We start from the raw sequence: 57,671 nt of genomic DNA, 5'->3' as shown, positions 1-57,671 counted from the left end.
AATAGAAATGCGAAATTTTTTGCTGATGCGGTAAGGACGGCATCGTGCGCCGTCCGCTTTGTAGCAGTGCTTGGGGTTGTCGAATGTTCGGACTTTGAATCGAGAATTGAATTAGATAAAAACTCAGACTCCGATTGAGAACTTAAAGGCCCATACCTTACCGATAAATCCGTACCAGATTCTTGCTGAGCGCAGAGCCATTCAATAGTCCAAAGACGAAATACCGGATTGTCCAACACAGCTTGCATGTCTTGCTGCCAAGGGCTAGGCGCTGTCTTTGCTAAGTAGTTTTGTTGTATGCTTAACTGACTAGTCAGTTGTTCAGATTCTTGTTGTTCTTCTTCGTATGTTTCATTTTGATCTTCTTGCGCAAGAATACTGGCGATATTTTGTCTCAAACTCAGCGTTATATTTTTTTCGATTGTCGAAGCACGCGAGTCGCTTACGATTACTTTATTGTTCGCGCTCTCATGGCTCTCCGTGATCAATGCTTCTTGCGCCTCGCTATGAGTCAGCTCATCCAAACGTAAGAAAAAATGTTGTGTTAGCGTCGTTCTTTCTGGTGATGTTTGCATATGCGCAGCAATGTCGACTGTGCTCCTCTGCGAACGTCGCTGCCTATTTACGCTGGTAGCTAAGCGCGTCACTTGAGCTTGAATGTCTTCCAGATCCAGCGCTTGATCATCGCGTAAGCTATCTAGTAGCAATTCCAAGAGCAGGGCTGGATGCTCGCTTATCTGCATAGCGTCTTTAATACTAGCTAGCATAAGCGCATAATTATCCGGTGGATTACTGGCCTCGTCGCTCGACTCGTGCAGTATCCACCAATGCAAAAATTGCTCTAATTCTTCGACAGTGAGCGCTAATTGTGCGAGTTGTAAATGAGAGCTTTGCCATTGACGGAAAGCCACTAGAAGTGGATTCAGACCATTCCATGTAGGCTGAACGGTTGCGGTGGCTTCGGCTATTTTCTTCGCGTCTATGTCGTCTATCACATCCCTCGTTTCATTGGGCGCAGTTTTAGCCTGAGTATGCTCAAGCAAGCTGGACCATATTGCTTGTATCTTCTCTACTGTATTTGTGGATAGATTCTGTTCCGATTGTGATTGCGCTGGTGATTGCAATGGGGACACTTGCGAGGTATCGGTGTCTTTGATTTTTTTATCACCAGCAAAAGATGACTCTAAAAAATCATCATAAAAGTTTCTCAAGCCTTGCGTCATTGAGCTTTCTGTCGGTTTGTTTAAGCGCAGTAGTTCATCAATGACTAAAGTGAATTGCGCTAAGTAGGCCTTAGACTTTGATACCTGATCTGCTGCTAAACCTATGGTTTTACTTTGTACACTTTGACTCAATTGAGCAGTTGAGACGATAGAAGTTTGTTTTAATAAATTTTTCGTTTGATGTAATAACTGCGCCAGCGTGGGATACAGCAAGGCTAGCAAGTCGATCTTATCGTCCAAATGAATTTTCAGAAGTAGCTGTGATTGCTTGGTTTTTTGAGATGGATCAGATGCGGGTAAGCGCTGCCAGATGTGTATCAGATCTTTGCTGTATATGCGTATTAATTGCGACAATATAGAACTTGCATCCGTCGATGTTGTAACTAACATCCTCTCAAAAAGCGCCAACGCGTCGTCGCTAAACTCATCGGTCTTTTCTAGTTTTGTTTCTGATTTTGTTTCCTGCGCTATGGCATCAGATTCGACTTCAGATGAGTTTTGCTGCGAGCTGTATTCAGGTGGCGCAACTGCTTGTAGTGGCTTGAGTTGCTTGAGCTGTACGATATCCAGCGAGCCTGGGCGAGTCGCTAACATCACTGTTAGTGCAGCACTCAGTGTAGAGCTCATTGCCGTGATCGCCACCGTGTTTTCTGAGATATGCGCTGCCGTCTTGATAGCAGAGACTGAGCTTATTTCAATATTAGAAAAAAATTCGTCCATCACCGCTCGGCCTAATTGTGCCTGAAATTGGCGCGCCAATTGAATTAATGCAGTTTCACCTGCATAGCTAAGCCAATGCCGCCAGAGTTGTGGGCGTAATAGATACAGTAAATCTAGATTTGTTTTCAGACCTGTTTCAATGGCGGCATCGAGTATGTTCGGATTACGCGCATTGAGGTTCTGTTCTAGTTCCGTTATCGTTGATCGTGCGTTGTCTTCGAGAGGTATCTCGGTCAACCTCGCTGCCTTTATCCAATCGAATAAAAATTCCGCATTGGGATCTTGAATCAATTGTTGGCTTACTGTACTGGTTAAAAAATGAGCGCTCAGTGCATCAATTTTTTTTGTTAACAGTGTTTGTAAGAATTGACGCAGACTTTGCTCGTGTTGTGGATGATTATTTATGTCAGCAAGCAGACGAAAATCCGGTTGCCAATAGTCGTACATATCAGGGTAGTGTACGGGTAATAGGTCTAATAAATAACTAGTAGCTAGCTGGTACAAGTAGGCGTGGTGACGCTCAAAAAGTGCGCGTAATGCCTTGGGTTTTTGCAAAAGGCTAGGCCATGCTTGTAAGATCGCTTGGAGTTCATTGAGTTGCTCGGGCTGACTTGCCCGATTTGGCTGATTTTGTTCATTATGCTCAAGGGCATCCAGCTCGCGATCCATATAGTGATGTTGGATTTTATCGAGTACCTCAGAGCTAGGTCTTGACGTACTAAAGCCGCCGGTTGGCGTATTGTCTTCGGTCTTGAATATGTCGTCTAGTGTGCTGCCTATGTCACGGCTATTATTGTTGATTTGATCGCCGATCTGAGCGCTCAGTTTGATGCTGTTTGGTTCGGCGCTTAATAATTGAGTTAGCACATGATCGCGTTTTGCGGCAGTTAGTGAGCTTAAATCAGCTTGATGCCGTGCGATAAACCAAGCGCAATGCGGTTGCAATACAGCGATGATCTCTAGACATTGAGGTGTTGAAAAACGGCGCAGCCAATGCGGCCATTCCGATTTTCGCAAGCTGCGGAATAGATTTACTTGACTGAGTAAAACATCATGCCAGTGCGAATACCATAGCGTGTACCAATCCCTTGGAAGCGCCTCATAGTTCGTCGTTTTAATAGCATTGAGGATGGCTAGATAGCGGTGGTCGTTTGGTGGTTCTGTTTGAACATGCGCGCTAGTATTGGTGGAAGTAGCAATTCTGCTCGCGACAATCACAGCGCGTAGTGCGTCGACTTGATCTTCCTCCCATGAAGGGAGACCATCGCTGTGCGTTGGCTTTGTATTTTCTTTGATCAGATATTGACTGAGGTTGTCGAGAACCAGTTCTAATGCAGTTCGCGTCGTATTTGACAGGCTGTGATCTTGTTGTATTAATTGAGCATAGGTATTAATCGCCTGCGTGAATGTCTGTTCTTGTGACTCTAGCCAAGATTGGATGAGTGCAGGCAGCGATTTTACGTGTTGGCTCGCTTTGAATAGTCGCTTCCAAAATGTTTGCTGCTGATCTTGGTTGGCGCTTGGGTTTGATTTCAAATTGCGTAGCGTTGTCGTATGCGCTAAGCGCAGTAATTCTAAACTGATCCAATCTAGGATTAGTTCTCGTTCTTGTGCAGGCCAGTGAGCTAAGCTGGCTTTGATAAGTTGAAATAATTCCGGTGTTTCAAATTGGCGTACTAAACGCGTCAATTGAATATCATCGTTGATTATCTCGGATAAACATTCTTCCAGCACATTGCGGCGCATAGGCTGTTTAGCTTGATTCATCGTATTGCGCGCAGATACAGATGATGATTGTGTCACCAACTGAGTTGTGGAATGAGACAACAAATTATTGAGTAAATGGCGGTGAGCATGTTTACCTTGTTGCTCTAATTCCCAAGCTAATTGGCCGGTACGTAAGAAATTAAGTAATTGGTCTTGGAGTATGTGTGCTTCTTGTACTCTTAAGCTATGTTCTGTTTTTTCGGCAAATTCAAAGCTGAGCGCGTTCATTAGTTGGCTATGCAAACGACGTTGCAATTCGTTAGCCGACTCGGCTTGACTCACGGTGCCGAGATCAATTTCTAATCTTTCCAAACGTTTTGTGTGGGTGAAATTACTAGATCGCCCCATTTTTTCATGTAGCTGTTGATCTAGTTGATGCATCACTTGATCGATGACAGGTAATAGATTTTCTTGTATCCAGGCAGGCAAAGCGTGTTCATCCGCCGGTGTCGCGGAAAAGTTCACATCAAATGCCAATTGGTGGATACGGTTAATCGGTTTCATGCTGTTTATAGTCGCTTGTATTCAGTCATATCCAGTAATGAAGCGTTGATTGCTGCCGGTTTTTCTTGATGAATTCAATCAATTGTTGAGCGCTCTCATCTAAGGCTTGTAAATTCCCAGAATCGTCAGAGAAACCAGTGCTGCTGCTTGCTTGTAAATGACTTAGCCATTGAAGGTAGCGCAATTCGAACTGGGCGAAAAATGCAAAATCTAACCAGTAAAACTCTGGCAAAACGTGCGCGGGCAAATGTTGAGCAATCAGATTTTCTATCCAGCGCCGACACTTTTTATCAACAAAGCGTGCGGTAAAACCGGGCAATACTATGCTGACACGATGCGCATAGAAATCTTCAGTCGAGGTTGCATCTCTATCCTGAGTGTTGGCGTTGGACGCGCTGCGTGGGCGCAGGAGTACGTGTTCGAGTAAGTGGAAACCTTCACATTGCTGATTAATCTCTACGATCTTTTTTTGCATAGCGAGGGCGTAACTCTGTAACTCTGTTTTCGGCAACAGACAAATCGGTAGTACTTCCTCATGCCCATTGATTAAACACAGCCAGACATGATGTTCACCTTCTGGGTAGTAATGGTAGTTTTCCAAAAAAGCCGCATTACGTAAGACGCTGTCACTGAGTATATGATGCGGCAATTCAAAGTCAGACTCTGATGATGTCTCACTTGTCTGATTGTCACCATCGCTATGAGTGATATAAGGGATATAAGGGATAGTGAAAGTTTGTTCTACTCTCAAATTACTAGGGAAATTAATCTGCTTTGCAAGCTTTTCCTTGTAGCGCGTATGGCTTAGGTATTGCACCTTTTCTTGTAATACCTTACTGAAATGACGACCATTTTTGTGTTGATAATTGCCGATCAGAATTTGCAGGCGCCGCTGCAGTGCGGCGCGATTATCGGTGTCATAAGACTCAGTAAGATCGAAGCCTAGCCCGCGTTGACTACTGAGTTCACATAGATGCTGCAATAAGTGTATTTTGCAAAGAATGATATGTTGGTCAGTCTGTTCGCGGTGATAGAAGGCATAGCGACGCAGATCTTCCTCTGGGAATTGTTCACCATAGATTGCTAGTAGCGTGTCGAGTACCCGATTTCTTCGGTCATGAAAATTATCTTGCTCTCGTAAGATTTGTTCGACTTGATGAGAATTAGCTTGCTTGCTGTACAGATGTTCTATATCAGGAATCTCAGTATCTTCCAAGAATTGAGAAAAATAGCTTTGTTGCAGCGTGTCGTCGAGCGAATATACGCGGCGGATTTGCTGCAGTGATGCCAGATAATTAGCCATGATCTGTTCAAATGGGTACAGGTAGGCTTTTAATTGACGAGCTCTTGCGTGTACTTCGGGAGGCTCTGATTTGGGGACGCCATAGCGATTAATGCCGTAGATGGCGGGGGTGTCTTCTCCGAGCGAGGTATAGTCAGAAAATTGTCGTACCTGACCTTGCGGTAATTGGATTATCTTATCTATTTGAACTTGATCGCGACGGAATGCTTCGTGTTCAAATTCGAATTTTTTCAGGTATAGACTAACTTGTTCTGCGAAGGCATCTAGCTCACGTGTGCTTTGGCGTGAAGCGGTATTGGGGGCTACTGAATCTTTCGCTTCCAAGGCCGCGCTTCTGCCATGAACGAGACGTAAGGCTAGGATTTTTTGATGGTCTTCGGGGAAATGCAATACTGGGCAAATCGTATCATGATGAGTGAAGCGTAGATGTTCTTTAGCATGACCTTGTTCATCCAGTAGGTATAAAGATTTGACATTTTTTACACCGGGAATATGGCGCACCAAAGTAATGAGCTTGATGGCTTCCACATCGTAATTGTCTTGAGAAAAATAGCTATCATCGATATAACCATGTTCAGTGAGTGGACCGTCAAAAATGTCTTCCCACGTCATACCTTGTTGGCGCGCTTCTTCAAAGCGGGTTATGCGGCTTCCGCAGGAGATTAACTTGGCGCATTGAAAATAGATGTCGGCATAGATCTCAGTGCGCAGGCGACTATCATCGATTTCTATTTCTCCCGCCAAACTATAGGCGTGCGGTGTGACTATGTGGACTTGTGCGACATCGCGACACAAATTCCTGTGTTGCGCTAATAGCGTGATTACTTCGAGTCGTAATTGTTCGCGCTTAGCTGCTTCGTCACTCTCGCTATGTGCAAATAAGGATTCATGGGGCTTAATAAAAACGGTAAATAGGCCAGCGATGCTAGCCATAGGATCATCTTTTTTTCCTTGAGTAATCCACACATCATCGACCGCAGGTAGGCTGTCGTAAATCAGCTTGCAAAAATCTAGATCAGTTAATGCCTGATTCGGGAACACGTCTTGCGGGGCAAATAAGGCTTGTTCTTTATATTGAATTTGACCATGTTGATCAGTCAAAAAATCCGCTACGCTAAATTCGGTGCGATACAGTAAATCCGTTAAGCCGTAACACAATAATTCTAAAAGCGTGACACCAGGATCATGCAGGTTGTAGTCGGTCCACTTGCCTTTGGATAAATCCTGCAGCATAGCGATACCTTGCCGCCTGAGCCCCTCGAAATCGAGTTGCTCAGGATCGGCTTGACGGCGCATGATGTGATGTTGATTAATCACCCGCTGTGGCTTTCTGTATTTGTTGATGCATACTATGCAGCAAGCGGTTGACACGGTTGTAAGGCAGTTCGCCCAACACCTCTAAGATCAGACGCAATTGCGGCGCATTTAAAATAAATTTTCCTAAATCATGTTCTTCTGCTTCTGCTGAGAACGCTTGCGCAGCTTGTGAATTTAAGCTACCGATTAGCTCAAAGACTTGTTTGAACGGCCGCTCTGCCAAGGCTTCTAAGATCAAATTTCCCTGTGCCAAGCTGAGTTGTAAATGGATATCTTGAGTGTTCATGACTTTACTTTTTCACTTTGCCTTTAGCGACATATTGGGGCGAGGGTTGGCGCAATGGCTTCTGGTCACTTTCTAGCATTAAGGTATCTAGCCACAATTGATTCATGTGATACTTGATCCAGACATCTTCGCCATAGCCGCATCCGACCCGCATTTGTAATTTGAATTCAAAAGGTTTATCACTGTCTTCGGCAATCCAACGTAACTCGATGCGACTGCATTTATTGCCGAAATGGCTTTGGTGATAAGTGATGCTGCTATTGGCATTAAAGGTATTGAGAGCGAAGGCATGCATTAAGGCATAGCGCCCTTCGCTGTCCTTAGCACCGACACCGGCAACGATCTCCCATGCCTGACAGCCGGTCATAGTTTCCGTAATGTCATACCAATTGCCATCTGCGGGCGCAGCTAGTTCACCGTTGCGTCCGACTCGACCATAGGAGGCGATGCAGCCAGCAACATCTAATTCATATTGAGGTTGGCTTTGATGAATGCCGACCGCGGCACGACGAATATTGTTGCCGTCGGTGATACTTGATAGGGTAAGTAAGGAATTGTCTTGTGCGTCCTTAATGCTGAGATTGTCACCTGATTTTTCTAAACCAAAAGACCATAAGGCATTGCCGATGTTGATGTCCTTGTAGAAGCTCATTAGTTTCCCGTCGCGCAGTTGGGCGACTTTGAAACCATCTTCCGGAGTTTTATCAAAACCTTCGTCGAGCATATTTAACATGGACTCAATCAGATCAGAAAAATCTTCCTCAGTCGGCATTTTTCCTTGCTGGAACTGTTTCTTTAGCATGTCACGTGTTCTTGTGGTCATGTCTCTGTCCTTGGTGTTTTGGAGGGAATAATAAAAGTAGAACCGATTTTTAGTTCATTAATACCGACAGCTTTTGGATGCTGGTGTTGGTAGTGATCGACTAAAACGATCCAATGTTCGTTCATGGGAACCGCTACGCTCCACGGATAAGTAGGGAACAAATCTTTATCCGAACGCTGTAATGGGGCATTATCTTTCAGGTAATAGAGCAGATCGTTGGCGTCGCCAATCGGCGAAATCTGCAACATAGATACCGCAGTGACTTCTTCGACATAGTCGAGGTCATGTAAGAAAGAAATAATATTGTGTTGTTGTAACGTCCAGCCAAAATGTTGATGCTGTCCATCAGGATTCCATGGCGACAGATAAGCACACAGTGCTTGATTAATTTGTTCTATGTAGCGACCACTGTGTCGGTTACCATTCAAATGAGATTTCAGTTTGATTGTGCAACGGACTTGTATGTCTTCATACACCGGATTTTCTACACTGATACTGACATCCGAGGCAGCATAAGCTCGAATGAACTCCTGAATTTCATGAATTAAATGCCCGCTTAAACTAGGCTTTTGGTTCGCGTGTCCACCTTGATGCAGATGGGGTAAAACCACGATGAGAATATGACCCGCGCGGATTCTTTGTGCTGGATCTTGTTCTGAACGCAGATTGGCAAAACATTTCACTTTAAAAACTTGAGGAAAGTTTTCTAAGATGAGTAATTCATAATCAGCCGCGGTGATCGCACGATTTTTGTGGCGTAATCGTTCGCTCGCGCGGGTGCGGAATTGATGAGCATTTTCTTTTTCTTTACCATTAAAGCCTGGTCGTATTTGTAAAACGCTGTCGATTCCTACAATTTGTTGGCGACTACGTTTGATACTTAATGCCGGCAAATTCGGCATCGCTTTTTTACCATGTTGATTCGAATAACTCAGACGTATTGCCTGAGCGTAGACGGAATACAAGCTACAAAAGCGTTCTAAACCAGCGTCTGCGCTTACTCGGAGCCAGAATTTTCCCGCCGGTAGTATGGTATTGTTTTGATCGATTTGTTCGGGTACTTGTAGTTGTACGATACCGCTGGTCATAAAGCCATAGGTAGAGTCTTCCAGAATTTGTGCCTGACTAAAAGCATGCCAGTGATTCTCTGATAGATAGCACCAGTTCAATCCGGTTTTCTTAATTTTAGTCATAGGCAGTGAGTCTTCGCGCAGATAAAAATACAGCGAAAGTGTGCCTTGTAAATATTTTGCTTCCAGACCGATATATAGATTGCCAGCGTCTGCATAGTAGGGGATCAGCGCGGGTTGTTTTGAATGATCGGCAGAAATCGTTTCCCAGCCCATAGGATGCAAATGCAGCAATTGATTCTGGATGTAGAGTTCTTGTCCCTGATATTGCTGTTCAAAATTGAGCGTTGTCTTGGCTGCATAGTTCAAAACCACGCGGCTAATTTGCGGTGTATAAGGCGGATTGGGAAGCGCCTGACTGAATGCTAATTTTTTCTTTTGCGCATTTTGAGTCAGAGTTCGAGATAACAATTGCGGATATTCTTGGTGGCCAAATGCGGCTTCCGGGCCTTCTAGGCTGATTTTGAACAAGCCATTCATGGTCGCGGAAGTATAGGAAAATCGGTTGGCATTACCATTTGATGGCGAGGGCAGACTTGGTTTGTAGAATGCCAGTACTGACTTGAGGCTTAAGCGATTTTCTGGACTAACTTGATTGCTGAGGCTACCATCTGATCTAGTAGCGTATTCAAAGAGTGTGGTATTGGCTCCTGCTTTGATCCATTTACCATCAGCCAAAGCGGCGATTTTAACTTCAACCGCATCGGGTTTAAGAGGTGTTTCATAGCCGCGATAATGGGCTACGAATCCGCCTACTTTGGCCGGCAGTCCACTCCATTCTATATCTAGTGATAGATCCGTTAAATGCTTCCCTAGTACTTCCTGACAACCGACGACTAGATAAGAACCTAAGGCGGGAATCGGGCCAAACGGTAAGAATGGTGCCAATGCGCTTAATTGTCCGATTTGATTGTGCAATAGTAATTGACGGCAAGATTGAACATTGACTTCTATCGTAATGTCTTCGATCAACCAACGGGTGAGTAGATCATACGGATAAGCATATTCATTTTGCGTCATCTCAAAACGTAGCAAGGGCAATCTGGTTGGATAGACATCGCCGTGTATTTTGCTGTCATACGCTGTGATAGCTGGCGCACTAGCCGGTAAGCTAAAGCTAATGGCTAGACAATTGTCTGATAGCTCAGAATTTAAGCCGCGATATTCTGGTCTATATTCACCTACTTGATGCCAACCATTTTTGCTGGTCAAGGAAATTCTAAACATGCTGCGTAATAATTTGACGAACACATCACTTAAACGCAGATTACTCTGTGGTCGATTTTGATTTGCTTTGTCTATGATGCGTTTCAGTATGGCTTCTATACTGCTTTGCTCATTTTTTTTGAATTGAAATAAGACCCGCACGCTGCGATCACCTTCATTCATGAGCAAGGTATCGCTGGCAATCATGAAACCAAAACCTGACGCTGCGACGCCGGATAAATGTTCGCCAGGTTTGGGCGCACCGAATAAAGGTAATGGTGGCAGCTTTCCGTGATCGAGTTCACTGGCATCACTAGCTGGTAATGCTATCGTTTTGTGATAGCTAGATTGGCTTAGCAATACTTTGTCATGACGTGGTTTGCGATCAAAGTAAACGGTGTGGATAGCGACAACTTTGGCGTCGTTGAGCGTCGTTTTATCATCGGCAGTATAGATAATTTCATTTTGTTCTTCATCTAAACCTGCAATAAATTCCGTGCCTTTTTCGATCAAAATTTGGCGTGCATGAGCACTTGGTCGTATCAGTACAAAACAATTATCCGATGTCTGTTCGTGTGCTTCCATACCGAGCACATCTCGGTAATAGAAATCAATATGCTTGTCGCCAAAACGGTTTAAGCGTTGTTGCAGTTGTTCGAATAATCGAATAAAACCGATTAATAAGCTGATCGCAGGATCATGATCGCCGCTCATCAGTGATGCAGGTAGCAGTGCTTTGATACCATTCTGTAGGATACGTATCGCTTGATTTAGCGTATGAAAATTATGCTGTATTTCGCTGAAAGAGGGTGTCTTCTCTTTTCCTTGATTGGCACTATTGTTGGTACGAATCTCTGGGAGCGGCCAGTCAACCAGCTCTTGAAATCGCTCACTCATCAGATTTTTAGCATGTGGCATCAAAACTCGTGGCGTGCTGTCGCATAGAGTTTTGATCTCCCATTTCAAACCACGCAGTATGCCTTCCAATAATTTTTTTACTTCATGTGCGATGTCACTTTGTATTGCACTGATATTGATGAGCCATTGATTCAAAGCGCGTACAATTAATAGCGGTGAATTCAAAGCGTCACGATAACTGGCATGCAAAGGAGCGACAATGTCTTCGCGAAACCAGTTACGGTATAGGGGTTGTTGAGCCAATCGGTTTTCAAACTGTTGACTCAACCGATCTGATTTGATCGAGAGAATACTGGCCATCAATATAGTCTCATCCGCATTGAAAAACTGCTGCCAATCACCATCCACTTTTAAGTCAAGTTTGTAGAATTGCACAAGACGAGCATATTCACTGGCAATCGCCAATACTTGCTCATAACGCATTTCGTAAAGATGGAAATAGTCACCGCTAAGAGCGGGGAGCAGACGCTGGCTTTGGCTGCGTCCATCGCTGATGGTTAGGCGGTGTTTCATATGCACACCTGAAGATTACAAATGCACATCGGTACCTTCTCGTAAATAGAAGGGATAAACGATGTTGTGCCGGGTGTTGGTGCTGATGACGCGATAATCAATTAAAAAGACTAATTTGCCGTCGTAAGCTTCCGACGTATCGGTGTGTATACCCTCGACAATGACACGCGGCTCGTAAAATAAAATCGCCCGTTGTATCAAATCTTTGAGTACGGTTAAAGTGCTCTCGTTAATATTTTCATAGACCTGACTTTTGATACCGCAGCCGAAACTAGCTTGCATCACACGTTCACCGGGGTTGGTGCCGAGTAGTATCAATAAGCTTTGGCGTATGTCTTCCTCAGCACTGACCATATGGACAATGCCACGTTTTGAAAACGTGGGAGGAAAACCCCAACCCGTACCCAGAAATGCGTTATCTTTATCCACAGTATTTATCTATCTAATCGGCGACGCTTTGACATTTCTAACTGTTTCTACCGCTTGGCAAAACTAACCACCGATGATGACGGTGGGGAAACCAAAAACAATATTGCCGCCATGAGCGGTCGTGTCACCTATGCGTGCTGCTGGGCGATTGCTAATGAATACCGTAGTGCTACCTTTGACTATGGTGTCAGGCGGCCCGACACAGACGCACATATCACCTAGCACTGCCGCAGGTAAGCTACCAATTAGCACATTGGGGACGCAGGGGCCAGAAATAGGGCCACCTACATGCGGTATCGGTGGCACGCCTGGTGTCACCATGGGGCAAACATGCATATCAGTAATTCGTGAGGCAGGAGGCATTTTTAGCTTTCTTCTTTTCGTTCATTTTCGGGCTCGATGTTAGGCTCAGTGTTAGGAGTAGTGTTAGCACTAATTAATCATGACCAAAGCACCTTTCACCGTGGTCTGTCCTGCAGCAGATAATTCTGCGCTGGCAGTACCCTTAGCGGTCAAACTCAGGTTGGCCGTGCTAGTAATGTTTAGCCCTGTGGTCGTGACATCCATTTGCGCTGCCATTTCTATATTTTGCATTGCTGACATCGAGATTTTCCCCATTGCTTTGATGGTAATGTCCTTGGGGCTGTCTAATAAAATTCCAGTAGGGCTGAGTTCTACTTTATTGTTGTTTTCATCTTGCAGCAAAATGGATTTATCCTGATCGCTGATGACGATTTTATTGTTCGCTGGGGTGATGAAGGTGATGATTTTCTTGCCGTCATCAAATTCCATTTTTAACTTGCTGCGAGTGACCAGCGCTTTGAAATTATTTTCCGCCGTTAACTCATAAGGCGGTACGTGCTTGCTGCTATACAAGCTACCTAAAATGACGGGGCAGGAAGGGTCGTTGTTAAAGAAACCTAGTACCACCTCGTCACCAATTTCAGGAATGATGAAAGCGCCAAAACCGGAAGAGCCGTAAAAGCTGGCAAAGCGGGCCCAGACACCAGGTGTGCTGGCATTCATGATGGGGAGCGATACTTGAATTTTGTATTGACCTTCTGGATCAGCATCCAATTTCATGACAATACCTATATGCAGACCACAAATACCAGCGGTCCATCCCGCCGCTTCCGGTGCTTGTACTTGATGTTCCTCAGTGAACCAATACGTAGGCATACCGAATTCCACTTCGGTAATCCAATTGCCATCATGCAGGCGGTGCATCACATTACTGGCGATGACATTGCCATTAAAATGTGTGCCCACGCCTTTGAGCTCAAGTACCACACCAGGTTTGACTAATGCGCTGCCCTGAAATTGCATGCTACCGCGAATGCGCGATAAGGCTGCCTTAGTTTGTTGCGCCTTACTCCAAGCCGTGAGAGTAGCGCTTTCTAAAGGTGCCGCAGTTTGTAAAGCAAAATCACCTGTGCCGAGTACTTTGGATAAAGTTTTCGAGTCTAGATCACCTTGGCCTGTCAGTGCTGCTGGTTGTGCGGTTTGCTGCACGATGGCCAGTTGTGCTAAGTCCCAACTGGTGCTGGTAACGGAGCTAAGTTGCCAGCGCGAATCTAGCTCCGCTTGAAAGTCAATCAAATCCAAGCCATAGGTTAAAGTTAACACCGGACTGGCGCTAGCCAGTGGTGCTTTGACGCTGACGGTACCAGCGTCCACTGTCACCAAAAAACCATTCACTTCGGCCCGCGCCATCATGTAATCCCAGTCGCTCGCATAGTATTGAACCAATTCTTTATACATCACGCTAGTGCTGTCTACGCTGGGTGTTAAGCCATTGTGATTGCTAATGAGGGTGGAGATAATTTGGTTGTCGGTCTTATTGATGAAGTTGGCATTCTTTCTGCCCACAGTCATCGCTAAGGCTTTATCGCGGCACTCTATGATCAGGCGAGCATAGTTATCGCCATTTATTTTGACCGAATGTTTAATCACAATACCTGTAAAGATAACTTTGGTTACGCTATCGTAGCCAGCGCTGATAACGACTTCAGTACCAGGTTTGAAATTACCCGCATCAGCCACAGGAAAAATCCCGTTCGGCATATCACCGTCGATGACTGTGATAATCGCACTGGGAATGCGGTTCGTACTATGATCAGTTTCTATAGATACGATTTGTACAATGTCCGGTATAGGCGATCCATCGCAAGTGATAATGAAACTGAGAACGCCGGTACTGTCTGTGAGTGGGGAGCTGGCCATTGTGCTTCTTTTCTTGGTAATGACTACATGTATTCGAAATCGTGGCGACTAATTATTTATGACTACTCGTGGGTACTCGTAACTTAGACCAACGGTGGAAATCGTAAGCTGATTCCGGGTTGTAATTGACGAAAAGAACTCAGGCCATTGATTCTTGCGACTTCCGCACAATAGGCACTGTCGCGATAAATTCGCTCGCATAACAGCGGTAAGGTGTCGCCAGCTTTGACCGTGACTAAATGGGTTAAATCAGGAGAACTGCGTGCTTCTTCTTTGACGATTTCAGCAGCGCTGGTGTACTCAACAAACTGTAGAGAAATTCTGGCTCGTAGTGGTTCGCCATTGGGTTTGAATAGCGTGTAATCAAATTTTAAACCCTCCGCACGACCGTAGAAAATCAGACTGCCCCACACAACTTGTACGATAGGTGCTTCATGCTTGGTACCTACATAGGTGTAGACCGTATTGCGTAGAGATTCAACTTGTTGTTTGACCGTAGTTTTGGTACCAGGCACCACTCCGGTACCATCCAAGACTAACTCTTTTAGGCTTAATTTTTCTGGTTGGCTAGCGTGAAATTTTGCTTCGTTACCAGCTTGTCCTAAGGTCTGATTTTTAGCGTATTTGATGGAGAAATCATGACCATAACCTGCTGGATTGATCAAAGCTTCAAACACAGGACGTGAGCTATCGACGCTGATGCTGCCGTTTTTTGCGACTGTACAGCCAGAGATTTTTAATACGGTTTTTTGCCCGGACACGTCTAGCGCTCCCGACGTTCACGCAGCAAATTTTGTACAAGTTTGCGGCATTCAGACAGGATTTCTTCTTTCATTAACTGCTTATCAAAATCAGCCTCATCGTTTTGATCGACTGGGCGATTGATGATCGTCGTTTTGATAATCAATTCTTTAATTTCGATAGCCATGATGTGAAGCACTTCTATAGGTAAATGAGAAAAACGGCGCGTTTTATGAAACTGCTTTAAAACTTAGCTACTGCATTCTTACAACTCAGGTAGATCATTTACTGCGTTTCGAATAGGTATAAGCAAAGGTCATTTTTTCTATCGCTACCTCATTCTTGGTCGCATTGAATCCCTCTACTTCCCACTTAATCGGATAGGCATCAATAAATGCCCATGCTCGCAATACTTGTGCATCTGCGCCATTCAGTTTGACGATGATGGTTTGTGGCACGATGGCTTTTATAAATGCGCCTTCCAAGGTGTCCTTACACCATTTCACTAAAGGTGAATTGAGCATAGAAATACCGCGTTTCAGTTCCAGATTAGGATGCTTAATGCTTTTGGGAAGCTGGTGGATAAAGCGATTTTCACCGCCTTCTACCACCGCTTCGGTTTCCATCTCTATACCTATACCTGACACTTCGCTAAACGAGGCGTCAGGTATCTGTCCACCATTCCCAAACGTCACCGTGAAATAGAAAGCGGGAGGAGGATATCCCCCCTCAAAATATTCACCACTCATACCTGTGTTTATTTATTCGCTATCGTCAAGCCTTCGTGGACGATCTCAATAGATTCAATCGCCACTTCATTGCCTTCTGATTTTAGATCTGTGCTGGAAATTTTAGTTGGCCAAGCATTCGTCAAAGTCCAAACCATCGTCGCTTTGCCAGTTTCATCCAACAGACTGATAGTGACAGGAACGCGTTTGATGGTATTGAGCTTGATCTGATTGAGCCAGTCCCAGAATTTATTGTCGCCTTTGAATACGCCTTTTTTCATCGTGATATTGCCGTATTTTTTCATACCCGGCATTTTGATTACGGAGAATACAGGGCTATTACCGTGACGATATTTAATTTCTTCTGACTGCACGTCCAAGCCGGATACTTCTTGAAAGGACATTTCGTTTTTATCCCATTCCACTTTGAAATAGAACTTCGGTAAAGGCCATACATTTGCCGATTGTTTTGATCCATCATCTGCCATAACAAACCTCTTTAATAAATTGACTTAAATAAAATGCGGTTCTCGGTTTTCTTTCGCGCTCACTGTGCAGTGAATGCTACGGAAAATCGGCGATCTATGATTTTTGCATTTGCTGTTGGAATGTGATCTCAATAAATTCAGCAGGACGGCTTAATGCCACCAAGATCGTCACACGCAAATAGCCTTCCAAAATATCTTCGGGAGTCATGGTTTCACCCAAGCCGACGTGCACGCTAAATGCATCTTCTGGACTTGCGCCAGCCAAACCGCCACGCTTCCAAATACTGGTCAAGAAGTTGCTGGCCATGCTCTTGATATTGATCCAAGTACCGCTGACATTCGGTTCAAAGACATAGGCTTTCGTCGCCAGACGCAGGGATTCTTCGATCATGATCATGGTGCGGCGCACGTTGATGTAACGCCAATCCAAGCTATTGCCGTCAAGTGTGCGAGCGCCCCAGACCAAGGTGCCTTCGCCGATGAACGAGCGAATCGCATTGATGGATTTACCCGCGGTTGAGACGTTTAAATCCTCTTGTTCATCGTGCGAGATATTCACGGTAGGAGAGACGACACTGGCCAAACTGACATTCGCTGGTGCTTTCCAAACGCCGCGTGAATTATCGACCATGGTATACACGCCCGCCATGGCAGCAGCAGGTGGCAGTATATTCAATTTGTTTTTGATTGCCAGCAGGATGTTTTTATAAGTCGGGCTGACTGAGTACAAAATCTTATGTAACTCATCATCTGACAAATAGGTTTTTAAAGTTTGGTCGCGTTTCGCATCACCAACTTGATTCAAAATATCGGCCAATTCTTTTGGTGCATCAGCACCGCCTGCTTCCGCCAGTAACAGATTTTTTACCTCGGTGACATCAACAAAACTGGAGAACTCCAAATCTGTGGTTTGCACGATAGAAGTGTTCAGCCATGGGTAGTAAGCTGCAGAATAATTTAAGTAATTAATTCCCAAATCACCACGGAAATTGGTAACGCAATCACCCTTAGGATCTTTGCGTTCTTTGTAACCGTCGTAAACATCCAGAATCGCAAAACGATTTTTTTGGTTATAGCAATGTTTCAAACTATATTGTTGAACACCTATGCAATTATCAAAATCGAGGGCTTGCGCATCAGGAATGACCACCATGGTTGGCTCTTGTTCTTTCAAGAGCAGATCGATACCATCTTCCAACGCTTTTCTGAGTATCGTTTCATCCTTTATGCTGCCGTCTTCTTCGGTCTTCGTGTAATTGCCGACAGAAACGATATAGCAAGGACCGCCACCATTTTGGAAGAATAATTGCATAGAGCGATACAGATAGAATCGTTCAGTATCTTTCTTCTCGTTAGGGCGCTTCAAGATATACGACTTACCGCCTGACTTGAAATCGCCAGCGAGGTTTTTGTCAGTGTTTTCTACAATCTTGAATTGATCCTTAGGCTCTTTACCAAAATAACTCTCGAATTCGGATAAAGAGGTAATGCGCCATGGTTTGTTCTTGAGAGAGCTGCCTTTATTGTCAGCAAATTTGGTGTATCCAACAAATGCCGGCACCGCAGTCGCCACTTCGACCACCGAGTTGGGGAAGGCATTTTTTTCTACGATATAGACACCAGGTGTTTTATACGCGCCAGCCATATGTGTTCCTTTGAAGATTATTGATGAATATAAATTTCCGCAACGACCAGTGATGGCCCGTTCGGATTTCCTTCTTTGCCAATTTTTTGAATACTGGCGTTTGGCAGTCGCCGCATTAATACTCTTCCTGTCGCATCGGCTTCACGTAATTGAAAACGTTGTGACGGGATACTTCGCATAGGGAGCGCGGTGTCAGAAATAAATGCTTGACCGTTGCTACCTACTACCTGTGTTGATGGGTGAAATACTGCACCCATCACATCACTGTCACGATCTAAATCAACGATCTGTAACTGCTTCTTTGCCAATGAGCCGCAAAAATAATATTTCCAGTGCATAGCTTTGGCTTTTAGATGAATAACATAAGTGCACATTTCCGCCTTTGGCCGATGTTGCAGCTCCACGCTAAAAACAATGGCTGCCTGGTGCCGTTCAAAACTGCTTAAACCAAAATCAGATGTTGAGTTGCTACCTGACTGCAATATCTGTATGTTTTTAAAATCATCAGTGCTAGTAGCACTCATCTCTGTAGCAAGATTTTTGCCAGAAAAAACAATAGGTTTTGCGTGCTCCCACGCTGTATAAAAATCGAACATAGGGTCAGATGCTGACACTAGAAATACAAAATTAAGTGACTCTTTTACCTCAACTGGATTTGCTTTTGAACTTGAATCTGAATCTGAGTTTGAATCTAAAGATGCGCCACCTGTTTCCCTGCTTTCCTGCCAAATTTCTATTCCCTTAGCACAGCGACGCAAAAGCAAATTTTCTCTTTGCATCATGGCGGCGCTTGCCTTGTCTGGCATAAATTCCAATGCGAGATTGTCCATAGTGTGGCTCTCTGCAAAGAATTCATGTTCGACCTGTATCGCGAATAAAGGTAAATACCGTGCCATGTTTGAAATTAGTGCTCAAGATTTTGGCTAGGGTCAGTAATGATAGGTACCTGTTGCACAATCGCACCCGCATCAACGGTAATCATTCGCACTCTGTAGAGCACCGACGGCAAATATTTACCACCCATCAAACTCCACAAGTTATTCAAATCCGGAATGTTTAAATTCTCCATGTCCAAAATTAATTTTTCTATTCTCGTATCTAAGCCCGGACTGTTATGGCGGTCAAAGACGGCTTGCTGTTGAAAAAAACTGATGGCCTGAGAAATCGTTTTTAAAGCCTCGCCATAATTACCCGCACCAAAATTGGCAGACAACATCAAATACAAATTTAGATAAAGCGGATTGCTATGGACTAACTGTCGCTCACCAGAACCTCGCATAGGTGTATTGAGCCGATAAGGCATATTGTCTTTTTCAATATTGACTAAGGTCAGCACTAATTTGTTGTTGGCGTTGGGGGCGACCGTCCCGTCTAATTCCATTAAGTTTGAAACCACTACGACATCTTCTAACACCTGAAAATTATTTTTAAATTGTTGATTCAATTGCTGAGCCAGATGAGTGATGGCAGCGTTAATCATGGCTCGTGTTCCTCAAATGATGAGCTGTACTTATATAAGACCAGTTTTTAAAAAAGTAGATAATTATTATTGGAAATATTTCTTTAAAAATTGGTTTACTACAGTAGCATGTTGGCGCATGTTAGAACAAACAAATATTCGATCTATAAGCAACAACATGGTGTATTTCTTTCATTCCTATAGAGAAAAATGGCGCGGTGTTATTACATGTAAATAGCTGGCATTTTCACGTAAATTTACTTTTATCCATGTAAAGTCTTAATAAGAAGTTGTATTTACAACTAAGGTAAAATCAACATTTCATTTTTTCATCTTCATGGATAAGACCAGTTATCTAGAATTGCGCGGCTTCGAAGGCTCACTCAATCCCAAAATGTTTGCAAGTTGCTTTGCAAAAGCTATGCCAAGTTAAAGCGTATGAAAGAAATGGGGGAACTGAAGTTGGAAGGATGTGTGGTGAAAAGTAGTTGTAGGCACACTCCATAGAAGGTATTTTGCGAGTATCGCTTAACAGTCAAGGATCTGGTTGTATGCCATTTAATAGCGCCAACTTATTTGCGCATAAAGACCGTAAAATCATCGGACAGATAGCCGGTATGGAGTTTTGCATCGGGGTCAAGTTGTTGGCAAAAGTGAAGTACTTGTGCGGGTTCATAGCCGCACAAAACTTGATCATCTGCAAAATGATGGACGTCTAGTAAATTAAAAATCACTCCCTTGTTCGCTATCTCCCACATGCGGCTTATCATTTGCCATGGGTGTAAGGAATTATTACTACGATAATTCAGACTGCCGCAGGCGATAGCGATATCGACTTTGGGTAAGCCGGCGGTTAAAAAATCAGATTGAAAAAATTGCGTATTGAGATGTGTCGCAAAACGTTGCGTCGCTTCATCGACAAATTCTTTCAGAAAATCAATACCGAGGTAAATAAAGTCGTAATAATGTTGGTCTAGGAAGAGCTTTAAATCACCATACCCGCATCCCAGATCTAAGATCGAACACCCACTCATATCGCCCCAAGCCGTCAGTGCCTGAAAGCGTTTTTGTTGGCTATCATTGTTTCTATAGCCAAGCGCACGCAGATCGTCTTGACCTAATCTATCTCGATGAAATGCTTGCACCGTCGCTTTTTCAATTAGATCCATCGTGTTTGTCTACCCACAAAAAATATCATCGTTGGAATGAGAAAGTTCTTATTTATTGTAACGAATTATTTTCATTTGAAATTTAAAAAATAGCTTCCCCCTGTTTAGCCGGCAATTCCAAGCTTTACCGCGTCAGCGGTTACAATAGCGCCTTAATAGCAATCTGGTCGTTCTCATGTCCCACGGTTTAAATCAACCCCAACGCGATGCAGTTAATTATATGGATGGTCCATGCCTAGTTTTGGCAGGGGCGGGTTCGGGTAAAACGCGGGTTATTACGCAGAAAATTTGTAACTTGATTGAGTTGCATGGCTACGATCCTAAGCATATTGCGGCGCTTACCTTTACCAATAAAGCTGCCTTGGAAATGCAGGAGCGGATTGCCAAATTGCTGAAAGAACCTAAGCAAGCAAATAAGCTAACGGTTTCCACTTTTCATTCTTTGGGTGTAAAAATCTTGAGGCAAGAAGCGCGCGCCTTGGGTTTGAAAGATCGTTTCTCAATTATGGACAGCGACGATTGCTTCTCGCTGGTACAAGATTTAGCAATTACGACCGACAAGCAATTGATACGCCGCATACAAACCGCCATGTCTCTCTGGAAGAACGGTTTGGTCGATCCCGAACAAGCGCTGCAACAAGCGCAGGATGAAGACGAAGCGCAGGCGGCGCGCGTGTATCGCAGCTATGTTGCGACACTCTCGGCGTATCAGGCGGTCGATTTTGACGATTTGATTCGCTTGCCGGTAGAGCTGTTTCGACAAAATGAAGAAGTACGCGATAAGTGGCAACGTCGTTTGCGTTATTTGCTGGTGGATGAATATCAGGATACCAATACCTGCCAATACGAGTTGGTGAAATTGCTGGTAACCGGTATCGGCAAAAAACCGATGTTCACAGCGGTGGGTGACGACGACCAAGCGATTTACGCATGGCGTGGCGCGACCATAGAAAATCTTAAAACCTTGCAAGTCGATTTCCCGAATTTGCGCATTATTAAGTTGGAGCAAAACTACCGCTCCAGTACCCGCATTTTGCAGGCGGCCAATTCGGTCATCGGTAACAATCCTAAGCTGTTTGATAAATCCTTATGGTCGGAACATGGTTTGGGCGATCCGGTGAAAGTCATGGGGATGCAAGATGATGAGCAAGAAGCGCAGCAAGTTGCGATTATGATCTCTGCGCATCGTTTTGAGCGTCGTGCGGCTTGGGCTGATTATGCGATTTTGTATCGCGGCAATCATCAAGCACGTGTGATTGAACAATCGCTGCGTAAAGAGCGCATCCCGTATACGATTTCTGGCGGGCAGAGTTTCTTTGACCGTGCCGAAATTAAAGACATTATTGCTTACCTGCGGCTTATCGCGAATGAAGAAGATGATCCCGCTTTCATTCGTGCGATTACAACACCCAAGCGCGGTGTTGGACAAGCCACTTTAGAAGCCTTGGGCTCTTATGCTGGTCAATGGCAATGTTCCTTGTTTGAAGCCGTGTTCAAGGGCGGTATTGAGGCAATTTTGACAGACCGTCAGCTACGTCCTTTGCGCGAATTCTGTAACTTCATCAATAATGTTGAAGCACATGCACACCGCGAGGGTCATGCCGAGCAATTGCTCGATGATCTAATGAAAGAGATTAACTACGAATCCTATTTGTACGATAGCTTTGACGATAAAGCCGCGCAGAATAAATGGCAAAACGTCCTCGATTTCACGCAATGGCTGAAACAAAAAGGTAATGGCGGTAAAGATGGTACTGATGATCATCGTAGCTTGCTTGATCTAACCCAGATGGTGGCTTTGATGACCATGATGGAAGGAAAGGACGAAGATCCTGATGCGGTACGTATGTCTACCTTGCATGCGTCAAAAGGTTTGGAATATCCGCATGTGTTTTTGGTCGGTGTCGAAGAAGGAATCTTGCCGCACAAGGGCGACCCCGATGCACCAGTCGAAACCATCGCCGCTCGTATAGAAGAAGAGCGGCGCCTGATGTATGTCGGCATCACCCGCGCTCAACGCAGCTTACACGTCACTTGGTGCAAGAAACGTAAACGCGCCGGTGAATCAGTCCATTGTGATCCGTCGCGCTTTATCAAAGAAATGAAACTCGATGAAGGCGACGCACCACCTAAAGAAGACGAAGTGATTACACCGCAAAATCGTTTGGCTAATCTGAAGGCTTTATTGAGTCGGCCTAAAGAATAAATCGAGGCGAATTGAATTGGCAGTTGGAACGTCTCGCTCAAACACCATTGGTTTGATCTTGTTCGATTTTGTGTAAAACCCGAAAGCATAGCCACACACTCAGCGCACCAAAGAAAACCACGCCCAGCCCATAACCCGCCATCACGCCGCGGGCGCCGAACCATAGACCGCCAAAGTAGACGAAGGGAATCACGCCTATCGTGGCGCGTCCCCAGTTGAGAGCGGTGGAATACAGTGGGTAGCCTAAATTATTGAATGCGGCATTGGCGACGAATAGGCTACCGTTAAATAGAAAACTGCCCGCCACAAAAATGCAAAAGAACACGATGACATCGCGTCCCAGATCATGGGCGTCGAAGGCGGTGGCAATCAGTGAACTAAAGACCGCCAGCAAGAACCACACCGCCAACACATAAATCAAGGTGAGTTTTAAACTATCACGCATGGTTGAGCGTAAGCGGTCAAAGCGTTTAGCGCCTAGGTTTTGTCCTAGGATAGGACCGATCGCACCGGATAAAGCGAATAGCCCGGCAAAAGCCATGGGAATTAAGCGCGAAATGACCGCCCAGCCCGCCACTGCCGAGTCGCCATATTTCGCAATTGCAGTAGTGACGGCTGCGTTACCAAAAGGTGTTGCCACATTCGTCATGATGGCGGGAATGCCAATATTGGCAAACGCTTTGGCACTGCGCTGAAAAATATCGGCACTTGGTTTTGCAAATAAGTGGTGAATTTTCAGTACGCCATAAAATCCTACGCCAGCTAATACCAGACGGGCGCAAATATTGGCGTAAGCTGCACCATCTAAACCTAATCGCAGACTGAAGATGAATAGGGGGTCGAGTATTGCGGTTGCTGCCGCTGCACCCAATGTCACATACATCGCACGCTTGCCATCGCCGACCGCGCGTAGTAAGCCGCTTAGTCCCATGCCGAGGGATAGTAAAGGTAGTGAAGGTAACACGATGGCGCAGAAGCGCTTTGCCAACGAAGCGGTCTCACCTTGTGCCCCTAGAAGATTCAGAAAGCTTGATAACAGCGGATAAGTGAGTAGGACTAACAGCGTGCTAATACCCGTAATTAAGTAGAGTGCGCTGCCTGCCAATTGTTTGGCGATCTGCATTTCTCCCGCACCGACGGCGCGTGACACCACCGCTGTGGTGGCGATCGATAAGCCTATGCCTATGGACGTGTGAAAGAACAGTAAGGTACTGGCATAGCCTATTGCGGCGGTGATTTCGGGTTTGCCGAGTTGCGATACATAAATCAGGTTTAAAACATCGACTAAGAAGACGGCAATCAAACCGACCGAACCCGTCGCTGTCATATTGATGACATGACGCATGGTCGAGCCTTCTAGAAATTTGCGATTAATCTGAGTGGAATCCGGTGCAGTTGCCATGTCGCTCTTTGCCTGATGAGGTGATTATTTCAAACGAAGCTGGCAGTGTAGCGGATTAATGCAAAATCGTCGTGGCAACTGGGGGAATAGAACCTTCCTTACGTCCTTTAGCCATGGCCAGATTGATGCGATCTAAGAGCTGTCGATTGGCTGGCGAGATGCGCATTGCAAAATGATTGCTGACGATGGAAATAGGTTTTTCCTGTACACAGAATACTTTTGCATTACCGCTATTGTGCAAACCGCGCTTGGTGTAACTGAGGTTAATCGCATGCTCCAAGGCTTTGGGCGTATCGACACTGTCGTACCAGACTAAGGCATCCATACGCTTTGCCATGAGTTTTTGCAAACGTGAAATGCCAGCGCCAATATCGTTTTCTACTCTAAATAATTTGTTGACTTCGGCATCAAAGGCTTCCCCAGAGCTGGTACCCGCCACCACGCCTATGAGTTTGCCCTTTAAATCTTGCAAGCTGTTGAATGGAAAGTTGGTATCGCAACGTGTTACCAGCCAATTCCCATTAGCATTGATGGTATCTGAGAACAAGTATTTGGTACTGCGTTCTTTATTGATCGACATACCTAGCAAGATGACATCGTCATGTAAGGCATTTTCCATCGCCCGTTTCCAAGGGACACGCTGGACTTGAAATTGAATATGAAGCGCTTGGCTGATATATGCCAGTAAGTCAGAAGTACCTTTGGAGAGAGGCACGGGTTTTCCATCTCGATCGAATTCTTCTATCGTTTGTACTTTGACGCGTTCTTGTGCAGATGCTGAAATGATACCAGTGCCAGTCATGGTGCTTATGGCTAGCATTAGAAAAACAGGAAGGAAAACACTAGACCATTTCATGCTGTATCTCACTTAAGCTTGTTATTGATTGTAGCAAGAGTTTTTGACGTCACGAATTTCCACTAGTCTTTTTATTCGCTTAGTGTCGTCAGAATGCAGCGTTTGTAGCAGAAAATTTGACCCACTTTGATCACATAAGTTCATTCGGTCTAAATCATTTATTTTTTCTTACGAAATTTTCTACTTATGCTTATTCATACATACTCATACATATTCATGTATACATGTGCGCAGTCATATCTAATGATTTTCAAATTAAGTGGTTGCATAAAAAGTGCGCTAAAGTAAAGACAGTTTTAATTTAAATTGAGAATTTTTTTATGTGCAAATCTCAATTTGACGCAACTTAATTGGTTTTTGCTTGGTCGAACTATGATGCATTTCTTTTTTCCTGCTGTTATGTAAAGTGAGAATTCTATGCCTGCTCCTATCTCTGCGTTTCAATCAAAATTCATGCTAACGGTGTTGGCATCTAGCCTTGTGCTGGCCTTCACTGCGATGGAAATTCAGGCGCGTCAAATGTCATCCATAGCGCCGTCTGCTGCGTCGGCCAATGCTATTGCCAGTGATTTTGGGGCGCAGACGGTAGGGATGAAAAAGCAGAGCGGATTATTTGATATCTGGAGCAGTGCTGAGCAGGCCAAGGTTTTGTTGGCGGTTACGGATTTAGATAAAGCTTTTTTATTGGTGACCTCATTGCCCTTTGGTTTAGGGTCGAATGACGTTGGTTTGGATCGTGGTCAGGTTGGTGCTAGTAAATTAGTACGATTTGAACGTCATGGCAAACGTCTATTTTTAGTGCAAGAAAACACCCGCTTTGTCGCTGACTCGCCCAATGCCGACGAACGAGCATCCGTGCGCGAAGCATTTGCCGGCGCTGTTTTATGGGCGGGCGATATTTTAGCAACTGAGTCAGTAGGAGGAAAACCACGTTACCTGATTGATTTTTCCAGCTTTTTGCTGGCAGATCGTCATGGCGTGGCCGATAGCTTGAATCGCACACGTCAGGGAAATTATGCACTGGATGAAAAGCGTAGCGCGGTATTAGGTCAGCAAGCTAAATCTTTTCCTGATAATACCGAGTTAGAAGCCGTCTTAACTTTGGCGGGTGCTGGAGAGGGACAATATGTGCGTCAAGTGGCAGCAGACGCCAAGAGTTTGCGCGTACATCAACATGTTAGTTTAATCCGTTTGCCGGAAGGCTATGTGCCACGCGCCTATCATCCTGGCTCTGGCGGGATTGATAGCGAGAAAATGGATTTCGCCACGCCCTTGGCAGATAGCATACAAGTGCGCTGGCAATTAAGACATCGTTTAGAAAAGACTGATCCTACTGCGGCACTCAGTCCTGTCAAAAAACCTATCGTTTATTACTTGGATCGAGGAACGCCAGAGCCGGTGCGTTCCGCCTTATTAGATGGTGCTCGTTGGTGGAGTAGCGCATTTGAAAAAGCCGGCTTCAAGGATGCGTATAAGGTGGAATTATTGCCTGAGGGTGTCGATCCCATGGATGTGCGTTACAACACGATAATGTGGGTACACCGTGCCACACGTGGCTGGTCGTATGGTAATGCGGTCAGCGATCCGCGTACGGGGGAGATCATTAAAGGTGCTGTCACTCTAGGTTCTCAGCGCGTGCGCCAAGACATCTTGATTGCCGAGAGTTTGTTAGCGCCGTATGGCAAGAGTACTAATAACGAAAAGAAGAACGCTGCTGAGCAAATGGCCTTAGCGCGTCTGCGTCAATTAGCTGCGCATGAAGTTGGTCACACCTTAGGAATCGCTCACAATTTTGCACCTAGCCGTCAGGGTAATGGTTCCGTGATGGATTATCCGCATCCTTTGTTGGGTTTCAATAGTAAGGGGGACGTGGAGTTAAAAGACGCCTATGGCGTCGGTGTCGGCCCTTGGGATGATTTTGTGATTCAACATTTATACGCCAATTTCCCAGGCCAAAACGAAGATGAGGCTTTAGCGAAGTTGCGTGTCGCGGCCAAAGCGGCGGGTTTGCAATATGTATCGGATACCGATTCTCGCTCACCCGGTGCAGCGCATCCTAATGGTCTGTTGTGGGATGTAGGAGCTGATTCTGTTAAATCTTATGATCATTTAATGGCTGTGCGTCAGCGCGCATTGAATAATTTTTCCCCCGCCGTATTGCCGCCACAACGCCAAATCGGTGAACTGGAAGCGCGTTTGGTGCCGGTTTATTTGTTACATCGCTATCAGACCGAGGCCGTGGCGCGTTTGATCGCTGGTGGTGAATATGAATACGGCACCGCCCAAGATGTGAACGTCGGGCGGGTACAAGCAGGTGTTAAAACCGTACCTGCCGCTTTGCAACGACAAGCGTTGCAGAAAATATTGGCTAGCTTGCGCGCTGAAAATCTGGCTTTACCCAAAAATGTCTTGGAGATATTGACGCCACAATCAGAAGGTTTTAATCGTACACCTGAGTATTTTTCCAGTCGTATGAATGTCGTATTTGACGCCTTGTCGGCCGTGGAGGCCGGCGCGGCGCAAACCAGCATGTTCTTATTTGATGCGGCCAGAATTAATCGTTTGGCTTGGCAGCAGGCAAATGATGCGCAGCAATTAGGGGTGACTGAGCTGTTTAGGCAAGTGTTTGAGCAGACTTGGAAGCGAGAAGCTATTCCTTCTCAAGTGGTGGCAGGAGAGGCGGTGCAGCTTGCAGCAAATTGGGTGGTGCTTGACGCAACTTTGAATTTGATTGATAGCGCTCGCTTGCATCCGCAGGTTCAAGCCGAGGTGCGTCAGGTGCTGGGGGATTTGGGGATCTGGTTGCAAAAAAATCCCGGAACAGGCAGTAAGGCCAGCAGTCGTAAGCAAGCCGCAGATTTGATCGTCTCGTATTTGCGTGATCCTGCCAGTGTTAAATTACGCCCGTTGCCTCCGATACCTCCAGGGGCGCCGATTTGATGCTGTAACACTTCAATATTAATTTTAATATTGATATGAATTGCAGCGCTTCGATATTTCGCAAACCAAGCGCAAGCTTTCTTGCTTGATCCGGGATTAGGTTTAGAATGAATTTGGTGCACGTATCTTATTGCGTGGACTGAATGTAGACCGATTGTGGAGTTAATATGAGCCTGATTCAATTAGTGTATGCAAGTCGTTTGGTGGGCGATGAGTCGGTATTGAAAGCCATACATAGCCATGCTGTCAGAAATAACACCGCACGGACGATCACAGGTATGTTGCTATACGCAAATCGTCGGTTTTTACAAGTTTTGGAAGGCGAAAGCAAGGCGGTGCATGCGACTTTTTCTTACATTAAAGCGGATTCTCGCCATGAGCATGTGACTTTGTTGCTAGAGCAAACCATAGAAGAACACTACTTTCAACATTGGAATATGGGGTTCCGCCATCTACAAGAAGAGGAGCTTGCTCGTTTCCCCGCTTATGCCGCTTATTTTAAGGACGACTTTACGCATTTTAAACAGCAGCCTCAGGTCGCGTTAGAAATTTTAAAGACCTTAGCCACGTGAGTTGTGCCCTCATTTAAGGACGCAAAGTATCGTCGAAATTTTTCAGCGGCCAATTGAGCGATTGTGTAGAAATCTTAGTTTTGGGTGATACTTTGGTTTTGCTGGTTAATGCTTTGCGTATACAGTGACCGAGCCGGTTATTTTGAAACCGCTCGATAAACGACATCAGCTGCATTACTTTTGCTTCTTGCGCCTGCATCGCAAGTTCTAAGTCGGGTATGGTGTGATCACCGATCCAAGTCAAGGACTGCTGAGACATGGTAGTGATGCTGGCGATGCATTTGGGATCTGAGCTACTGCTATCGTCATTAAGATGGATAGGACAGGCAACTGCTTGGGCAAAATCGCTATCGAATTTGCGTAAATTACCCAGTCCGAAATCAATCAAGTATTGATCATTCACTAAGCAAAAAATATGGCCGGCTAGCTGGCCGGGGTCTATGTACGTAGGATGCCCCAGTAAAAATCGTTGATCAGTTTTACTGTCGAACTGTACATAGCATGCGATAAGTTTTACTCGATATTGCTTTCTACTTAAGGCTAGAGATAATAAACTGTTAATAAATAGGCAGTATGAGCCATAGTTTTTCAGAATGTCAAGATAGTCAAAATCCTGAAATAATTGCTCAACATCGGCAGTTAAGTCTCCAATCGGTAAATGATTGATAAAGTTGCTTTCCATAGACTGTCTTTAATTTAGAACTAAGTGTAGATCTGAAAAACTATAAATCACCATAGTATTTAATGAGATAAAAAACAAAAATAGTTACAATTGTTACTTTCTTTGTGGAGCGTTTTTGGCGGCTTGAATGCAGACTCGCTGTGCATTTTAGAGAAGTACAACTAGGCAAAATTTCGCTATTTTTAAGTAGCTTGTGTATTCTTTGATGATCTTGTTTTTTGACTAGGATTGTTTATGCAGAACGCACATTTTCCTCATTTGTTAGAACCTTTAGACTTGGGATTCACCCAATTGCGCAATCGCGTCATGATGGGATCTATGCACACCGGTTTGGAAGACAGGTTTTACAATTACGGTAAATTGGCTGCGTATTTCAAAGAGCGTGCGCGTGGTGGTGTAGGTTTGATCGTTACGGGAGGTATTTCTCCCAATCGCCGTGGCTGGTTACTGCCCTTTGGCGGCACCATGAATAGTCTAGGTGACATCTTCAATCACCGCAAAGTGACTCGTGCCGTGCACGAAGAAGGCGGCAAGATTGTGATGCAGATTTTGCATTCCGGTCGTTATGGTTATCAGCCTTTCATCGTGTCGGCGTCAGATAAAAAAGCACCTATCTCCAAATTTAAACCAAAAGCGCTGACCGAATCAGGAATAGAAAGTACGATTCGTGACTATGTACGCTGTGCAAAACTGGCTCAAAAATCGGGTTATGACGGCGTAGAAATAATGGGTAGCGAAGGCTATTTATTGAATCAATTTTTGTGTGTGCGTACCAATCAACGTACCGATCGTTGGGGTGGCTCTATCGAAAACCGTATGCGTCTGCCGATAGAAATTGTGAAACGAGTGCGTGCTGCGGTAGGTACCAATTTCATCATCATGTATCGCCATTCGATTTTGGATTTGGTCGAAGGTGGAAATAGTTGGGATGAAGTGGTGGCAGTTGCACAAGCCCTAGAAAAAGCCGGTGTGACTTTATTTAATACTGGTATCGGTTGGCATGAAGCTCGTGTACCGACTATCGTCACCTCAGTGCCACGCGCTGCCTTCGCCGCTGTTTCTGGGCGTTTGAAAGCCGCGGTATCTATTCCGGTGATTGCGTCGAATCGTATCAATATGCCAGCTCAAGCGGAAGAAATCATCGCGAATGGCATTGCCGATATGGTGTCGATGGCGCGTCCTTTTTTAGCCGACCCTGAATTCGTGAATAAAGCTGCGCAAGGTCGGGTTGATGAGATTAATACCTGTATTGCGTGTAATCAGGCCTGTTTGGATCATACTTTTTCCAATCAACGCGCCAGTTGCTTAGTTAATCCACGTGCTGCGCATGAAACCGAATTACTGTATTTGAAAAAAACCGTTGTCAAACGTGTGGCTGTAGTCGGTGCTGGGCCAGCAGGTTTATCTGCTGCGACGGTCGCCGCCGCCTGTGGTCATGATGTTAGCTTGTTTGATAGCTCAGATAGTGTGGGTGGTCAATTTAAGATTGCGATGCAGATTCCTGGTAAAGAAGAGTTTAAAGAAACTCTGCGTTATTTTAGCAAACGCCTTGAAGTGACTGGCGTCAAAGTTCATTTGGGACAGCGCGTGACCCGCGAGGAATTAATGGCACAAGGATTTGATCACATCATTATCGCTACTGGTATTACGCCACGAACACCAAAGATTGAAGGCGTGAATCACCCCAAAGTAATGTCTTATCTGGATGTGCTTTTGCATAAAAAGCCCGTCGGAAAAAAAGTCGCGATTATTGGTGCAGGTGGGATAGGCTTCGACGTTGCGGAATATTTATTGCACGACACAAATGTACCTTTGCCGATTCCCTTATCCACTTGGTTGGGTGAATGGGGAATCGATTTGCAGGCCAAGCAAAACGGAGGATTGGTGAAGCCAGAGCCTGCCCATCCTGTGCGCGCCGTGTACCTCTTACAACGCAAGGCCAGCAAGGTTGGTGCAGGATTGGGTAAAACGTCAGGTTGGGTGCATAGAGCGACTTTGCAACGCAATAAGGTGCAAATGTTGGCGGGCGTGGATTATCAAAAAATTGATGACCAAGGTTTGCATGTGAGTATCGGTGGCAAAACCCAAATACTAGATGTTGATCACATCATTTTATGCGCAGGGCAAGAATCCCTGACCGAATTGATGCCAGCACAGCAAAGTGAGTCTGGCCCGCGTTTTCATAAAATTGGTGGCGCTGCGCTGGCATCAGAATTGGATGCAAAACGAGCGATTAAAGAGGGCGCAGAACTCGCTGCCTCTTTGTGATATAGCTCTACAACTGAGTAGGTATTGGAAGATAAGTACTGAAGTCAGATCAATTGCTCTAGAAATAAAAAAAGCCAGTCAATTGACTGGCTTTTTTCAACTACAAGAATTTGCTATCCAGAGTTGCTATTACTTTGCAGAAGCTTCAGTTGAGGCAGACGCAGAAGCAGAAGCTTTTACTTCAGGTTCTTTAAATTTACCACCGCTGGCGTTCGCCATGTGAACTACCGCGCGAGCGACTTCCACGTTATCCAGATCAGGATTGCCGCCTTTTGCAGGCATACCACGCAAGCCTTCTAAAGCATGTTTAACCACAGTGTCGTAGCCTTGAGCGATACGTGGCCCCCATGCGCCAGCATCACCAAATTTTGGTGCGCCCGCAGCGCCAGTGCCGTGGCAAGCTGCACAAGCAGCTTTGTAGACAGCCTCACCTGTTTGCAATACTTTAGGGCCGTTAGCGTCAACGAAAGTAAAACCTTCGTTTGCAACAGGACTAATACGTGCAGCAACTGCTTCTGGCGCTTGGCTATTAGAACCTGCCCCTGCTTTGGTATCGCTGGCAACATATTTCACCAACAACGCAATAATGATAATCGGGACTATAAATCCAGCAAGAACGGCAACGATAAGTTGCTTAGGCGTTTTAATCGCTGATTCGTGTTCGTCGTGGGCGTCGCTCATGGTTTCCTCAATGCAAAAATAAGTCAGGTTTGCTCGCCGCATAATACGTCAGGCTAAGCGTAAAACATCAGATTATAGAGCTAAAGCTTGTGTTTTGGAATGAAAAATCGGCTTTTGCGACAGTAGAAACGGTTCAAGAAAGCAAGAATTCCACAAATAAGCAAAGAATTGCTAAAGAGCTTAGCGCTAATTTGCGGTAGAATACGCGCCTCTTTGGCAGCTTTGTTTTCACAAATTAGCTGCAAAAATTGCAATGCGCCAGTAGCTCAGATGGATAGAGTACAGCCCTCCGAAGGCTATTACTTATGGGTGATGAGCTATATTTCATGCGCATCTTCACGTAAGTGACTACTAATTTTTGAAATCTTGGTCCAAATCTTGACCTAAAAGACTCTAAAATTTAGAAAACAAGCTAAGACATCGTCCCTAGACCTAACTCCTACATTTTTGGAGTTAATGATGTCAAAAATAGCTTTATTCCCTGGCCTCGATATTTCCCAGCGTCAGCAAAGTTTCCGTGCACGCGTGCGAGTGTCGCCGTTCTACGATTTAACCAAGACGTTTTCGACTGAGCTTGATGCTGCCATTTGGGGCACTACAGCTTTGCAGAGGCTGAATAAGTTACGGACGCAACTCAAGTCTGAACAACGCTTACCTTCCTTCCCCATATCTCGCGAAGACGCCATTAATTTACAACTGTTTGATGCGATTGAAGGACTTCAAGGGGTAGAAACGGTAGCGAAGCCAAAAATGATGGCGACTATCGGTGACAAAATTTTAGTCTCTGACATAATCGATAGTTATGTTCAACATGACACAAAGTTACAAGCTACTAACCCAAGTGCAAAAGCAAGGCGGTTGAAGGAGTATTTCGCGGGTATGACATTAGCTGATGTCACGATGACGCTATTGAACAAGTACAAAGAATTGCGTAAGAGTGGGGGGTTAGGTAGTGGCCGCTCCACAGAGCCCGCAGATTACACAAAGAAAAATCGTGAATATCAAGCTCGTCTCAGAGCAAAAAAGCGAGGTACTCCTTTCGTTGTTAAGGTGACGCCAGTTTATACAGTACACAATGATACGATACGAAAAGAAATTGGTTTCTTACGATTGGCAGTTAAAGCGTACATGCACAGAATTGGTGATAGCGAATTTCATCGTTATAGTCATTACATCGCTGGCCATCCAATATTTTTCGTTAAGCTTCCATCTAAAGGTAAACCTCGTAATCGCCGTATTTCAGACGAAGAAGTTACTGCACTTTTACGCAACATTAAGTGTCCTCTAAAACGTACGTCATTTTTGTTAGCGCTCTATACCAGTTTACGTCGCACCGAGATAGTTTCATTGCGAGTAGAAGATGTTCAATGGGATAAGTGCCAGGTATTGCTGCGCGCCCCCGTAATTAAAGACCCAGATAATCCCGGGAATTGGATTGAGAAACCGAAATCCAAAACAAAGACTCGTTTTGTCCCGTTGATATCGGAAGCTATAAAACTTTTAGAGGAAGCCTGTAGAGGTCGAACTTCAGGAAAAATCTTCAATTTTAGCCCAGAAGTTTTTAGTCAATCCATCGGACGAGGCTGCTCTAAAGCAGAGATTTCTGATTTGCGTCTGCATGATTCGCGCAGGGAGTCAGTTTCATGGTTACATGACGTACACGGTCTTACGATAACCGAATTGATGTCCTTCACTGGACATGCTGACCCCACAGTTTTGATAAAACATTACTTTGGTCCTGACGCGGGAAAATTGGCCGAAAAGATTGCATCTAAAGGACTCGGTAAGCGCGAATTTGCCTTGTAAATTAAGCCAATCTAAAATCGTCATTCTTCGGGGGAATTTTAGAATTCAACATACAAAATCGTTCGCTATTTTATGAATCTCAACCTAAAAAGGATTCATCGGATGCAGAACGATTTGTATTTAACCGCAGAACAAGTTGCACAACTTTTGCACATTAGCATTCGGTCGTTGTTTAACCATGTGTCAAACGGCACTATTCCTCAACCAATTCGTTTGGGTAATCGCCGTTTGTGGCCGCAGCAAGCTTTGCACGACCATGTTTGTAAACTACCGCGAAGGAAAATGAAGACCAAAAAATGATATATAAATCGCGCCAGGAGGATTAATTAAGGGCCGTCGTTACTGATGATTTAAGTAGTTTATTTACGTTGATACATTAACCAAAAAACGCGCATATAAAACCCTTTCGCTAAACGTAAAGTTGGTGAGGGGGCTCAATACACCGCGGCCAACAAATTTTTCACGTCAAGCGGGTGCTCAGGACGTGGCCCCGGGTGAACCGATAGAGGGGGAGCGGCGAAGATACAACTTCGGCATTTATGCAATCTATCGGTCCTTGCACGTTTGTATGCGTTGCCGGGGCCTTGAGGGGAGCTGGCTCCGTCATCCATAAAGGCAAAACACCCTTAGTTCAACGCATGCGTTGGGCTGGGGGGAGTTTTTGCCTATCAAGAAACTTCACCTTCATCCATATTAAATTAACTCTTTTATAAGGATAGAACTTATTAAGAACTTCTTTATTAAGTTAGGACTTTTTAGAAGCTTCTTTATAACGAAAGGACTTCTTTAAACCCAGTTATCCGATTTATATTTTACTTATTTATGTGCCAGATACTGATGAGTTAAGGCTGTCATGATTTGCGTAGGAGCATTGGGCCAAGGCATTCCGAAAGTATCAATCCATGTACATTCTACTTTTTCCGGAAGTCGATTAATCGAAATAACTAAGTCACCAAATTTGGCGCTATTAAATGCGACTGAGTACACGTCATCACTCTCTGTTACTCCTTCTTTGGAAAAAAAATCCTTAATTACGCACCGAATTTCCCGTTCAATTTTCCCAGTCGCACAATGCATTACAAGTGCTACTGTATATTCCTGATGTTCGTATGTGACGAATCGTTTTGAACGAAGCTGTTTCAGTAAATCACGCAACTGGTCCATACCACTTCGGGCAGTTTTTCCAATAGATTTTGCTCGGGCTCTTTCGCTATAAGAAGCCGTGCGTGAACGACGGGAAGCCTCAACTTCGTGCCATACCGCAATTCGCTTTCCAGTGCCGTTTGTGTAAAACGTTAAGACATCTGGAACGTGTCCAAAATAGTCCAAAGTTTCATTACGCAACTTTGCCCAGAGTTGGTCTTCAGTGACACCAACCATGTGCGCCCTCATGTTAGAAGCCATCGCAATTAGTATGCCCCAGTCCCTGTGATTCGCTCGGCTCATATGTTCTAGCAATGTCTGTCTCCCCTTAGCGGGACACTCAGGCGCAACTTCGTTAAGATAGCGTGCGCCACCGACACTCAACGCATAGTACCTGCGGCGGGTCTTAAAATCGTCTTTTGCTCGTAAATAGCCCGCCTCGGTCGCATTCCCTAGGACTCTTTGTGCTGCAGCGGTCGCTGCTTTTTGTGTTCGATTTGGAAATAGTCCAAATGCTAATGTATGAGCTCGTACGACACCGTATCTCTGAACTAATTTGAGTGCTTCGACTAGGTAAAATTCGCGGACTTCGGTACCGTTTTTTGTGAGGTGATTTTTCTTCAAAATTGTGCTCCTTATAGTTATTACGTATAGCTATAAGACCCGCGAAGACCCCCGCGAAATTTGAACTTTGTTGGCTAAGAGTTTCTTGAAGAATACCGTCANACCGTCACCGTAAAAACTGTCGCTGTCGCTCGGTTTTTCCTATTGCACTAGGGTGCAATTGCCTCAGCCTAGCGGCGTGCCGACGACTTTGTCGCCGGCGGGAACCCCACTCAAACCCGGCAAAATTTTCGTCCGCGATGCTCCCTCAAATCTTCCGGCTGTGTCTCCCGAAAAATCACCGGTAGACTTGGTTACATGAATTTGATTTGCCCTGAATTTTCGCTAAAAGGCTAGCGAAAATTCAGGGGCCCGCATCAAATTCCTTCCACTTTTGACCGGGGTTCCCGCCGCCTATCCAGTGAAAAGAGTTGTGCTGCGCACGCCGGGACTGCGTCCCCAAAAATTGCCGCTGCTTGGGAGCAGCTAAATCGGCATAAAGCCGCCGATTTGCACTTTTCGGCTCCCCTCACATTTGCCGTCCAATCGGTCGGTTTCGGTGCGCTACGCTTGCTCAACGCTCCCTCAGGCGACAAATCTCGCGCTAGGGCGCTCGCCCGCGTTGCGGTGCCCAACCGGCGCACGCCAGTGCGCCTGCGTAGGCGTGCATTATGCGAAAAACTGACGTTGCTATACGTAGTGTGCAGACGCAGTGACCTGTCGATAGCACTCATAAAAAACATCAACGGAGACATCATGACAATTCGAATTCGCGCAACACATCGCAACAAAAAAACCGTCACAATCTGTAATTATGTGTACTGCTCTAGAATGAAAAGAAGCAAACCTCTACGCCATGGCACACTGCGTCTCGATGCCGACCCGAACAAGCTTCCGTTAGGAATTCGTCTCACTACGGACTACAATTTGACTTATGAAGATATCGAAACAATTCGTACGTGGCTCTTTGCGCATGGTTCATTTAAACCGAAAGACGGCTACCTTGAGCTTCAAGGTGCATTAGATTTACTTTACGAACAGCTTGAAAAACAGTGGCAAGAAATTACAGCGAATAATGGAACCCAGAAAGATTTCGGACAATCCTGGCGGCGTGTTCAAGTCATTCAAGAGTCGTTCAAAAATAGATTACAAGAGCTCGGTGCTGTGAAAAAAATGAACAAAAATGGGAAAGAGGATTCTGAATCAATAATCGTTTAGTCGTTTGCTATACGTGTTACATGCATGTGCATGTAACACGTGATTACAAGGACATAATGATGAATACCGCAGATACTGCAGCAAAGAGTGATAGTTTAATTTCAGAGTCAAAAGTAGGACGAATCGGTCGAATTTATAATTCAGAAGGCGGTCCACTCATTGGGTGGTTATTTGACGAAGCGAGATTGCGTAATCAGAATTTGCGAGAAATGTCTCAAGAACTGGGTGTCACTTTTGGGTATATCAATCAAATGCGAAACGGTCAAAGATATGCTCATAATATGAGCCAGAGAATGACAAAGGCATGCGCTGATTACCTTGGAGTACCGCCTATTGTAGTGATGTTGTTGAGTGGCGCTATTTCGATGAAACATTTCTTACTCAGACACGAATCCGAAGAGCAGTTGATTGATAGGACGATACGTAAGATTCAAAACGACCCACAAGTGCGACAATCTGTGCCCGAGCGCTTATTAGATTTACCGTTGGATGCAAAAAAGGCTATGGTTGCGATGTATGGTGAAGTGGCTGGTTTCGATATTTTCAACGTGCGTCGGTTGCCGACGATTTTGGATGGCTTACAACGTGCAGCAATTTCGCATGATGAAAACGAGTTTATTGCAGCAGAAAATTTGATTAGCTCTGAGATATAATTTCTTATAATTGATTTAATTACGGCGAGCCATCTGGTTCGCCGTTTTTCCTTCTGAACTGCGTTATTGTGAAATTAACACAATTTCGATTGTTGGATGATATAAATCGCCGAATTCATCTCAATGCCAATCGTCTCACACGGTACAATCGAGGCTCAAAAAATTAACTGAAGTGACCACATGGCTGAAGTACTCTCGCTCGACACTCTCGAATCCTGGTTATGGGAATCCGCGAATATTTTGCGCGGCTCCATTGACTCCTCCGATTTCAAAAATTACATCTTTGGACTACTTTTTCTTAAACGCTTTAACGACGTCTTTGATGAGCGCGTGGCGCAGCTGATGCAAGACGATGGATTATCTAAAGAAGACGCTGAGGCCGAAATTCAAGATAAATGGGGAAAGTTTGAGCTTGAAGCACGCTGGCCTCAGCTCATTGCCCGAACAGAGAATATTGGCGAAGCGTTGGATAAAGCTTTCGCTAGTATTGAAGCGAGCAATACAGAACTGCAATATGTACTCACTGCGACCCAATATGGCGATAAGCAAAAACTCAGTGACAGTGTCCTGCAGAGACTGCTGCGCCACTTTAATCAGCACAAGTTAGGGAATTCCGACCTGTATAAAGCCGATATGTTGGGTGATGCATACGAATACTTGATTAAGCAATTCGCCGATGACGCCGGCAAAAAAGGTGGCGAGTTCTACACCCCTAAAGCAGTGGTGCAATTGGTAGTCGAATTAATCGACCCACAACCAGGCCAGAGCGTTTATGACCCGACCTGCGGCAGCGGCGGTATGTTGGTAGAAAGTGCCCATCATGTGGCCAAAATGCCAAACGGTACATTGATGGGTAAGCCGAATGTGCTGCTCTTCGGTCAAGAAAAAAATCTCGGTACTTGGGCTATCTCTAAGCTCAACCTCTACCTCCACAACATGGCGGCCAAAATCGCACGTGGGGATACTCTGGTTGAGCCTAAGCATCTAGAAGGCGGCTATCTCAAAACCTTTGACCGCGTCATTGCCAACCCACCATTTTCAGCAAAAGCATGGTGGTCGCCTTTAGAGTTGGAAAATGAAACAGAAAACCAGACCGAGGGCAAGAAAGCCAAAGTGCCAGTTTATAAAAACGTCAGCGACCCTTTTGGCCGTTTTTGCTATGGCATACCGCCGCGTGGCTATGCCGATTTGGCGTTTGCACAGCACATGCTGGCCAGTCTCAAGGCCGACGGCCGTATGGGTATTATTCTACCGCATGGTGTTCTGTTCCGCAGTGGAGAGGAAGGCAAGATACGTGAGGGCTTATTGTTTGGTACCGATGCTGCCAGCGGCAATCAACCTGGCGATTTGATAGAAGCGATAATCGGCTTACCTTCCGCACTGTTTTATAACACCGGCATACCTGCCTGTATTCTGATACTCAATAAGCAGAAGCCGAGAAACCTAAAAGGCAAAGTCATCATCATTAATGCGAGTCAAGATTATGCTGAAGGTAAGGCGCAAAATAGTCTGCGCCCAGAAGACTTACAGCGCATCGTAAGAACACATAAGTCTTCATTTGAGACCCAAACTGAAGTTGACAACTACTGCCGCGTGGTAAGTCTGGACGAAATTCGCGGAAATGATGGCAATCTCAATATTGCGCGTTACATTGACAATGGAGTAGTTGAAGAAGTCATAGACGTGGCTTTCACCTTGGCACAGCTGGCCGCGCTAACGGATGAGGAGGCACAGATTGATGTTCAACTAAATAGGTACCTTTTGGAACTAGAATTACGGGAGACGGAAGCGTGAGTATCGCGCGGAATAATGAATATCCATCCGATTGGGAGACTAAGTCGATTGGGGACGTTTTTAACGTGGCAGAACGCTCAATAAAGATGGAAAGCGACCAGTCTTATCGTCGAGTCACTGTAAAACGCCGTCATGGTGGGATAGAGCTTCGAGACGTACAACTAGGTGCTGACATCAAGGTGAAAAATCAGTACTTGATAAAAGCTGGCGATTTCCTAATTTCTGAACGGCAAATCGTACACGGAGCTTGCGGTATCGTGCCGCTTAATTTAGAGGATGCACTTGTTTCCAATGAATATCTAGTGCTTGAACCTAGCGATAACTTTGATACTCGCTACTTCAATTACTTGGTTCAGCTGCCGCAGTACGCAAAGTTATTCGTTCTCTGCAGCCAAGGAGTAGATATTGAGAAGTTCCTTTTCAAGCCAAAAGATTGGCTTAAAAAGGAGATTCCTTCTCCCCCGCTTGCCGAACAACAAAAAATTGCGGCCATACTTACCACGTTAGATGACAAATTGGACGTAATTAAACGCCAGATTGCCACCACACAAACTCTCAAGCAGGGACTGATGCAATCCTTGTTCAGCCGTGGCGTTGGCACGCGAGATGCGGATGGTCGTTGGGTGCACCATTCGAAGTTCAAGGAGAGTGAGTTGGGAAAAATTCCAGTCGAGTGGAATCTGGATAGACTTGAAAATATTTCACACTCGGTTACTGTTGGTATCGCGACATCAACGACCGAACATTATGTAGAAAAAGGCGTACCGCTTATTCGTAATCAGAACATAAAAGAGGATTTTCTTGATGGGTCAGACTTACTGCAAGTTTCATTAGAGTTTGATAATCAGAATAAAACTAAACGGGTTAAGGCTGGGGATATTTTGACCGTTAGAACAGGCTATCCTGGAGTGTCATGTGTGTTACCCGATGGGATGGGATATGTTCAAACATTTACAACATTAATTACGCGTCCAAACAAAGACCTAATTAATTCACATTATTTGTCTCGATATTTTAACTCCCCAAAAGGCAAAGAATTGATGCTTCATCAGGCAGCTGGTGGTGCGCAACAAAACATCAATGCTGGGAACCTAAAGAAGTTACTTATTCCTGTTCCAACAATTTCCGAGCAATTAGCTATCGCTAGCATATTGGAAAGTGTTGACATGAAAATTCGTATTTTGAAAACTAAGCAAGCCACCTATCAGACGCTAAAACGGGGCCTGATGCAAAAACTTTTGATAGGCGCATGGCGAGTAAAAGTTGGCAAATAAAGCAATAAAAAGCTGTTAAATAAAACATCACCAGTTCATTAAAGGTCAAAACTCATTTTGCTTTTTTCGAGAACTAAAACAAGTGAATTAAGTACAATTATTCCTTTTCCTATTAAAGACGGTCTTGTGAACTAATACATGGATGAAAACATAATCAGCGTACAACAAGAGCTGCAGCGTAAATATGGACGCTGTATGTTCCGCTTACAGCAAATTGAACAGTTGTTAAAAACCTTGTTACCTCACGTCTCTGTGCAAGGTGCTGCTGAGAAAATTTCTAGCATCCGAGATAGACAAATTGCCGATGCAAGACTGAAGACCATGGGTGGGCTCGTTAGCATGCTGACGGGAGAATTTTTAGCTCCGACAACTATCGAGGAAGAACAAGAAGAAGAGCCTGAGAACGTAGGCAACGCTGGATGGATAAGCGCTAAATTTCAGATATCGATGTCTGATAGAGACTATGAGGAAACCAGGCTTGCATTTGTGGATTTGGTTGAGATGAGAAATGGGCTTGTACACCATTTTCTTGAGAAATTTAATATTTCATTGGTATCCGAATGCCTAATAGCAGATGCTTATCTCGATGAATGCGATGAAAAAATAGGCAGGCAACTTTTGCAACTGCAGCAATGGGCAAAAAGTTTGGTTGAAGTGCAGGCCAAGGCAGCTAGTTATGTTGCCAGCGTCGAGTTTGAAAATGCGTTAGTCCACGGAGTGATGCCAGATGGCGAAGTGCACTGGGAGCGAAGCACGATAGTGGAATACTTGCGTAATGCCGAAAAAGCTTGCGCGCAGCATGGTTGGACTTTGCTTGACACCGCTATCGCTCAAGTACGGGTGAGCGATAATGAGCAGACACCATCGAAATATGGATGCAAGACCTGGCGGGGCGTTTTAAGAAAATCCGAACAATTTGATATTAAAAGAGACGTCAACCCTAGCAATGGGAGAGGCCAGGTTTGGTACCGAAGCCGTGATGTCAGTGACTTGATTTAGAAAAAATCTATGAGCCAGGCATCAGAAAAATTACATGTCGAACTTCCCGCAATTGCTTGGTTAGTCAAACTGGGATATACACATTTGTCCGGGCATGCACTGCAGGTCAATTACCGTCATCTCGCCCCCATCCTCGAGGACGTACTACATACGCGGCTGCAGAAATTAAATCCATGGCTTTTGACTGCACCAGGTGGTGTGAATGGCCCACTCTTGGAATTGCGCAAGCGAGTGAACGATGAATTGTTGCCTGCCAATAAGCGGTTTTGGGAGCAGGTCGTACATCGTTCAGAGATACAGGTACAAGACGCCGAAGGGCGTATGCGCAGTGTACGTTTTTTTGATGCGAGTAATGCGGCGAATAATGATTTTCATGTGGTGGACCAGTATGTCGGCAGCAACGCCGACAAAGATATTTTTCGTCCCGACTTGCTGTTGTTTGTGAATGGCTTGCCGTTGGCGATTATCGAATGTAAAGCCAGTCATCATCGGCTTGACGAAGCGCTGGGGCAGCTTGATGGTTATCAGCGCAGCTTTGCAGCGCAGTTCGTGTTTAACCAAGTTTGTATTGGTTTGAATCGACGTGAAGGCTTATATGGCGCGATTGCGACTAAACCCGCCTCCTACGCACGCTATCGCTTGCAAGCGGATGAACTTGCTACAGTCACTGTATTGCTTGGCGACGAACCATCGGAACAAGACCAATTGCTGTGGGCACTCTTTGAGCCTAGTCGATTTTTGCAGCTAGTGACCCATTTCATTTTGTTTGAAACACGTGACGGTAAGACCGTAAAAAAACTGCCGCGTTATCAGCAATGGCGCGCGGTGCGTAAAGCTGTCGCCAAATTGTCAGCACCGAAGCCCATAGGTGGCGTGGTGTGGCATACCCAAGGTAGCGGCAAATCGCTGACCATGGCGCTGTTAGCGCGTATCTTACGCGCCGACAGTACGGGCTTGAACAATCCCACTGTGCTGGTACTGACTGACCGTAAAGACCTCGATAGGCAAATCTTTGATACTTTTCATGCGGTAGGGATTAAAGCGATACAAGCCGTGTCCGTTGATGGCTTAATTGAGATGCTTTCCAACGACTATGGCAGTGTATTCACGAGCACCGTACAAAAATTTCAAGAAAGTGATGATGTAGCGGCATCGCCGGAAGCTGCCATCACCCAGGAGCTACAAGACGAAGAAGCTGTCGATAAATTGCAAAGCAGACATCGACGTGTGCGTGACGGCAAAGACTTTTATATGCTAGTGGAGCACAACCTCCATTTTGCTCAACACGATGGCAACGGCATTCCTTTGACACCGAAGTGGTCAGAAGTCAGCCGTGAGAAAATTCATTTTCGGGTGTTGAGTAACAAACAGAATTTTTACGTATTAGTGGATGAGGCGCACCGCAGCCAGTATGATTTTTTAGCTGCTTTTATGCGTGCAAGCTTACCTAATGCGAAGTTCATCGCCTTCACTGGAACCCCGTTATTGCAAGATGACAAGCACACACTCGGTGAGTTTGGCGGTGGTGAGTACATCGACGAATATCGTTTGCATGAAGCAGTCGCGGATGGTGCCACGCTACCAATTAAATATCAAGATGCCTGGATTGCGCTCGCAGCTTCTTCGGGATTAGACGCTGCCTTTAAAGACCAATTTGGACAAGAATCAGAAACAAAACAAATCGAATTAAAACGAAAGCTGCTCGGCATGTGGCGCCAAGCCACGAATCGGATGGAGCAGATTTCGACGCACTTGGTTGAACATTTCATTAGCAATGTGCAGGCTAAAGGTCTCAAAGCGATGCTGGTGTGCGATGGCCGGGATATGGCTGTACGTTACAAAGATTTGATTGATGCGCTCATGCTTGAAAGAGCTGAGCTCGGTCTGCCTACCTTTGAGAGTCGGGTCGTGGTTTCTCTTAATGGTATTACCGCCTCACGCACTGGTTATACAACACAACAAGATGCGACTAAGTATGGCGTGGATATCGATAAAGTAATCACGATAGAAGAGCGCATTAAGACTGAAGTGAAGGAAGGCAAGCAACCTGTCGCGATGTTGCCAGAACAGATTAGCCAGTTTGTGGGCAAGCTGTTCCCGCTACCATACGGTGACGAAAGTAAGGGACGTGATGGACAACCACACGCGAACAATGTTGGTTTGATTATCGTCTCGGACATGCTCCTTACAGGGTGGGACGCACCCATTGTCGGCACGATGTATCTGGATAAACCTCTGAAGGAACATACCTTGCTGCAGGCGATAGCGCGCGTGAATCGTACCCTACCAGGTAAGAATGCTGGTTACATCGTTGACTACCATGGTGTCGTTGAACATCTTGACCATGCCCTCAAGATTTATGGCGGTGAAGTACAGCCTTCGCAGGTATGGGAAGGTGTGGAGACTGAGCTACCGAAGTTACAAGCTACATTGGACCGCATTTTAAAGTTGTTACCGAAGCGGTTCGACCCAGTACGCCAGCGCGAAGACTACAAGGACGATGCAGAACGCTTTTTAGACCCTACAAGCCGTTTAGATGCGGTGGAGGATTTTCTAGAGCTATCGAAGCAATTTAACCGTTCAGTCGATATCATTTTGCCGGACGTGCGCGGTCTGCCGTTTAAGCCCTATTTCACATTACTTGCTGAGATTCGTCTGATGCTAAGGGATAAATTGCCTGGTGCAACCTACCGTGACCGCATCACGAAATTGGAATCGGTTTTATTACAGCAGATGCTGGATGAGTATGTTAGCGCGAGCCCAGCCAAGAGCTTGCTAGGTCGTGAAATCTCAATTCTGGACGCAAGCGACATGGCAAGATTAAAAACTGTCGCGAATGGTGGTAGCCAGGCATTGGTAATGAAAAACCAGCTGAAGCACACGATTGTGACTGGACGTGATAAGAATCCTGCTTTCTTCGACAAGTTAGCCGAGGAATTAGATAAGCTTTTAGAAGACGAAAAGGCTGGACGTATCAGTCAGGCCAAATTCTTGGAACAATTGGAGTTGTTTGGCCAAAGAGTCAGGGATAAAGACAAAACCGGATTCGCTAATCCTGCACATTCTGCTGTGTTCCACTACCTTGCAACTTTGCTTGCCAACGATACCGCGAAAGTGGCGACCACCAAGTTATTTGAGGACGACTTGTTGAGTAACACACTTGCCGCTGACAACTGGAAGCACATGACGGATATGCATCCTGATTTAAAAGACCATCTGCGCAAGCTATTAATTCCTTTGTCCGGCTGGGCACGTTCCGTTGCCCGTGACCATGCTGCGAGGATAGTAGACATTTTGCTGAAGAACTAGAGCAACTACATCATGCCTGTGTTTAATTATGGCCAGACTTCCTTCGAATGGGAGTATCGCTTAGATAACAAGTTAAAACGTCATTATGTGACGGTGGAGCGTGGGCGTAAGGTTTTACTACGCGGCCCATTGGTAAGTACTCAAGAGCAGGAAGCATTAGTAGCACAACGTGCGCGTTGGATACGCGATAAGATTGCGCAAGTGAACATGCCGCTAGTGACTGATAACATCGTTACTGGTAGCCGCCTGCGTTATGCCGGGCGCAGTTATTTTACGGAAGTGAGCCATCAATCTGCTCTTAGTAAACCAAGTCTCCATTTTACTGCCGCGAGATTTGTAATCTATAACCCGAGTGGTAACAGTATTCATCCCGATTTACTGATGCCGTTGCTCGAACGCTTTTACCGCGAACGCGCACAAGAAAAATTATTGCTGCGCCTTCGTTATTGGGAGCGAGCAACAGGACTAAAAGCCGCCGGTGCCAGCATCCGACTATTCCAAAGCCGATGGGCAAGCTGTGATGCCAATAACTATATCGAGTTTCACCCCCGAGTCATGGAGCTTGCTACCAGTGTCCAAGACTACGTTATCGTGCATGAGTTATGTCATACCGTCGAGAAGAGCCATACGAAAAAATTCTGGAGCCTATTAGCTAGTCACATGCCTGATTGGCAGCAAAGGCATGCTGTACTTGAGCGGGCTGTTTTTGGTGACGCGGTTTGATTGACTTTTTAGTGAAACTTGTATCGTCCGTATGCTGAGACGTAAAACCGTCTAAATAATTTGTGCGGTCATTTTTGTCTGTATGCGAGTTGATAGAGTATGTATGTCATATTTGCTAACCGTCTATGGCGCTCGTTGGTTCGTATGCTGATTAATTTCGTCCGCATGTCAGCGAATTCTGCGAACACCTTGAGCCGCATACGGTCGATAAACTTCCGACTATTTTTATCATTAATTTTACTTTTCGCATACGAATAAAACCTCTCGCTATAAGAAGTCCTATCGATAAAAGAGGACTTTATGCAAATTCGTAATCAACACGGAAAAATTCAACTCATTCGCACAATGTACGACCCCGCAATCAAACGTGGTCGTAGCGTGCTTCTAGGAACACTATCAAATTATGCTCATGAAATACCCACAGCAATAAATGGAAAATTGACTGATGCAGAACGTGCGCAGCTACAACCAATACTGGATGAAAACTTGGCTAAGCTTACCCGCCAAAGAGAAGTGAACGCTGTACGCAGCTTGCCGGAAGTGATTCGCCATGCGACAAAATGGTACCTTCAAGCAGGTAAAAGTGAAGATGATTTATCTGCGTTGGCTAACGAAACACGAGTAGAGTTTAGTAAGCTGCTTGCCTCCATGGTTAAAGCAGGCGTCGGTCGAAAGCGCAATCGAAAAAAAGAATAATTTTCACTCAGATACCGCAAACGAAGCGCTGCTAAAATCTCTGTCAGCATGGTTTTCAACGTTGAAAATCATCTCTGAATAGCGCTTAAAGCATTTGTAAGAAAAAAAAGCCCGTCGGAACGGGCTTGAATCAATTACAGAATTGGTACCTTAAATAAACTCATTAATCGACTAATGATAAATACTTTGCGGAATGAGTAACTCTGGCAAAACAATGTTTAAACATACTTGGCTTATCTCGTATTCTGGAATCACACTAGGAACAAAATTGTTTTGCATTGCGATTGGCACCGCAAATTTCAATTCTTCTAGTATTTCTATTCCAGCGAGTCTTTTTGCTCTCTGCACCATATGAATTAGTGGCTCAATCGCTTCAGGTGATATTTTAAATTCAATCAGACTAGTTTCATCACCACCGTTTCTTCCTAATGATAGCGACAATCCAGCCACACCTATTTCCGATAAAAATTTCATCGCATTTTCATCGGAAACCGACATCAAAAATCGAATTTGCCGATGTTCGAGTTGTACACAAAACGCAGCGTACATCGTGTTGTCGGGACTTGTAAAAGCTGTCACTCTAAACTTTTGTTCAATGCGACTGTCAGGCAATAAATCCCACAATTCCTCGGTCACATCTCCGCATAGATACCATCTTTTTTGCATCAATCTTGGTACGTCGTCTCTATCCTGTAACGCGAATTTCACTTCACTAGGCGACATTAATCTGGCAGGGTACACCATCACATTTCTTGGTAGCATTTTCATCCTTAGTTGTGCCCCATCAAGTTTGGGGTTCAATGGGTATAGCGAATGCCTGGGAAAAATAATTTTATTTCCACGTGGAAAAATTGTTGACATGTTTTTTGGAGTTGTGCAATACTAGTTACAGCGTTAAAGAACGCACTCAGCTTGTTGTCTAAAGCCCCAAATGCCAAAGTTCCTGAAAACCAGGGCTTGCAGTGGGGCTTTTTTCATTGCTCAGCGCGTTCTTTAACAACCTATAGAAATAAACTTCCCCACGTTGGGGACAGGACTATTTCACATGGGCCGAGGTTTAACGATTGTGTTACCCAGTCCTAGCATCGAGTTTCATTCCCATCTAAAGCATTTCTAAAATTCCTTACAGCAAATTTCATTTAGTACTGCTACCAGTGCTAAATGAAATGCCTGAGTCGCAAAAAGACCCCTTTTCAAATTAATAAGCCATTCGCTATACGAATTAGGCACAAGCAAAGCTACTGGATTTTGTTCAAGTCATGGATGAAATCGTGTAGTTCTGAAAGTCACAAATTTTCTCGAAAATTTCACAGCTAAAGTGGCAATAAATAGCGCTACTGAGCTACATCGTGATGAAATTCAACCATTTTTTTAAAGAAGGCAATTATGAAAAATATTCCGACTCCGTCTCTGTCTTTCTACAAAAATTCGTCAGGTATCCCCGTCGGATTATTGAAGTCAAACGGAAAGCCGATTTTAGCCTCAACACATCCAGCGACAATCGCGGCAGCACTTTTTGCAATGAACATGGAAAAATGTGAATTGACACTAGATGGAATGGTAAACGAAATCTTTTTACCCTTCGTCTGCACAAGCGAAAACGCTGAAATAATCAACTTCAGCCTAGAGGAAAAATTTGTTCTCAACCTAGGTATTTTTTCCGGAATTGATTTTTTAAATCCCCCTGCGTTTGATAGACAAGCAGAGACCCATTTCCGGGCAGCAGTACATCATCTTCCTAAAAATTTAGTTGTGAAGTTCCCCGCTTCACCCGCACCAAAAAGTTTTAAGAAGGAATTAAAGGAACGAAATAAATACATCTATTTCCCATATTGCTGATTCTAAATGGGCCATAGTTAAGTGGCCCATTTTTTTATATAGGTTATCAGCTAGATGGATATGCATTTTAGAACTTCTCCACATAGGAAGAACCAATACGAATATCCGTACATTCATTTAAGCACTTAAGTTCACGTGCGAACTTTCTTCTGCTCGATTTCTAAAATCTAAAATCGAGACCATCAAAAAACACTTCTGATTTTAAATCGAATTGAACTCTCTACACGAAGTTCAACCGCATTTGCTTTTCTTTGTTTCTGCCGTTTTTCACTTACTTATGAAGAGAATAGGGTCATAAAGGATTGCATGTGAAGTCGTTCAACCACGAACAAAACGTTTAAAACTAATTCTTGCAGAAAGGAGTCGTCAAAGTATTTACCACTGCAGAAAAATTGCTCGTCGCAATTTTTTTGTATCAAAACGGGAAGGCGCCTTTCCCCAAAATTAAGCGCATTTTTTGAAAAAAATTTTTATTTTTTATTGGAGAAGCAAATGAGAACTACACAAACTAAAAATACTTTAAAAAACCAAGAACCTACCATTAGCATGGTAAATCAAGACGATGAGTGTCTCCCTAAAGTCGTTGAGATGATATTGGAGTCAATGAATTTTGCAGACGAATACACGAAAGCCCGTTCATATAGAAAAACTGGAATTACTAATGATGGTATAACAGCCATTGGTTTGGCCAGATTGAACTGGTTGTTAGAAGAAGGAAGAAGAGAGTTAATTGGCATCTTCACTCCTGCGGAATTCGCGACAATGTGTACGGGTCTTCAAGATGAAATCTGTGAACTTAGCTCGCTTAATAAAATCGTCGGTGTTGTTGCAGATGATTTAGGTCTAGACCCTGACACATACGAAGAGTCGCCTCATGCTGATTTGATAAATCGACTATTGGCTCTCTCAACACTTCAATCGGTAGCGCTGCGTGACCTTCTGGAGGAGTTTTGGAATGTGGGGATGCATACGATGTCTTGTGCTGAGTTCTTAAATAAAAAAGGCTTAAACTAATATGTAGGACGTCGTTGTAAAGATTTTGAAAGAGCCCAGTAATAACTTAGCTGGGCTCTTTCAATATATAAGTTCAAACTTACAGTCTCTCGATACATCGAAAAATTTTCGATATGCTTCGAAACTTTCTATTTGTGTAAATGCACGGTTTTTATTTGCATTCTCGAGCTTTAGAAAAGTAAGCCAGTTGAAATACTCTTTGTTGTTTTACTTGTTGCAATAAGTTCTTAAGAGTAACTTGATGTCGGTATAATTGTTATAACAGCTAAATATTCCCCCAATTGAAATTTAATTGGGGGCGCTAATGTCGCGAGCATAAACATGCATCGCATATTTGAATTGGTCTTTAATTTTCGTTATGCCATCTCATAATAGACTTGTCCTCGTAGATACAAACTGCATCGTTCGTGTCTATTTTTCCCCGTTAAGACCGATTCTCGGACGACCAGTTGCGGGTTACGAACTAAAAACTTTGAGTGAGTTAGCAAATGAGTTGAAGAAATTAGCAGAGAGAGATGACCTAGCGTGGCTAAGCAATGACGTTATACTTAGTGAAGTAGATGCTGCAGTCATTTCCCTAACTAGAAAACAGGCAGATACAGTAAGATTGGATGGACTGGCAATTCAAACCTACGGCAACAGTCTTCTCTATCACAAATATTTGCAAGATAAACTGCGTACCAAGAGGACATTATCACTATCAGATGCAAAAGCGTTAGCTGCGAGCCTGGAGCTCGACGCCGTTCTCTGTACTGACGAGTGGCCATTGCGATATGTTGCTGGCCACTATGACTATGACAATGGGAACCCTGTGGAGTTACTATCTACCGTACATCTGATTGCTCTGCTTGAGAAAGAAAATCTTATTTCACGCGAGGTACGTATAAAAACTTATTCAGATTGGCTAAAAGACGGGACTGCACTTTTAAGAGAGACGCCAGAAATATATGTTAGTCTATTCAACGAACTTCCACCAACTGCTCAAGGCTGACGTTCCCAAAGTGCATGTGATAGATTCAGTGCGTCGCCAATGCCAATATTCAACGCGCTAGAGATAAATGCAGGATTACGCCCCCCCTCATTTTTCTGAAACTCTTCAATCGCTTTGAATACTTCAGTTTTGTAAATTGCTTCGGATTTAGCGACGTAGTCGTGCTGCGAAGGAGAATCACTTCCGAAATGATTCTTTGCCATTGAATTTACATCTTTGCGATTTGCATTCCATACAGCATAAAAACTCGGAGTGTCTAAACCTGTTTTCTTTCCGTACAATTGCTCACTAAGTCGGTCTACAGCCCTTAGCACGGTAATTACGGAAATTCCGTAGCGGTCAGCGAACTCTTTGACTCCACGAATGCCTGTAGCCGGTGATTGCCGCAAAATTTCTAAGCATTCATGCGCGACTTCGTCAGGGAATACGAGTTGTTGAGCGAACTTTTCCGCAAAAGTTTCACCTTCTTCCTCGTTTAGTGCATGCATCGTAAGGCAATGACCATACTCATGCGCCAGCCAATATTTGTAATCGTCTTCTTTGCAGCCAAGATTAAAAACTACCCAAGAAACTTTTGACTCCGGCGAGTAAATAGTAAGGGCGTTCTCATGGCGTTCTTTATTTAATCCCCAAAGCACAGGGACAAATTTAGCTCCGAAAATATGAAAGAGACGCTCTAATGCTTCGTTACTTAAAATATCTTTAGTTGAGAGTCCCAATGATTGGCGAACTTGAATTGTGACCGAACGAATGTGCTCGGAATCAAGTGATGGCGTTCTCAACAATGGAGGGTCGAATTCGCAACCTCCATCGATGTATGGAATCAGCTGTTCTAAATGGCGAGCTTGTTCTTCTGCGGACTCGCGGAGCGCCCCCGTCACTGGCTTATTGAGTTTGGTGCGATAGGCATACAAGGGCTGTGGAGGCGAAACTATCTCGAGCAATGAATCAACAGGGATATCTAAGACCTCTGATAAAAGCGCAAGTTTACTCGGCCGTGGGATTGATTCTCCCTTTAACCAATTGGATGTTGCCTCTTTGCTGACGCCACAAGCTTCGGCCAAGGTCGTTCCGTTGAGGCCTAGTTTGCGCATCGCAACGTCGATAGCATGGATGTTTAGCATAGCCAAAGAAGTATAGTTTGAAAAGACACGGAGGTCAAGTTTCGTCAAGTTTCGTCAAGTTTTAGTGTATACCGAAATTCTAATACGATGTAACAGTTGTGTTGTTTATTGCCCTCAAATGAGCACTAGAATCCCCTATATTTCACTTTTCGCAACTTTCTGAGTTTATTTAATCTGCTCGGTTTCTCGGATTTGTTCAAAGAGAGAATAGTGAAGAATTGGATTGAATCAAAAACTTCAACTGAAACGTTCGAAGACTCTTTGGAGTTTGTCTTCTCGGCGTCCTCGTATTTTACTTGCGCTGGTGATAAAGGAAGCACGATTATTCAACGCTTCACATTTGCTTGAACGCAGCTTGATACCCAGTGCTAACAGCGAGACGTTCTGACCTATCTTTAAGCCTGATTTCCATATGCCCGTCCTCTCTGTATATCGATTCAATCCTTCTTAGATTCACAATAGCGCCACGACTAATTTGGATGAAATCCTCTGGATTGAGTTCATCGATTAATTCCTTGATTGGTTTGCGAATCAATGCTTCCTGCTGCGCTGTGACGACGCGCGTGTACTTAGCATCTGATTGGAAGAAATATATTTCGTCGATTGTAATCAATCGCAACAAGTTTCCAACTGACGCCTGTATCCATCTTAAGTGCTTCGTTTCTGATTTTGTCGGAGTTACTTTGTCCCAAACAGTATCAGGGATGTCCGCCGCACTTTTCACTGTTTTGGCTCGCAGACGTTCAATTGTTGTCAGTAGTCGGCCTCGTTGCAATGGCTTGACGAGGTAGTCTACCGCTCCCAGCTCAAAGGCATCTAACGCATGTTGATTGTACGCGGTCAAGAAAACAATCGAAGTCTTACCCTGAATAACTCGCGCGACTTCAAGCCCAGTTAGTTGCGGCATATTTATATCTAAGAATACGATATCAGGAGTTTGGTTCTGAATTGTACGAAGTGCTGTAATTCCGTCGGTGCACTCTGCGATAATTTGAAGGCCGGGCCATAAAGCAGCCAATGCTTCACGGAGCTCTTGGGCAAGCAATGGCTCATCTTCCGCAATAATTGCTGTGAACATTGTCATTTCTATCTGTCCTTGAGTTGAGTTGTTGTTCGCCTTGCAACCTTAAGAAATATAAAGATTCTCGCCACATTTCGAGCAATCGTGCCAAGTTGAATTACTTTTATATTGGCCATGTTTATAGATACCTCGGTTTCCACAGAAAACGCAACGATGGTGCCCATGTTCATTTCGGCTACCAGGAATCGAATAATACTGGTCGTGATTTCGCCCTGGGATAAAGGTGAAGGCGATGATAAAACCGAGATTCACTGAAACCAAACTTAATACCAAAAACAAAAGTGGTGCTGCATAGATTGGAGCAATTGATGAGATGCTAAGAATTGAAATAGTCGACCAGACGAAACCTGCTACTAACGCCTTGCGAGCGCGGGAAAGCCATATTTTTGATACGCTAAGACACACATCAATATTTTCTTTTCGTATTCCTACTGTATGTTGGTTCAAAGGTGTCTTCTCCAGGTTTTCAACCAAGCTCGACAGTCTCTTAAACGCTGTCAGTACCCATAAGACGCTTATTAAGCCGATTACGAAACTAAACGAAACTAACGTATATTTTTGCACTACAAAATTGTCGCCCTTAATCCCGATTATTAAGCAAATGAACGCCGAGAAAAGTGCAGCGAAACTCATGTTACTTGGTGTGCTTAGGCTAGGTAATTTATGTTCCATAGTTGTTGTCGAAGTCATGTCAATTACGCGATAGTGTTTTTTTGTACAAGAGCATTCAAAGGGATGATGATGCTCGACACAAATCCGCCAGCATGCAATGCTCCCACCTCAAGCCACGCTTTATCGCCATATAGTCCATCAAGTCTTTGTCGAATGTTGCTTAGGCCTACGCCTGTGCCACCCACACTTGAAAAGCCTGGGCCATTGTCTTCAACCGTCACTTTTAGGTGTTGGTTTTCTTGATGCGCGCTGATGATAAGCTTCCCTCCCACTTTGCTACTTAAGCCATGCTTTATCGCATTTTCTACCAGAGAAATCAGCATTGCTGAAGGGAATTCCGCGGTGTTTAGTGAATCACCAATAATGAAGCTGTATGAAAGGCGGTCACCCATTCGAATCTTCATAATTGCAAGGTAGTGAAGGGCTAAATCCATCTCTTTTTCAACAGTCGAGCTTTCACTCCGAAATTCTTCCACTGAGCTACGAAGATAGCTAATTAGGTGATTCAGCATGTCCTCGCCAGCTTCATTACTGACACGATACATTTGGCGCAGGTTCGCCAACGTATTGAATAAGAAATGCGGTTCAATCTGTGCCTGTAGGGTACGTAGTTGCATCTCTATCGCACTTTTTCTTAGCTCGTCTTGTTTCGAGATTGCGCCAGTGAGAGATAATTCATCTTGCATTGGATTAATAACGTAAGTCTTTAGATACGTTTTTAATGCTTGAACGTCGACGGGGTTAGGGAAGAAGCCAAACGAGAACGAAGCTCGTTTCATTTGATAAGTGATATGAATTTCTGCATTTTCGGATTGATTAGAGTGAACAGATATTCCAACCGTCACGGGGCAAAACAACCAAGTCAATTCAAATCGTAAATTATCGCCCTCAAAACGTTTGCGAATTTTTGTGTCTGATTCAAAAAACATTCTCGAAAATTTAGGTGTACCTTTTTCATTGAGCGCTTGTAGATAGTGTTCCAGTCGATTGCATAAAGAGTTCTTTCCAGCGTGAAGTTTGATGCTCTCTTGCGAGAAATCCACTTCAGCGAAATTAAACCACTTCGAGTCTTTTGAAGACAATGTATGGACCTGCCAGAACGCTACCGAGATAGAGGTCACAAAGGATATTTTTAGAATTGCTACTAGGACTAGGGAAATTTGTGCAACATCAAAATGCTTGATATTTGACGCATCTTCCGCAATTAAGTCTATGAGGCATAGGGAACCGAACATGGCCCCCCAAAAAACAAATGATTTGAAAAATGACTGTGTTTGAAGCTTAAAACAGAATGAGTAGAGCTTTCCTCGACCGGATTTGTCTCTGAGATTTTTCTCTATCCATGATAGAAACGATGCCTGATACACAATCGCAAAAGAAATAAAAATCCAAATTGAATAAGAAATACTTGTGAAGATACATCCTAAACAAGTACCCAAGACAACGAATAGAGCAAAACTTGCACTTGGTAAGGTCTGCTTTGTTTTTAGGGAGTTGATTAACATTTTTAAATCCCGATTCTTAGAGTAACGGTGTCATTTGAATACTAGCAACGGTTTGGGTTCCAACTACGGGAACATAACAACTTCGCTAGGGCCCTTGTCTCAAATTCTTGGCATCACTTCTCAAAGCGTTCTGCAATATCTTCAATAGTTTTAAGTGAATTGAGTAATGCCATCCTCCGATACCGAGTAATGAATTTCATCTAGTTCGCGATAGGCACCCTTAAACTTGGAATCAACGAGTGTTTTCAGGGAATTCGTCATTTTGTCGAAAGTCCTCGAGCGCCGTCATAGTTACTTCGTGCCACGAAATCGTAGCTTGCATTACCTCTTTATCCTAAGGTTCTACAAATTCCTCGAAATCCCACACTCATTCCACGGATTACCAACCTTGTCGCAACCCTATGGTTTTGACTGTAAGTGCTTTGTAAGCTTCTCCAGCATCAAAAACATTTCCACTTGGAAATTCATCTTAGCAAATCTGTTGATTAAGAGATATCTATTGTTGGTTTGCAACATCAATAGCTTGAACTAGCCAGCTATGACTTTAGGAGAAATTATGAAAGACTTCACGATAGCGTTGCTTGTAGTAGCTTCCAGTTTGATAACAAACTCAGCAATTGCATGGACTGCAGTCGCACATAGCAGGGAGAGCGGCTATATACAGACATATTATGGGGCTTCAACCGCTGCAGAGGCCGAAAAGGGCGCTTTGGAAGGTTGTAGTAAAAAAGCTCTGAATTGTGTGTTAGTGGGAGCGACAGTGAATGGTCCAGTCGCTGTAGTAATCGCCAAGGGCGATGGCGGAATGGGCCGAGCCAACTCGAATGACCCATTTGTAGCAGCAAAGAATGCATTGAACGAATGCCAAGAAATCGCAAAAAATTGCCGTTTGGTGCAAGCTGCCTGGGATGGCGGAACAAACTGGTTTGCTCTTGCACGAAGCGATGGAAACTTTTATGCAACCTATAACTATGGGTCACAAGAAGTGGCGGAAAAAGATGCTCTTAAAGGATGTGAAACTCAAGTGAAGGAAAGTTTATCGCCAAGTGACAAATGCAAACTATTTGCAAGCATTGGTGAGCACCTATGGTATGCACGTGTATCGAGTAAAACATACATCGGTATTGCTACTGCGAACTCTTATGAAAAAGCATTGGATGACGCAAGAAAAGGGTGCCAAAATGGATTGAAACCGAACGAGAAATGTGACAAAGAGGATGTTATCGAAAATAAGGGCGCACTATCGGAGCCAATTGAGTTTAAGAAGTTGGAGGCAATCATTGAGGCAGAACAAAATGTTAAACCCAAAAGCATCAAAACATCAAATACCGACGTTCCAGTAGCAAAAATAGTTCGCTATTCCGATTTATGTCAAAACTCGAGCTGTGTTCGTAAGTACGAAGACGGTCGCACCCAACGATACACAGCCTGCCTCAATCCAGCCACCATGCTGCCGATGAATGACCCCTCCAAATTAGGTGGTTGCGGTGGCACTGACTCTCAAGGGAATCCTTTTGGACTGAAATAGAGCAAATTGATAGATAAATCCTCCTTTCTTTGTGGGTTCCTAGTGATGAAACTACGGTTCTCTTGTGACTTTAAGGGTAACTTAAGTCGAGCTGAGCGTCTGTTGGCGACTTATCGTATTTGGGTTCTGATTGCCTTGATTTTATACTTTCAAGTCGTTGAAGCATTTCACAAAAATACTGACCTTCAGCATGCATTATATTTAGTCGGCGTTCATGGTCTAGCCGCGATACTCTGGCTGGCATTTATATTACGAGATATCTTGCGCCAAATTGAATTAAGAATCGGAATAACGCTCCTTTTCGACATTATTGTGTTCTCCGTTGGTATGAACTATGCGGGAGAAGTCTATGCAGTCGCCATCCCTTTACCTTTGATGCTATCTATTGTGAGCGGACTCAATTTCGGCATTCGATGGGGACAATTTTCAGCGGTACTATCAGCAATGCTCACGTCATTCGCAATGGCACTTTCGCCTTACTGGTCGTCGATGCCTTATTTGTCTATAGGCATCGTTTTAACCATTTTGCTCGTTCCAATTTACATTTTTGTGCTGGCGTCGAGAGCTATTAGCGAGAGAATGGAATCAGAATTGCGTGCTGAAGCGTTAGAAAAAGCTATAAAAACCGATTCACTTACAGGTGCATTGAATCGCTTGGGTTTGGTGCAAGAGCTTGAACAGCTATTGAGCCGGATAAACCGAAGTGATTTAAAATGCGCGGTGTTAGTTATTGACCTTGATGGATTTAAGTTAATCAATGACATCGCCGGTCACGCGGCTGGAAATGAAATCTTGAGGCAGGTGACCGAATGTATGCGGAACTGTATTCGAGCATCAGATTGTGTCGCGAGATTCGGAGGAGACGAGTATGCAATAGTATTGGGTTCATTGCAGGCATATGACGACGCACACAGAATTGCTGACAAAATTATCGAATCCATTATGGCACTCAGAATCGCCAATCATGACGACTTAAGAGTTGGCGCCAGTATAGGAATTTGCTACCTCCCTCATCCAGAAATTCAGTCGATTGAAGATGCAATAGAGGCAGCGGATATGCTGATGTATATTTCAAAAAGAACTGGAAAAGGAAAGTTCACAGCGCAATTTATGGGAGTCTAAGCCGGATTCGACATGATTTAATCTGGAAAGCAGAATAAAAGCCTAAGCCACATGCATTTTTCATTTCAACCCGATACAATAGCGGTCTGCAGATATATGCACACGCGACCGTCTTCCAACGGATAGGATACGAGTTTCCGAAGCTCGCAATACAGGTTCGATTCCTGTCGGTCGCACCAAATTTCTTGGACCAAATCTTGGTCCAAATTTTGGTAAAAAGGGTGCTGACAGTTGCCGATACTTGCTTTTTGTGTATTAGTTCAGACTTGATCTGACACATCGACTTGAAAAGATGAGAGTTACCGGTTTAGATATGGGTGTCGAATCCTACTAAACCAAAGAAAGGTAACTCTCATGCTACATACTAACAACCCTATC

Annotated in this window: 45 protein-coding genes and 1 tRNA gene (1 of these 46 running past the window's edge); 20 read left to right on the top strand and 26 right to left on the bottom strand. The window is 44.5% G+C overall.

Features of this window, described 5'->3' with window-relative positions; all coding sequences use genetic code 11:
* The 16 genes from ACFFJH_RS16110 to ACFFJH_RS16035 form a co-directional block, all read right to left on the bottom strand.
* A protein-coding gene (locus ACFFJH_RS16110) for a contractile injection system tape measure protein (protein ID WP_390213965.1) crosses the window boundary here: on the bottom strand, positions 1 to 4,214 show its 5' portion. It extends 2,548 nt beyond the left edge of the window; 4,214 of the gene's 6,762 nt are visible here — the first part of the coding sequence; it begins with the start codon at positions 4,212 to 4,214; its stop codon lies beyond the left edge, outside the window.
* A gap of 25 nt (positions 4,215 to 4,239) precedes the next feature.
* Entirely contained in the window at positions 4,240 to 6,813 is a 2,574-nt protein-coding gene (locus ACFFJH_RS16105; RefSeq protein WP_390213964.1) for a hypothetical protein, read from the bottom strand.
* Positions 6,814 to 6,826: 13 nt separating this feature from the next.
* Positions 6,827 to 7,120 carry a hypothetical protein gene (locus ACFFJH_RS16100; protein WP_390213963.1) on the bottom strand — a complete coding sequence of 98 codons (294 nt, stop codon included), beginning with the start codon at positions 7,118 to 7,120 and terminating at the stop codon, positions 6,827 to 6,829.
* A 4-nt stretch (positions 7,121 to 7,124) separates the two neighbouring features.
* Positions 7,125 to 7,943 carry a hypothetical protein gene (locus ACFFJH_RS16095; RefSeq protein ID WP_390213962.1) on the bottom strand — a complete coding sequence of 273 codons (819 nt, stop codon included), beginning with the start codon at positions 7,941 to 7,943 and terminating at the stop codon, positions 7,125 to 7,127.
* Positions 7,940 to 11,710, bottom strand: coding sequence for a baseplate J/gp47 family protein (locus ACFFJH_RS16090; protein WP_390213961.1), 3,771 nt, complete (start codon positions 11,708 to 11,710; stop codon positions 7,940 to 7,942). The genes ACFFJH_RS16095 and ACFFJH_RS16090 overlap by 4 nt, the downstream gene beginning before the upstream one ends.
* A gap of 15 nt (positions 11,711 to 11,725) precedes the next feature.
* The gene (locus ACFFJH_RS16085) at positions 11,726 to 12,139 is read right to left on the bottom strand and encodes a GPW/gp25 family protein (protein ID WP_390213960.1); all 414 of its coding nucleotides are present in this window, start codon (positions 12,137 to 12,139) and stop codon (positions 11,726 to 11,728) included.
* A gap of 63 nt (positions 12,140 to 12,202) precedes the next feature.
* Entirely contained in the window at positions 12,203 to 12,502 is a 300-nt protein-coding gene (locus ACFFJH_RS16080; protein ID WP_390213959.1) for a PAAR domain-containing protein, read from the bottom strand.
* Between the two features lie 69 nt (positions 12,503 to 12,571).
* Positions 12,572 to 14,362: a type VI secretion system tip protein VgrG gene (gene vgrG, locus ACFFJH_RS16075; protein ID WP_390213958.1), complete on the bottom strand. Its 1,791-nt coding sequence runs from the start codon at positions 14,360 to 14,362 to the stop codon at positions 12,572 to 12,574.
* 83 nt (positions 14,363 to 14,445) lie between these two features.
* Complete coding sequence (locus tag ACFFJH_RS16070; protein ID WP_390213957.1) at positions 14,446 to 15,123, bottom strand: CIS tube protein; 678 nt, start codon at positions 15,121 to 15,123, stop codon at positions 14,446 to 14,448.
* 2 nt (positions 15,124 to 15,125) lie between these two features.
* On the bottom strand, positions 15,126 to 15,290 hold the full coding sequence (locus tag ACFFJH_RS16065) for a DUF5908 family protein (protein WP_390213956.1): 165 nt from the start codon (positions 15,288 to 15,290) through the stop codon (positions 15,126 to 15,128).
* 94 nt (positions 15,291 to 15,384) lie between these two features.
* Positions 15,385 to 15,852, bottom strand: a complete 468-nt coding sequence (locus ACFFJH_RS16060; RefSeq protein WP_390213955.1) for a phage tail protein — start codon at positions 15,850 to 15,852, stop codon at positions 15,385 to 15,387.
* An 8-nt stretch (positions 15,853 to 15,860) separates the two neighbouring features.
* A complete protein-coding gene (locus tag ACFFJH_RS16055; RefSeq protein ID WP_390213954.1) occupies positions 15,861 to 16,319 on the bottom strand; it encodes a phage tail protein in 459 nt (152 codons plus the stop codon).
* Between the two features lie 94 nt (positions 16,320 to 16,413).
* Positions 16,414 to 17,964, bottom strand: coding sequence for a phage tail sheath family protein (locus tag ACFFJH_RS16050; protein WP_390213953.1), 1,551 nt, complete (start codon positions 17,962 to 17,964; stop codon positions 16,414 to 16,416).
* Between the two features lie 17 nt (positions 17,965 to 17,981).
* Entirely contained in the window at positions 17,982 to 18,794 is an 813-nt protein-coding gene (locus ACFFJH_RS16045) for a hypothetical protein (protein WP_390213952.1), read from the bottom strand.
* Positions 18,795 to 18,868: 74 nt separating this feature from the next.
* A complete protein-coding gene (locus tag ACFFJH_RS16040) occupies positions 18,869 to 19,444 on the bottom strand; it encodes a Pvc16 family protein (protein WP_390213951.1) in 576 nt (191 codons plus the stop codon).
* Between the two features lie 551 nt (positions 19,445 to 19,995).
* Positions 19,996 to 20,592, bottom strand: a complete 597-nt coding sequence (locus tag ACFFJH_RS16035; protein ID WP_390213950.1) for a class I SAM-dependent methyltransferase — start codon at positions 20,590 to 20,592, stop codon at positions 19,996 to 19,998.
* 175 nt (positions 20,593 to 20,767) lie between these two features.
* On the opposite strand from ACFFJH_RS16035, the gene ACFFJH_RS16030 reads away from it, so the two are divergent.
* Positions 20,768 to 22,798, top strand: a complete 2,031-nt coding sequence (locus tag ACFFJH_RS16030; RefSeq protein ID WP_390213949.1) for a UvrD-helicase domain-containing protein — start codon at positions 20,768 to 20,770, stop codon at positions 22,796 to 22,798.
* 37 nt (positions 22,799 to 22,835) lie between these two features.
* On the opposite strand, the gene ACFFJH_RS16025 is transcribed toward ACFFJH_RS16030, so the two are convergent.
* Both ACFFJH_RS16025 and ACFFJH_RS16020 read right to left on the bottom strand, forming a co-directional pair.
* On the bottom strand, positions 22,836 to 24,200 hold the full coding sequence (locus ACFFJH_RS16025; RefSeq protein WP_390213948.1) for an MATE family efflux transporter: 1,365 nt from the start codon (positions 24,198 to 24,200) through the stop codon (positions 22,836 to 22,838).
* 55 nt (positions 24,201 to 24,255) lie between these two features.
* Positions 24,256 to 25,056, bottom strand: a complete 801-nt coding sequence (locus tag ACFFJH_RS16020; RefSeq protein WP_390213947.1) for a substrate-binding periplasmic protein — start codon at positions 25,054 to 25,056, stop codon at positions 24,256 to 24,258.
* 417 nt (positions 25,057 to 25,473) lie between these two features.
* Between ACFFJH_RS16020 and ACFFJH_RS16015 the strand changes: the two genes are divergently transcribed.
* Positions 25,474 to 27,996: a zinc-dependent metalloprotease gene (locus tag ACFFJH_RS16015; RefSeq protein ID WP_390213946.1), complete on the top strand. Its 2,523-nt coding sequence runs from the start codon at positions 25,474 to 25,476 to the stop codon at positions 27,994 to 27,996.
* 167 nt (positions 27,997 to 28,163) lie between these two features.
* A complete protein-coding gene (locus ACFFJH_RS16010; protein ID WP_390213945.1) occupies positions 28,164 to 28,568 on the top strand; it encodes a BLUF domain-containing protein in 405 nt (134 codons plus the stop codon).
* Positions 28,569 to 28,581: 13 nt separating this feature from the next.
* On the opposite strand, the gene ACFFJH_RS16005 is transcribed toward ACFFJH_RS16010, so the two are convergent.
* Positions 28,582 to 29,250, bottom strand: a complete 669-nt coding sequence (locus ACFFJH_RS16005; protein WP_390213944.1) for a hypothetical protein — start codon at positions 29,248 to 29,250, stop codon at positions 28,582 to 28,584.
* Between the two features lie 234 nt (positions 29,251 to 29,484).
* Between ACFFJH_RS16005 and ACFFJH_RS16000 the strand changes: the two genes are divergently transcribed.
* Positions 29,485 to 31,518 carry an oxidoreductase gene (locus ACFFJH_RS16000; RefSeq protein ID WP_390213943.1) on the top strand — a complete coding sequence of 678 codons (2,034 nt, stop codon included), beginning with the start codon at positions 29,485 to 29,487 and terminating at the stop codon, positions 31,516 to 31,518.
* Positions 31,519 to 31,647: 129 nt separating this feature from the next.
* Here ACFFJH_RS16000 and ACFFJH_RS15995 read toward each other — a convergent pair whose 3' ends face one another.
* Positions 31,648 to 32,199 carry a c-type cytochrome gene (locus ACFFJH_RS15995; RefSeq protein WP_390213942.1) on the bottom strand — a complete coding sequence of 184 codons (552 nt, stop codon included), beginning with the start codon at positions 32,197 to 32,199 and terminating at the stop codon, positions 31,648 to 31,650.
* A 456-nt stretch (positions 32,200 to 32,655) separates the two neighbouring features.
* Between ACFFJH_RS15995 and ACFFJH_RS15990 the strand changes: the two genes are divergently transcribed.
* Together ACFFJH_RS15990 and ACFFJH_RS15985 are read left to right on the top strand one after the other, a co-directional pair.
* Entirely contained in the window at positions 32,656 to 34,005 is a 1,350-nt protein-coding gene (locus tag ACFFJH_RS15990; RefSeq protein WP_390213941.1) for a site-specific integrase, read from the top strand.
* Between the two features lie 72 nt (positions 34,006 to 34,077).
* Entirely contained in the window at positions 34,078 to 34,305 is a 228-nt protein-coding gene (locus ACFFJH_RS15985; protein WP_390213940.1) for a helix-turn-helix transcriptional regulator, read from the top strand.
* Between the two features lie 516 nt (positions 34,306 to 34,821).
* Here ACFFJH_RS15985 and ACFFJH_RS15980 read toward each other — a convergent pair.
* A complete protein-coding gene (locus tag ACFFJH_RS15980) occupies positions 34,822 to 35,772 on the bottom strand; it encodes a hypothetical protein (RefSeq protein ID WP_390213939.1) in 951 nt (316 codons plus the stop codon).
* 735 nt (positions 35,773 to 36,507) lie between these two features.
* Here ACFFJH_RS15980 and ACFFJH_RS15975 point away from each other — a divergent pair.
* The 8 genes from ACFFJH_RS15975 (at position 36,508) to ACFFJH_RS15940 (ending at position 46,417) form a co-directional block, all read left to right on the top strand.
* Complete coding sequence (locus ACFFJH_RS15975) at positions 36,508 to 36,969, top strand: hypothetical protein (protein WP_390213938.1); 462 nt, start codon at positions 36,508 to 36,510, stop codon at positions 36,967 to 36,969.
* 56 nt (positions 36,970 to 37,025) lie between these two features.
* Positions 37,026 to 37,622: a hypothetical protein gene (locus tag ACFFJH_RS15970; protein ID WP_390213937.1), complete on the top strand. Its 597-nt coding sequence runs from the start codon at positions 37,026 to 37,028 to the stop codon at positions 37,620 to 37,622.
* Positions 37,623 to 37,802: 180 nt separating this feature from the next.
* The gene (locus tag ACFFJH_RS15965) at positions 37,803 to 39,416 is read left to right on the top strand and encodes a type I restriction-modification system subunit M (RefSeq protein ID WP_390213936.1); all 1,614 of its coding nucleotides are present in this window, start codon (positions 37,803 to 37,805) and stop codon (positions 39,414 to 39,416) included.
* On the top strand, positions 39,413 to 40,690 hold the full coding sequence (locus ACFFJH_RS15960; protein ID WP_390213935.1) for a restriction endonuclease subunit S: 1,278 nt from the start codon (positions 39,413 to 39,415) through the stop codon (positions 40,688 to 40,690). The genes ACFFJH_RS15965 and ACFFJH_RS15960 overlap by 4 nt, the downstream gene beginning before the upstream one ends.
* A gap of 138 nt (positions 40,691 to 40,828) precedes the next feature.
* Complete coding sequence (locus tag ACFFJH_RS15955; RefSeq protein WP_390213934.1) at positions 40,829 to 41,689, top strand: OST-HTH/LOTUS domain-containing protein; 861 nt, start codon at positions 40,829 to 40,831, stop codon at positions 41,687 to 41,689.
* Between the two features lie 9 nt (positions 41,690 to 41,698).
* Positions 41,699 to 44,998 (top strand): type I restriction endonuclease subunit R, encoded by a 3,300-nt coding sequence (locus ACFFJH_RS15950; protein WP_390213933.1) that lies wholly within the window; start codon positions 41,699 to 41,701, stop codon positions 44,996 to 44,998.
* Between the two features lie 12 nt (positions 44,999 to 45,010).
* On the top strand, positions 45,011 to 45,721 hold the full coding sequence (locus tag ACFFJH_RS15945; RefSeq protein ID WP_390213932.1) for a YgjP family zinc-dependent metalloprotease: 711 nt from the start codon (positions 45,011 to 45,013) through the stop codon (positions 45,719 to 45,721).
* Between the two features lie 300 nt (positions 45,722 to 46,021).
* Positions 46,022 to 46,417, top strand: coding sequence for a hypothetical protein (locus ACFFJH_RS15940; RefSeq protein WP_390213931.1), 396 nt, complete (start codon positions 46,022 to 46,024; stop codon positions 46,415 to 46,417).
* A gap of 171 nt (positions 46,418 to 46,588) precedes the next feature.
* Here the strand turns inward: ACFFJH_RS15940 and ACFFJH_RS15935 are convergent, their stop codons facing one another.
* Complete coding sequence (locus ACFFJH_RS15935; protein WP_390213930.1) at positions 46,589 to 47,278, bottom strand: hypothetical protein; 690 nt, start codon at positions 47,276 to 47,278, stop codon at positions 46,589 to 46,591.
* A gap of 525 nt (positions 47,279 to 47,803) precedes the next feature.
* Here ACFFJH_RS15935 and ACFFJH_RS15930 point away from each other — a divergent pair.
* From ACFFJH_RS15930 to ACFFJH_RS15920, 3 genes are all read left to right on the top strand, one after another.
* Positions 47,804 to 48,256, top strand: coding sequence for a hypothetical protein (locus ACFFJH_RS15930; RefSeq protein WP_390213929.1), 453 nt, complete (start codon positions 47,804 to 47,806; stop codon positions 48,254 to 48,256).
* Between the two features lie 492 nt (positions 48,257 to 48,748).
* A complete protein-coding gene (locus ACFFJH_RS15925; RefSeq protein WP_390213928.1) occupies positions 48,749 to 49,270 on the top strand; it encodes a hypothetical protein in 522 nt (173 codons plus the stop codon).
* Positions 49,271 to 49,742: 472 nt separating this feature from the next.
* Positions 49,743 to 50,261, top strand: coding sequence for a hypothetical protein (locus tag ACFFJH_RS15920; protein WP_390213927.1), 519 nt, complete (start codon positions 49,743 to 49,745; stop codon positions 50,259 to 50,261).
* On the opposite strand, the gene ACFFJH_RS15915 is transcribed toward ACFFJH_RS15920, so the two are convergent.
* From ACFFJH_RS15915 to ACFFJH_RS15900, 4 genes are all read right to left on the bottom strand, one after another.
* Positions 50,252 to 51,433, bottom strand: coding sequence for a helix-turn-helix domain-containing protein (locus ACFFJH_RS15915; protein ID WP_390213926.1), 1,182 nt, complete (start codon positions 51,431 to 51,433; stop codon positions 50,252 to 50,254). The genes ACFFJH_RS15920 and ACFFJH_RS15915 overlap by 10 nt on opposite strands.
* A 286-nt stretch (positions 51,434 to 51,719) precedes the next feature.
* Positions 51,720 to 52,469: a LytR/AlgR family response regulator transcription factor gene (locus ACFFJH_RS15910; protein ID WP_390213925.1), complete on the bottom strand. Its 750-nt coding sequence runs from the start codon at positions 52,467 to 52,469 to the stop codon at positions 51,720 to 51,722.
* Positions 52,470 to 52,511: 42 nt separating this feature from the next.
* Positions 52,512 to 53,138 carry a hypothetical protein gene (locus ACFFJH_RS15905; RefSeq protein ID WP_390213924.1) on the bottom strand — a complete coding sequence of 209 codons (627 nt, stop codon included), beginning with the start codon at positions 53,136 to 53,138 and terminating at the stop codon, positions 52,512 to 52,514.
* A gap of 23 nt (positions 53,139 to 53,161) precedes the next feature.
* Positions 53,162 to 54,643 carry a sensor histidine kinase gene (locus tag ACFFJH_RS15900; protein WP_390213923.1) on the bottom strand — a complete coding sequence of 494 codons (1,482 nt, stop codon included), beginning with the start codon at positions 54,641 to 54,643 and terminating at the stop codon, positions 53,162 to 53,164.
* 556 nt (positions 54,644 to 55,199) lie between these two features.
* Here ACFFJH_RS15900 and ACFFJH_RS15895 point away from each other — a divergent pair.
* The 3 genes from ACFFJH_RS15895 (at position 55,200) to ACFFJH_RS15885 (ending at position 57,472) form a co-directional block, all read left to right on the top strand.
* Positions 55,200 to 56,171 (top strand): DUF4189 domain-containing protein, encoded by a 972-nt coding sequence (locus tag ACFFJH_RS15895; protein WP_390213922.1) that lies wholly within the window; start codon positions 55,200 to 55,202, stop codon positions 56,169 to 56,171.
* Positions 56,172 to 56,273: 102 nt separating this feature from the next.
* Positions 56,274 to 57,293, top strand: coding sequence for a GGDEF domain-containing protein (locus ACFFJH_RS15890; RefSeq protein WP_390213921.1), 1,020 nt, complete (start codon positions 56,274 to 56,276; stop codon positions 57,291 to 57,293).
* A 104-nt stretch (positions 57,294 to 57,397) separates the two neighbouring features.
* Positions 57,398 to 57,472 (top strand) — tRNA-Arg (locus ACFFJH_RS15885).
* The last annotated feature ends 199 nt before the right edge of the window (positions 57,473 to 57,671 follow it).

It is taken from the genome of Affinundibacterium danionis (assembly GCF_042432465.1).
GTDB lineage: Bacteria > Pseudomonadota > Gammaproteobacteria > Burkholderiales > Burkholderiaceae_D > Undibacterium > Undibacterium danionis.
Note: the sequence above shows the minus strand (reverse complement) of the source record. Positions and strands in the feature narration are given on the sequence as shown.

Excerpts from the sequence above, each read along its gene's own strand:
- ACFFJH_RS15900 (WP_390213923.1), bottom strand. The coding sequence starts at position 54,643 with ATGTTAATCAACTCCCTAAAAACAAAGCAGACCTTACCAAGTGCAAGT.
- ACFFJH_RS16090 (WP_390213961.1), bottom strand. The coding sequence starts at position 11,710 with ATGAAACACCGCCTAACCATCAGCGATGGACGCAGCCAAAGCCAGCGT.
- ACFFJH_RS15970 (WP_390213937.1), top strand. The coding sequence starts at position 37,026 with ATGATGAATACCGCAGATACTGCAGCAAAGAGTGATAGTTTAATTTCA.
- ACFFJH_RS16080 (WP_390213959.1), bottom strand. The coding sequence starts at position 12,502 with ATGCCTCCTGCCTCACGAATTACTGATATGCATGTTTGCCCCATGGTG.
- ACFFJH_RS16105 (WP_390213964.1), bottom strand. The coding sequence starts at position 6,813 with ATGCGCCGTCAAGCCGATCCTGAGCAACTCGATTTCGAGGGGCTCAGG.
- ACFFJH_RS16095 (WP_390213962.1), bottom strand. The coding sequence starts at position 7,943 with ATGACCACAAGAACACGTGACATGCTAAAGAAACAGTTCCAGCAAGGA.
- ACFFJH_RS15905 (WP_390213924.1), bottom strand. The coding sequence starts at position 53,138 with ATGGAACATAAATTACCTAGCCTAAGCACACCAAGTAACATGAGTTTC.
- ACFFJH_RS16035 (WP_390213950.1), bottom strand. The coding sequence starts at position 20,592 with ATGGATCTAATTGAAAAAGCGACGGTGCAAGCATTTCATCGAGATAGA.
- ACFFJH_RS15975 (WP_390213938.1), top strand. The coding sequence starts at position 36,508 with ATGACAATTCGAATTCGCGCAACACATCGCAACAAAAAAACCGTCACA.
- vgrG (WP_390213958.1), bottom strand. The coding sequence starts at position 14,362 with ATGGCCAGCTCCCCACTCACAGACAGTACCGGCGTTCTCAGTTTCATT.
- ACFFJH_RS16040 (WP_390213951.1), bottom strand. The coding sequence starts at position 19,444 with ATGATTAACGCTGCCATCACTCATCTGGCTCAGCAATTGAATCAACAA.
- ACFFJH_RS16065 (WP_390213956.1), bottom strand. The coding sequence starts at position 15,290 with ATGGCTATCGAAATTAAAGAATTGATTATCAAAACGACGATCATCAAT.
- ACFFJH_RS16015 (WP_390213946.1), top strand. The coding sequence starts at position 25,474 with ATGCCTGCTCCTATCTCTGCGTTTCAATCAAAATTCATGCTAACGGTG.
- ACFFJH_RS16060 (WP_390213955.1), bottom strand. The coding sequence starts at position 15,852 with ATGAGTGGTGAATATTTTGAGGGGGGATATCCTCCTCCCGCTTTCTAT.
- ACFFJH_RS15930 (WP_390213929.1), top strand. The coding sequence starts at position 47,804 with ATGAAAAATATTCCGACTCCGTCTCTGTCTTTCTACAAAAATTCGTCA.
- ACFFJH_RS16045 (WP_390213952.1), bottom strand. The coding sequence starts at position 18,794 with ATGGACAATCTCGCATTGGAATTTATGCCAGACAAGGCAAGCGCCGCC.
- ACFFJH_RS15910 (WP_390213925.1), bottom strand. The coding sequence starts at position 52,469 with ATGACAATGTTCACAGCAATTATTGCGGAAGATGAGCCATTGCTTGCC.
- ACFFJH_RS15940 (WP_390213931.1), top strand. The coding sequence starts at position 46,022 with ATGCAAATTCGTAATCAACACGGAAAAATTCAACTCATTCGCACAATG.
- ACFFJH_RS15945 (WP_390213932.1), top strand. The coding sequence starts at position 45,011 with ATGCCTGTGTTTAATTATGGCCAGACTTCCTTCGAATGGGAGTATCGC.
- ACFFJH_RS16000 (WP_390213943.1), top strand. The coding sequence starts at position 29,485 with ATGCAGAACGCACATTTTCCTCATTTGTTAGAACCTTTAGACTTGGGA.
- ACFFJH_RS16030 (WP_390213949.1), top strand. The coding sequence starts at position 20,768 with ATGTCCCACGGTTTAAATCAACCCCAACGCGATGCAGTTAATTATATG.
- ACFFJH_RS16025 (WP_390213948.1), bottom strand. The coding sequence starts at position 24,200 with ATGGCAACTGCACCGGATTCCACTCAGATTAATCGCAAATTTCTAGAA.
- ACFFJH_RS15895 (WP_390213922.1), top strand. The coding sequence starts at position 55,200 with ATGAAAGACTTCACGATAGCGTTGCTTGTAGTAGCTTCCAGTTTGATA.
- ACFFJH_RS15985 (WP_390213940.1), top strand. The coding sequence starts at position 34,078 with ATGAATCTCAACCTAAAAAGGATTCATCGGATGCAGAACGATTTGTAT.
- ACFFJH_RS16050 (WP_390213953.1), bottom strand. The coding sequence starts at position 17,964 with ATGGCTGGCGCGTATAAAACACCTGGTGTCTATATCGTAGAAAAAAAT.
- ACFFJH_RS15990 (WP_390213941.1), top strand. The coding sequence starts at position 32,656 with ATGATGTCAAAAATAGCTTTATTCCCTGGCCTCGATATTTCCCAGCGT.
- ACFFJH_RS16100 (WP_390213963.1), bottom strand. The coding sequence starts at position 7,120 with ATGAACACTCAAGATATCCATTTACAACTCAGCTTGGCACAGGGAAAT.
- ACFFJH_RS15935 (WP_390213930.1), bottom strand. The coding sequence starts at position 47,278 with ATGTCAACAATTTTTCCACGTGGAAATAAAATTATTTTTCCCAGGCAT.
- ACFFJH_RS15965 (WP_390213936.1), top strand. The coding sequence starts at position 37,803 with ATGGCTGAAGTACTCTCGCTCGACACTCTCGAATCCTGGTTATGGGAA.
- ACFFJH_RS16005 (WP_390213944.1), bottom strand. The coding sequence starts at position 29,250 with ATGGAAAGCAACTTTATCAATCATTTACCGATTGGAGACTTAACTGCC.
- ACFFJH_RS16055 (WP_390213954.1), bottom strand. The coding sequence starts at position 16,319 with ATGGCAGATGATGGATCAAAACAATCGGCAAATGTATGGCCTTTACCG.
- ACFFJH_RS16020 (WP_390213947.1), bottom strand. The coding sequence starts at position 25,056 with ATGAAATGGTCTAGTGTTTTCCTTCCTGTTTTTCTAATGCTAGCCATA.
- ACFFJH_RS15995 (WP_390213942.1), bottom strand. The coding sequence starts at position 32,199 with ATGAGCGACGCCCACGACGAACACGAATCAGCGATTAAAACGCCTAAG.
- ACFFJH_RS16010 (WP_390213945.1), top strand. The coding sequence starts at position 28,164 with ATGAGCCTGATTCAATTAGTGTATGCAAGTCGTTTGGTGGGCGATGAG.
- ACFFJH_RS15950 (WP_390213933.1), top strand. The coding sequence starts at position 41,699 with ATGAGCCAGGCATCAGAAAAATTACATGTCGAACTTCCCGCAATTGCT.
- ACFFJH_RS15925 (WP_390213928.1), top strand. The coding sequence starts at position 48,749 with ATGAGAACTACACAAACTAAAAATACTTTAAAAAACCAAGAACCTACC.
- ACFFJH_RS15955 (WP_390213934.1), top strand. The coding sequence starts at position 40,829 with ATGGATGAAAACATAATCAGCGTACAACAAGAGCTGCAGCGTAAATAT.